The sequence below is a fragment of the Trinickia sp. Z7 genome (genome assembly GCF_056498045.1).
Window position 1 is genome coordinate 115,024 of record NZ_JAUEQW010000013.1, and the last position, 49,636, is coordinate 164,659.

The 49,636-nt window shown below is 63.3% G+C and carries 41 protein-coding genes (1 of these 41 cut by a window edge); 23 read left to right on the forward strand and 18 right to left on the reverse strand.

From position 1 onward, the window contains the following. On the reverse strand, window positions 1-295 hold the 5' portion of the coding sequence (locus QQS38_RS20395) for a PaaI family thioesterase (RefSeq protein ID WP_479647165.1). It extends 176 nt beyond the left edge of the window; only the first 295 of its 471 coding nucleotides appear in the window; the start codon lies at window positions 293-295; its stop codon lies off the left edge, out of view. Window positions 296-538: 243 nt separating this feature from the next. On the opposite strand from QQS38_RS20395, the gene QQS38_RS20400 reads away from it, so the two are divergent. Further along, on the forward strand, window positions 539-2,152 hold the full coding sequence (locus tag QQS38_RS20400) for a methyl-accepting chemotaxis protein (protein ID WP_479647166.1): 1,614 nt from the start codon (window positions 539-541) through the stop codon (window positions 2,150-2,152). A gap of 88 nt (window positions 2,153-2,240) precedes the next feature. Here the strand turns inward: QQS38_RS20400 and QQS38_RS20405 are convergent, their stop codons facing one another. Further along, window positions 2,241-3,344, reverse strand: coding sequence for an AGE family epimerase/isomerase (locus QQS38_RS20405; RefSeq protein ID WP_479647167.1), 1,104 nt, complete (start codon window positions 3,342-3,344; stop codon window positions 2,241-2,243). Between the two features lie 120 nt (window positions 3,345-3,464). Here QQS38_RS20405 and QQS38_RS20410 point away from each other — a divergent pair, with 120 nt between their 5' ends. Together QQS38_RS20410 and QQS38_RS20415 are read left to right on the forward strand one after the other, a co-directional pair. After that, window positions 3,465-4,193 carry an MgtC/SapB family protein gene (locus tag QQS38_RS20410; protein WP_479647168.1) on the forward strand — a complete coding sequence of 243 codons (729 nt, stop codon included), beginning with the start codon at window positions 3,465-3,467 and terminating at the stop codon, window positions 4,191-4,193. A gap of 260 nt (window positions 4,194-4,453) precedes the next feature. Beyond that, the gene (locus QQS38_RS20415) at window positions 4,454-5,626 is read left to right on the forward strand and encodes a hypothetical protein (RefSeq protein WP_479647169.1); all 1,173 of its coding nucleotides are present in this window, start codon (window positions 4,454-4,456) and stop codon (window positions 5,624-5,626) included. Between the two features lie 105 nt (window positions 5,627-5,731). Here QQS38_RS20415 and QQS38_RS20420 read toward each other — a convergent pair whose 3' ends face one another. Then, window positions 5,732-8,116 carry a heavy metal translocating P-type ATPase gene (locus tag QQS38_RS20420; RefSeq protein WP_479647170.1) on the reverse strand — a complete coding sequence of 795 codons (2,385 nt, stop codon included), beginning with the start codon at window positions 8,114-8,116 and terminating at the stop codon, window positions 5,732-5,734. A 282-nt stretch (window positions 8,117-8,398) separates the two neighbouring features. Between QQS38_RS20420 and QQS38_RS20425 the strand changes: the two genes are divergently transcribed. The 5 genes from QQS38_RS20425 to QQS38_RS20445 all read left to right on the forward strand — a co-directional run bounded on the left by QQS38_RS20425 (window position 8,399) and on the right by QQS38_RS20445 (window position 17,224). Continuing rightward, entirely contained in the window at window positions 8,399-9,901 is a 1,503-nt protein-coding gene (locus QQS38_RS20425) for a DUF1254 domain-containing protein (protein WP_479647171.1), read from the forward strand. A 66-nt stretch (window positions 9,902-9,967) separates the two neighbouring features. Beyond that, on the forward strand, window positions 9,968-13,798 hold the full coding sequence (locus QQS38_RS20430; protein ID WP_479647172.1) for a DUF748 domain-containing protein: 3,831 nt from the start codon (window positions 9,968-9,970) through the stop codon (window positions 13,796-13,798). A 404-nt stretch (window positions 13,799-14,202) separates the two neighbouring features. Beyond that, window positions 14,203-14,781, forward strand: coding sequence for a hypothetical protein (locus tag QQS38_RS20435; RefSeq protein WP_479647173.1), 579 nt, complete (start codon window positions 14,203-14,205; stop codon window positions 14,779-14,781). Between the two features lie 286 nt (window positions 14,782-15,067). Beyond that, window positions 15,068-16,174 (forward strand): esterase/lipase family protein, encoded by a 1,107-nt coding sequence (locus QQS38_RS20440; protein ID WP_479647174.1) that lies wholly within the window; start codon window positions 15,068-15,070, stop codon window positions 16,172-16,174. Between the two features lie 3 nt (window positions 16,175-16,177). Beyond that, complete coding sequence (locus QQS38_RS20445; RefSeq protein ID WP_479647175.1) at window positions 16,178-17,224, forward strand: lipase secretion chaperone; 1,047 nt, start codon at window positions 16,178-16,180, stop codon at window positions 17,222-17,224. 36 nt (window positions 17,225-17,260) lie between these two features. On the opposite strand, the gene pdxR is transcribed toward QQS38_RS20445, so the two are convergent. Continuing rightward, window positions 17,261-18,790 (reverse strand): MocR-like pyridoxine biosynthesis transcription factor PdxR, encoded by a 1,530-nt coding sequence (gene pdxR / locus QQS38_RS20450; protein WP_479647176.1) that lies wholly within the window; start codon window positions 18,788-18,790, stop codon window positions 17,261-17,263. A gap of 116 nt (window positions 18,791-18,906) precedes the next feature. On the opposite strand from pdxR, the gene QQS38_RS20455 reads away from it, so the two are divergent. The 4 genes from QQS38_RS20455 to QQS38_RS20470 all read left to right on the forward strand — a co-directional run bounded on the left by QQS38_RS20455 (window position 18,907) and on the right by QQS38_RS20470 (window position 23,556). Then, a complete protein-coding gene (locus QQS38_RS20455) occupies window positions 18,907-20,001 on the forward strand; it encodes an ABC transporter ATP-binding protein (RefSeq protein WP_479647177.1) in 1,095 nt (364 codons plus the stop codon). Between the two features lie 167 nt (window positions 20,002-20,168). After that, window positions 20,169-21,164 carry an ABC transporter substrate-binding protein gene (locus QQS38_RS20460; RefSeq protein WP_479647204.1) on the forward strand — a complete coding sequence of 332 codons (996 nt, stop codon included), beginning with the start codon at window positions 20,169-20,171 and terminating at the stop codon, window positions 21,162-21,164. A gap of 178 nt (window positions 21,165-21,342) precedes the next feature. Then, on the forward strand, window positions 21,343-22,608 hold the full coding sequence (locus QQS38_RS20465; RefSeq protein WP_479647205.1) for an ABC transporter permease: 1,266 nt from the start codon (window positions 21,343-21,345) through the stop codon (window positions 22,606-22,608). A 111-nt stretch (window positions 22,609-22,719) separates the two neighbouring features. After that, entirely contained in the window at window positions 22,720-23,556 is an 837-nt protein-coding gene (locus QQS38_RS20470; RefSeq protein WP_479647178.1) for an ABC transporter permease, read from the forward strand. 104 nt (window positions 23,557-23,660) lie between these two features. On the opposite strand, the gene rhaS is transcribed toward QQS38_RS20470, so the two are convergent. The 5 genes from rhaS to QQS38_RS20495 all read right to left on the reverse strand — a co-directional run bounded on the left by rhaS (window position 23,661) and on the right by QQS38_RS20495 (window position 29,292). After that, window positions 23,661-24,668 (reverse strand): rhamnose ABC transporter substrate-binding protein, encoded by a 1,008-nt coding sequence (gene rhaS / locus QQS38_RS20475; RefSeq protein WP_479647206.1) that lies wholly within the window; start codon window positions 24,666-24,668, stop codon window positions 23,661-23,663. A 91-nt stretch (window positions 24,669-24,759) separates the two neighbouring features. Beyond that, on the reverse strand, window positions 24,760-25,767 hold the full coding sequence (locus QQS38_RS20480; RefSeq protein WP_479647179.1) for an ABC transporter permease: 1,008 nt from the start codon (window positions 25,765-25,767) through the stop codon (window positions 24,760-24,762). Then, the gene (locus tag QQS38_RS20485; RefSeq protein WP_479647180.1) at window positions 25,760-26,803 is read right to left on the reverse strand and encodes an ABC transporter permease; all 1,044 of its coding nucleotides are present in this window, start codon (window positions 26,801-26,803) and stop codon (window positions 25,760-25,762) included. Before QQS38_RS20485 ends, QQS38_RS20480 begins: the two co-directional genes overlap by 8 nt. Next, window positions 26,800-28,359: a sugar ABC transporter ATP-binding protein gene (locus QQS38_RS20490; RefSeq protein ID WP_479647181.1), complete on the reverse strand. Its 1,560-nt coding sequence runs from the start codon at window positions 28,357-28,359 to the stop codon at window positions 26,800-26,802. Before QQS38_RS20490 ends, QQS38_RS20485 begins: the two co-directional genes overlap by 4 nt. Window positions 28,360-28,374: 15 nt before the next feature. Continuing rightward, window positions 28,375-29,292, reverse strand: coding sequence for an amidohydrolase family protein (locus QQS38_RS20495; RefSeq protein WP_479647182.1), 918 nt, complete (start codon window positions 29,290-29,292; stop codon window positions 28,375-28,377). A 127-nt stretch (window positions 29,293-29,419) separates the two neighbouring features. Here QQS38_RS20495 and QQS38_RS20500 point away from each other — a divergent pair, with 127 nt between their 5' ends. Beyond that, window positions 29,420-30,391, forward strand: a complete 972-nt coding sequence (locus QQS38_RS20500; protein ID WP_479647183.1) for a LysR family transcriptional regulator — start codon at window positions 29,420-29,422, stop codon at window positions 30,389-30,391. Here QQS38_RS20500 and QQS38_RS20505 read toward each other — a convergent pair. The 4 genes from QQS38_RS20505 to QQS38_RS20520 are packed head-to-tail and all read right to left on the reverse strand — an operon-like array spanning window position 30,378 to window position 34,011. Beyond that, window positions 30,378-31,160 (reverse strand): SDR family NAD(P)-dependent oxidoreductase, encoded by a 783-nt coding sequence (locus QQS38_RS20505; protein WP_479647184.1) that lies wholly within the window; start codon window positions 31,158-31,160, stop codon window positions 30,378-30,380. The genes QQS38_RS20500 and QQS38_RS20505 overlap by 14 nt on opposite strands. A 44-nt stretch (window positions 31,161-31,204) precedes the next feature. Continuing rightward, the gene (rhmD, locus tag QQS38_RS20510; protein WP_479647185.1) at window positions 31,205-32,383 is read right to left on the reverse strand and encodes an L-rhamnonate dehydratase; all 1,179 of its coding nucleotides are present in this window, start codon (window positions 32,381-32,383) and stop codon (window positions 31,205-31,207) included. A gap of 15 nt (window positions 32,384-32,398) precedes the next feature. Beyond that, the gene (locus QQS38_RS20515; protein WP_479647186.1) at window positions 32,399-33,151 is read right to left on the reverse strand and encodes an SDR family NAD(P)-dependent oxidoreductase; all 753 of its coding nucleotides are present in this window, start codon (window positions 33,149-33,151) and stop codon (window positions 32,399-32,401) included. Further along, on the reverse strand, window positions 33,148-34,011 hold the full coding sequence (locus tag QQS38_RS20520; RefSeq protein WP_479647187.1) for a fumarylacetoacetate hydrolase family protein: 864 nt from the start codon (window positions 34,009-34,011) through the stop codon (window positions 33,148-33,150). The genes QQS38_RS20515 and QQS38_RS20520 overlap by 4 nt, the downstream gene beginning before the upstream one ends. Before the next feature lie 221 nt (window positions 34,012-34,232). On the opposite strand from QQS38_RS20520, the gene QQS38_RS20525 reads away from it, so the two are divergent. After that, complete coding sequence (locus QQS38_RS20525; RefSeq protein WP_479647188.1) at window positions 34,233-34,913, forward strand: YceH family protein; 681 nt, start codon at window positions 34,233-34,235, stop codon at window positions 34,911-34,913. Window positions 34,914-35,104: 191 nt separating this feature from the next. Here QQS38_RS20525 and QQS38_RS20530 read toward each other — a convergent pair whose 3' ends face one another. Next, window positions 35,105-35,815, reverse strand: a complete 711-nt coding sequence (locus tag QQS38_RS20530) for an FkbM family methyltransferase (protein WP_479647189.1) — start codon at window positions 35,813-35,815, stop codon at window positions 35,105-35,107. Window positions 35,816-36,341: 526 nt separating this feature from the next. Between QQS38_RS20530 and QQS38_RS20535 the strand changes: the two genes are divergently transcribed. The 9 genes from QQS38_RS20535 to QQS38_RS20575 all read left to right on the forward strand — a co-directional run bounded on the left by QQS38_RS20535 (window position 36,342) and on the right by QQS38_RS20575 (window position 44,447). Continuing rightward, window positions 36,342-37,085: a class I SAM-dependent methyltransferase gene (locus tag QQS38_RS20535; RefSeq protein ID WP_479647190.1), complete on the forward strand. Its 744-nt coding sequence runs from the start codon at window positions 36,342-36,344 to the stop codon at window positions 37,083-37,085. A 397-nt stretch (window positions 37,086-37,482) separates the two neighbouring features. Beyond that, a complete protein-coding gene (locus QQS38_RS20540; protein WP_479647191.1) occupies window positions 37,483-38,358 on the forward strand; it encodes a lipid A biosynthesis lauroyl acyltransferase in 876 nt (291 codons plus the stop codon). Window positions 38,359-38,876: 518 nt separating this feature from the next. Further along, the gene (locus QQS38_RS20545) at window positions 38,877-39,716 is read left to right on the forward strand and encodes an ABC transporter substrate-binding protein (protein ID WP_479647192.1); all 840 of its coding nucleotides are present in this window, start codon (window positions 38,877-38,879) and stop codon (window positions 39,714-39,716) included. Between the two features lie 50 nt (window positions 39,717-39,766). After that, window positions 39,767-40,483 (forward strand): amino acid ABC transporter permease, encoded by a 717-nt coding sequence (locus QQS38_RS20550; protein ID WP_479647193.1) that lies wholly within the window; start codon window positions 39,767-39,769, stop codon window positions 40,481-40,483. Window positions 40,484-40,504: 21 nt separating this feature from the next. Beyond that, complete coding sequence (locus tag QQS38_RS20555) at window positions 40,505-41,149, forward strand: amino acid ABC transporter permease (RefSeq protein ID WP_479647194.1); 645 nt, start codon at window positions 40,505-40,507, stop codon at window positions 41,147-41,149. Further along, entirely contained in the window at window positions 41,146-41,898 is a 753-nt protein-coding gene (locus QQS38_RS20560) for an amino acid ABC transporter ATP-binding protein (RefSeq protein WP_479647195.1), read from the forward strand. The genes QQS38_RS20555 and QQS38_RS20560 overlap by 4 nt, the downstream gene beginning before the upstream one ends. Before the next feature lie 102 nt (window positions 41,899-42,000). Continuing rightward, window positions 42,001-42,750, forward strand: a complete 750-nt coding sequence (locus QQS38_RS20565; RefSeq protein WP_479647196.1) for an IclR family transcriptional regulator — start codon at window positions 42,001-42,003, stop codon at window positions 42,748-42,750. Between the two features lie 66 nt (window positions 42,751-42,816). After that, a complete protein-coding gene (locus tag QQS38_RS20570) occupies window positions 42,817-43,203 on the forward strand; it encodes a RidA family protein (protein ID WP_479647197.1) in 387 nt (128 codons plus the stop codon). A 512-nt stretch (window positions 43,204-43,715) separates the two neighbouring features. Further along, window positions 43,716-44,447 (forward strand): hypothetical protein, encoded by a 732-nt coding sequence (locus QQS38_RS20575; RefSeq protein WP_479647198.1) that lies wholly within the window; start codon window positions 43,716-43,718, stop codon window positions 44,445-44,447. A 129-nt stretch (window positions 44,448-44,576) separates the two neighbouring features. Here QQS38_RS20575 and acnA read toward each other — a convergent pair whose 3' ends face one another. The 4 genes from acnA to QQS38_RS20595 all read right to left on the reverse strand — a co-directional run. Continuing rightward, window positions 44,577-47,294, reverse strand: coding sequence for an aconitate hydratase AcnA (gene acnA, locus QQS38_RS20580; RefSeq protein WP_479647199.1), 2,718 nt, complete (start codon window positions 47,292-47,294; stop codon window positions 44,577-44,579). Between the two features lie 101 nt (window positions 47,295-47,395). Next, complete coding sequence (locus QQS38_RS20585; protein ID WP_479647200.1) at window positions 47,396-48,847, reverse strand: bifunctional 2-methylcitrate dehydratase/aconitate hydratase; 1,452 nt, start codon at window positions 48,845-48,847, stop codon at window positions 47,396-47,398. Between the two features lie 24 nt (window positions 48,848-48,871). Further along, window positions 48,872-49,378 carry a hypothetical protein gene (locus QQS38_RS20590; protein WP_479647201.1) on the reverse strand — a complete coding sequence of 169 codons (507 nt, stop codon included), beginning with the start codon at window positions 49,376-49,378 and terminating at the stop codon, window positions 48,872-48,874. A 108-nt stretch (window positions 49,379-49,486) separates the two neighbouring features. Then, window positions 49,487-49,636: citrate/2-methylcitrate synthase (locus QQS38_RS20595; protein WP_479647207.1), on the reverse strand; the 150-nt coding region annotated here is incomplete at its 5' end.

The following is a 49,636-nucleotide window of genomic DNA, read 5'->3' on the forward strand; positions in this document are numbered from 1 at the left end:
GCTCGGCGCGCGCGAGCAGGGTGCCGCGCACGGCGGGCCGCAGGTAATTGATCTTGTATTCCCCCGTGACGACGCGTGGCCCCAGGGCGAGCGCGCCTGCAAAGGTCAGCGCGTTGTCGGCGAGGTAGCTCGTGACGCCGCCGTGGACGAACCCGTGCTGCTGACGCAGATCGTCTCGGATCGGCAATTGCAATGTCACCTCGCGCTCGCCGATCTGCACGAGCTCCGTGCCGAGCAGCATGCTGAACGGTTGTGCGTGCAGCGCACCGCGAGCGAGGTCGAAAAGATCGGTCATGCCGGAGCCCCTTCGGGGCAGGGCCCCGTGTCATGTCGCGTTCCACTCTAGGAAGGCCGGGTGCACCGCGTCAAGGTGACGCGAGTCCGCGCTCGCGTCGAAGGCGGCCCGCCGTAGGACGGAGGCGACCGGTGGCAACGGTTGTGCGACCGGGGGAGCGCCCTCAAGCAAATCGCGCGATTGCCGTAAACCCTGAGGAACGCCGCTTCGGCTTTTCTTTCGTTTTCCTTTCGGATATTTCAGATGTTCAGCAAGATCAAGCTCGCTTCCGGCCTGTTGTTCGTCTTGGCCGCGTTTTGCCTGTTGCAGCTCGTCACGGGCGGAATCGGGTTCTGGTTCTTGACCAGCACGCATCGCGACGTGGGCCAACTGGCGAACGTGGCGCTCGTTCAAGTGAATGCCGTCAACGAGACCACGCAACACCTCATGGATGCGCGCATCAACCTGTCGCGCGCAGGGACGCGGATGATCGGCGGCGGCGCCGAGCCCACCGCCATCGTCGAGCATGCCCGCGAGCAATTGGCCCTAGCCGATAAATCGTTCGCGCGCTTTGCCGATGCGCCGAAACCGAGCGACGAAAACCGTGCGCACGCCGCGGCGCTGGCCGAGAAGTATCAAGCGCTGCATACGGCGCTCGGCGAACTCGTGCAGTACCTGGACAGCAACAACGTGAAGGCGTTTCTCGATCAGCCGACCCAATCGTTCCAAGACGCCTTTCTCAACGAACAGCGCGCCTTCACGCAATTCGGCGATGCGCAAAGTAGCGCGTCGCTCGAGTCCATCGATTCGCGCCTGGCCATGTTCCGCGGCGTGAGCCTGGCCATCCTCGCGGCGCTGCTCGGCGGCACCGCGATCGTGTACGCGGCGCTCAAGCGCGGCGTCGTCGCCCCGCTCGAAGAAGCGGGCCGTCATTTCGAGCAGATCGCACGCGGCAAGCTCGTCGAACCGATCGCCACGCGCGGCGCAAACGAGATCGGGCGGCTGTTCGCGGGGCTCGCGCGCATGCAGGCCAGCGTCGCCCAAACGGTGAAGACGGTGCGCGACGCGGCCGATTCGATTCATACGGGCGCCGATGAAATCGCGACGGGCAACGCCGATCTGTCGGCGCGCACCGAAAATCAAGCGGCTTCGCTGGAAGAAACGGCCTCGAGCATGGAAGAGTTGACGGCCACGGTGCGCCAGAACGCCGAGCACGCGCGCGAAGCTCACGCGCTGGCCGATGAGGCGCTGCGCTCGACGTCCGACGGCGCGAGCGTCGTCGATAGCGTCGTCGACAAGATGCGCGGCATCGCGCAAAGCTCGGATCGCATCGCCGAAATCATCAGCGTCATCGACGGCATCGCTTTCCAGACGAACATCCTTGCGCTGAACGCGGCGGTAGAGGCCGCGCGCGCGGGGGAACAGGGGCGCGGTTTCGCGGTGGTGGCCGGCGAAGTGCGCGGCCTCGCGCAACGCAGCGCTCAATCGGCCAAGGAAATCAAGGCGCTCATCAGCGAATCGGTCTCGCAGATCGAAGGCGGCTCGGAACTCGTCGAACGTGCGGGCAACGCGATGCAGAAGGTGTCCACGTCGATCTCGCGCGTGGCGCAGATGATGGCCGAAATCAGTGCATCGTCGCTCGAGCAGAGCACCGGCATCGAACAAGTCAATCAGGCCGTCGTGCAGATGGACCGCATGACGCAACAGAATGCGGCTCTCGTGGAAGAGGCCGCTGCCGCGGCCTCGTCGCTGCACGATCAGACGCGGCAGCTCAAGGAAGCGGTCTCGGTCTTCGAGATCTCACCGGCTGTGCTCGGCGACGCGCGCTTCGCCGCTGCCGCTCACGCGGCGGTCAGCGAGCCGGCGCTGGCTTATTGATGTTTTGAAACCGCGGCGCCGGCCGCTCGGCGCCGCGGTTTGCCCGCGCGCTCGCGCCGACTTTGGTGCCAGCCTACCCAACAACCCCTCAGCCCGGCAACGAGGCGTAGGCCGTGGCAAGGTGATAGGGCGTGGTGGACGGCATATCGGCACGCGCCACCTCGCCTTGCGGTGTGATGCATTCGTGCCAGCCGCGCGGATGGAGGAAGCGCGCTTGAAAGCGCGGAATTTGCAACGCGAGCGTTTCGAGATCTTCTTCGCGGCCGCGCGTGGCGAGCGCGCGCAGGTATTCCGTTTGCGCCCAAATTCGCTGCGTTGCGTCTTTCACCCCGCCGCTCTCGTCGAGCGCGGCGCAGACGCCGCCCGTTGCCCGGTCGACACCGCGGCGCTGCGCGAAATCGAATGCGCGCGCGAGTTCCGCTTCGAGCCCCGACGCGGCAAGCACCGGCCCCGCCCGCTTGACCAGATAGAACCACTCGAATTGATGCCCCGGCTCGAGCCGGTTGTCGGCGCTGCCGATGGGCAGCTCGGCGATCGATCCCGTGGGCGTATGAACGAAGCCGCGCGCCACCGATTCACCCAATCGCGCGAGCGCGGTTTCATAACCCGGTTCGCCCGTCGTCTCGTAGGCGGCCAGGTAGGCTTCGGTCAAATGCATGAGCGGGTTCTGCAGCGCACCCGTACGCACGGCGGAAAAGTCTTGCGTGAGCGCGGCTTGGAGCACGCCGTCCGCCGCGGCGAAGCGCGCTTGGACCAATGAAGCCGTTTCGGCTATCACGCGCAACGCATCCCGATCGCCCGTTGCCGACGCATAGTGCGCGCAGGCGAAGATGACGAACGCGTGAGTGTAAAGATCCTTCGTCGCATCGAGCGGCGCGCCCTCGGGATCGACGCTATAAAACCACCCTCCGTGCTTCTCGTCATGGAAATAACGACACATTGCATGAAAGAGTTGCTCGGCATGCGCGGCTTCCCCCGCCTGGGAAAAGACGAATAACTGCCGGGCGCAGGCCATGGCGCGATAGCGGACGGCGGGCAAGGGCGCGTGATCGGCGGCGGCGACGGCCTCGTACGGTAATTGCAACGCGCTGTTGAAGCCGGGCCCGCGCCAAATGGGCAGGACCGTTTGCGTATAGTGCGTACGGAGGACGGCGGCTTCTGCCGCGATCGAACGATCGATCGAAACGGACATGATGCGAAATGGCTCGGCGACGAGGGGGCGCGTGCTCCGTAAAGCATCGCGCAAAGCGCAAAGCATAATCCAAAGGCGCGGTGCGCGGCAGGCCGGCCTATACGAAAGGAGGGCTGGACCGTGTCGAACAACGTGGAACTCGTTTTGCGGCTGATTCTCGCCGCCATTCTCGGCAGCGTCATCGGGTTCGAGCGCGAGCGGCAATTGTGGGCCGCGGGGTTGCGCACGCATATGCTCGTCTGTGTGGGCGCGGCGCTCGTCATGCTCGTCTCGCAGTACGGCTTCGTCGAGGTGTTGAGCCGTCCCAACGTCGTGCTCGATCCTTCTCGAATGGCCGCGCAAGTCGTCTCCGGCATCGGTTTTCTCGGGGCGGGCGCGATCTTGCTGCGCGGCGAGGTGATTCGCGGGCTCACGACGGCCGCGAGCCTGTGGTCGGTCGCCGCGATCGGGTTGGCCGTCGGCGCTGGAATGAACACGGCCGCGATCGCCGCAACGATCATCATTCTTGCGATCCTCGCCGGTATGAAGCCGATCGAGCGGCGCTATATCGCCGTCCGGCTGCGGCGGCGGCTCTCGTTGCGCGCGGACCGCGGCGCGCTCTCGCTCGACGCGCTGCGCACGATTCTCGGGCCGGCGAGCGAGCGCGTGAAGCAATTCATCGTTCAGCAAAGCGAGGACGCGCCCGATTGCGACGACATCGTCATCGGCTTCGCACGCATGCCGGCGAGCGAGTTCGAAAAGCTTTGCCATTTGCTGCGCAACGCGCCTGGCGTGCGATCGCTGCATGAAGAAGCCGCGAACGGCGAGGACAGCGGCAACGAGCACGCCGACATGCGCGAGGGCCGATGACGGCCCGATCCCCGTGCGCCAGCGGGGACGCAGGCCCGACCGATCGTGAGACAATGCCGCGTTTGCAACACGCTCGATCACCATTCCAATGCGCCGCGCCATGCCGCGGCCGCCACCACACCGCCATGGCAGATTCCGCAGGATCCTTCTCTTCTCGTTCACAAGGCGCTAGACCGGCGAAAGGCCGGGCGCGAGCGGCTTCCACCGGCGATGAGCATAGCTCGGCGCGGGTCGCCGTCGAATCGCAACCGCGGCAGCAGGTGCTGCGCGACGACGCCGGCGAGGCGGGCGAGGCAAGCGAGGATACGCCGTCGCTGCACTTCGATCCGCGCCAAGGGACGCTGCTCGGCTTCGAGTTGCCCGCCGAGGCCTTTGTCTCGATGACGGCGGGTGGGCAGCACGCGGGCGGAGAGCCTGTAGGCGCGACTGAAGGCGCGAGCTTGCCCAGAAGCCGGGCGTCTGCCGAAGAGACGCTGCCTACGGCGCAACTGCCAATCGCGAGTGAGACGCCCGTTACGCGCGATAGGCCGCCCGTTGCGCGCCGGGCTGGCGGCCCGGCTAAATCCGTTGCCGCCCAAAGGAATACATCCGCCGCGCCGCAGGCTGAGAAGGGGGCGGGCGGCGCGCCCGATACCGTCGCCGCTGAAAGCGCGGCGACGCCATCGAAAGCCGCAACGCCGGAGTTGGATCAGCGAGCCGAGGCGAGCGAAGCGAAGCCGGACGTTGGAGCGGGTTCGCCGGACGGCGCTTCGCCCGCTTCCCCCGCTTCGCCACGCGTGCCGCTGCTTTCGCCCGGGGCGGCGCTCGCCAGCGTCCGGCAGCAGAGCACGCGGCGGCCAGCCGACCCGATGCGCGCCGCAGGCAAAGGCGCGGCGGCCCAAGCGGGCCCAACCCCGCCGAGCGCGGGCGACGCGGGCCGTTCTGCGCCAGCCGCGCCGATGCTTCCGCTCTCGCCCGCCGAGCAGCCTGCCGTCGCCGGCAGCGCCGCGGACGAAACGGCGCTGCCGTACGAGAGCCCCGAAGCGAACCCGCTCTCGCAGACCGTTGCATCGCTGCAAGCAGCGCTAGATCAGGCGCAGCACGCGGCACAAGATCGCTGGCGGCGCACGCGGCGCTGGCTCGCGCTCACCGCCGCGGGCCTCGCGCTATTGCTGATCGTGTGTCTGGCGCAGACGGTTGCGTTGATCGGGTTCGTGCATCGCTCGGAGGCTGCGCAGCAGCAGGCCCAATCGGTGCTGAGCCAGCAGCAAGCCGCATTGGCGGGTCTGGCGAGCGCGGTTTCGGCGCTATCGGCAACTGGGCAAGGGGCGCAGCGAGCGGCGTCGCCTGCGGATGGCGCTACTCCGGCGAACACCGCGCAACAGCCGGCCAAACGCGCCGCGGGAGCGCATGCCCGGCGCGCCGCCGATAGGTCCAAGTCCGCCGCGCATTGACCTGCCGTTGGCCGCCCGGTCGCAGCATCGGGCGCAACGCTCGGGGCAGGACGCGGGCAAGCGTCGCAAGCGCTCTAAGCGCTGTGCCCACTGCCCGCGCTGGCCTCAAGCTCGTTCGACGCCCTTCCACCGCTTGAGCAACAGTGCGTTGGTGACGACGCTGACGCTCGAAAACGCCATGGCCGCCCCCGCCAGCATGGGGTTCAGCAGCCCGAGCGCGGCGAGCGGAATGCCGATCAGGTTGTAGACGAACGCCCAAAACAAGTTCTGCTGGATCTTCCGATACGTGCGGCGCGAGATGTCGATCGCATCGGCGACGAGCGCTGGATCGCCGCGCATCAGCGTAATGCCGGCTGCGTGCATGGCCACGTCGGTGCCCGTTGCCATGGCGATGCCGATGTCGGCCGCAGCGAGCGCGGGTGCGTCGTTGATACCGTCGCCGACCATGGCGACGACCTGCCCCGTGCCGGCCTTCAACTGCGCGACGATGTCCGCCTTGTCCTCCGGCAGCACCTGGGCGTAGTACTCGTCGATGCCGAGCTCGGCGGCCACGGTGGCGGCCGCGCCGTGATTGTCGCCCGTGATCAGCACGCTTTTCACGCCGCGCGCGGCCAATTGTTCGACGGCGATGCGAGCGGTCGGCTTTACGCTGTCGCCGAATGCGATCAGTGCGAGTGCTTCGGCAGGCACGCCTTCCGCGCTCCGGCGCATCAGCCACGAGATCGTGTTGCCCGCGGCTTCCAGCTCCGCCGCGCGCTCACGCGCTGCGGCCGGTGCCTCGACGGCCAGTTCGGCAAGCCAGCGTGCGTTGCCGACGCATATCGTGACGCCGTCGATCTGCGCTTGCATGCCGCGGCCGGCGACGGCTTGCGCATGCGCGGCGGCGGGCAGGCGCCCGCGCGCATCGCCGCTTGCGGCGGTCGCGGTCGAAGGCGGCTCGCCCGCGGCGCGCGCTTCGTACTCGGCCAGCAGAGCGCGGGCGAGCGGATGATCGCTGCCGCGCTCGACGGCGGCAGCCAGCGCAAGCGCCTCGTCGTGCGGCATGCCGAGCGGCTCGAACGCGGCGAGTCGGGGCTTGCCGACCGTCAGCGTGCCGGTTTTGTCGAATGCGACGACGGACACCCGCTGCGCGAGTTCGAGCGCTTCGGCGTCCTTGATCAACACGCCGCGCCGGGCGGCGACGCCCGTGCCCGCCATGATCGCGGCCGGCGTCGCGAGTCCGAGCGCGCATGGGCAGGCGATGACGAGCACCGACACCGCATTGAGAATCGCCGTCTCCACCGAAGCGCCGGCCAACAGCCACAACCCCAACGTAGCTGCGGCCAACACGAGAATGGCGGGCACGAACACGGCGCTCACGCGATCGACGAGCCGTTGAATGGGCGCTTTTTCCGCCTGCGCGCTTTCGACGAGCCGGATGATGCGTGCGAGCGTGGTCTCGGCGCCCGTGGCCGTCGTCGTCACCTCCAGCGCGCCTTCGCCGTTGATCGACCCGGCCGTCACATGCTCGCCCGGCCCTTTGGCGACGGGCAGGCTTTCTCCCGTGATCAACGATTCGTCCACGTGGGTGCGGCCTGCCGCGATCGTTCCGTCGACGGGCATGCGTTCGCCGGGCCTGACCACGACCACCGTGCCGACCCGCACTTGCGCAAGCGGCACCTCGCGCTCGTTGCCGAGCGAGTCCTTGATGAGCGCTCGCTCCGGCCTGAGCGCGCTCAACGCGCGAATGGCGTCGGTCGTTTCGCGTTTGGCGCGCGCTTCGAGCCATTTGCCGAGCCGCACGAGCGTGATCACGACGGCGGACGCCTCGAAATACAGATGCATCGTGTCGCCGGGATGCGCGATCATCTGCCACACGCTCAAACCGTAAGCCGCCGACGTGCCGAGCGCCACGAGCAAGTCCATGTTGCCCGCTCGCGCGCGCACGGCCCGGTAAGCGCTGCCGTAGAAGCGCGCGCCGCACCCGAATTGGACGATACTGGCCAGCGCGAGTTGCCACCAGGAGGGCAGGGCGGCCTCGACGCCGAACGGCGCGCTCAGCATGGGCAGCGTGAGCGGCGCACTGAGCAACGCCGACAAGGCAACGGCGGCCAATTCCCGCCGGGCGCGACGTGCTCGGGTTCCCTCGGCCGTCGTCGAAGCGTTTTCGCCGGCGCCGGCTTCTTGCGTTTGCGACAGGACAGGCTGCGCTCCGTACCCGGCGTCGACGACCGCTTTGACGAGCCGGTCGATATCCACGGGTGCGAGCGGCTCCGATGTGCGCACCGAGGCGCGCTCGGTCGCAAGATTGACGGAAGCGGCGGTGACGCCGGGGACGCGCGCCAGGGCTTTTTCGACGCGGGTGGCGCATGATGCGCAGGTCATGCCCTGGATCTCGAGTTCGGCGCTCGGCGCGTCGGCGATATCGGAAGGTGCGAGTTCGGTCATAAAGGCTCTGATGACGGAAACGGCGGGGGCCGCAACAAGATGATTCACTATCGACCTTCCCATGATTGGAAGGTCAAGCGATATCGGCGGCTGTCGGCCGGATGGCTTCTTCGGGCAGATTGTGAGACTTGCCGGACGCGGCTGAACTTTAAAACGGCGGGCGCAAGTGTTGCGGCTTTATCGTCGAGTTTTGGTTGATCCTTGCTTAGCGGCCGAGGATACGATACAACGCTCTCGCGATTCGAATGAGAATCGACGTGGCGCGAGATCCTGGCCGGCTCGAGCGCCGTACAACGGCGAAGGCGGAGTTGCCCGCCCGATGCCCTCGTAAAACAGACCGTACACATGACAACAAAAACTCGAAACCTCAAGCTGCCCGCGGGGGCCTGCTCCTGGCTGGCGTGCGTCGCCGCCGTAGTCTTTGCCGGGTGCGCCGCGCCGGTCAAGGCGCCGCCTCCGCCGCATGCGACGGGCTGGACTCAAGACGAAGTCGTGGATTCCTACGTGTTCGGCTATCCGCTGGTCGTGATGACGACTGCGCGCGCCGCGGCGTTGGCGGGGGCCGGCGCAGGCACGGATGCGGGCGCGGTGCTCAACACGTTGCACCCGGTGCCCGTGACGACGACGGAAGGCGACGGACGGCCGCCGCTGGCGGACGTCGACACGCTATCTGCGAACGCGTGGCTCGATTTGTCGCAGGAACCTGTCCTCGTGTCAGTGCCCGAGACGCATGGGCGCTTCCTCGATGCCCGCGTGCTCGATATGTGGACGAACGTGGTCTGGTCGACGGGGCCGACCGCCAACACCCGGACCGGGGCGCCCAAGCCGCAGACCATCGCGCTCGTGCCGCCGGGCTGGGATGGCCAGTTGCCGTCGGGCGTGGTGCGCGTCGCGGCGCCAGGCAAGAATCTATGGCTTGGCGTGCGCATCGCCGCGCTCGATGCGAGGGCGGTGCAGGGGGCTCGCCGGTTGGAGAACGAGGTGCGCGTCGCGCCCCTGTCGGCGTATCTCGCCCACGAACACGAACGCCATGCCGCGCGCGGCAAGCACGCGCAGCGGGGTCGCCGCGCGGGCCAGGCCGATGCCGCGGATGCGAACGAAAGCGTCGCCGAGGCATTGGCCGGTCTTGCCGCGAACGCTGCGGCCGTCGCTCAACTCGATGCGAACGCTTTCTTCGGCAAATTGGCCGATGCGCTGCGCGACAATCCGCCAGCGTCCGACGATGCCCATGCCGTCAAGGTGCTGGCCGATATCGGGGTGACACCGGGGGAGGCGCCGCATTTTCCCGCCGGCTCGACCGATGCGATCGCAGCGGGCGTTGTGGAGGGTTTCAAGCGGGTGCAGACGCCGCCGGTCAACGCCATTTCGGGCAACGGTTGGAATTGGCTGGGCGAGAGCGTGGGCCATTACGGCGACGACTACGCATTGCGGGCCTACGCAACCTATGCGCATCCCGGTGTCGCGACCAAGCAGGATGAAGCGTTCCCGACCGCCTTGGTTGATGGGGCGGCCAAACCGCTCGACGGCGACCGCACCTACGTGATGCATTTCCCTTCCAAGGCGCTGCCGCCCGTGCGCGCCTATTGGACGATCACGCCTTACACGCCGAACGGCGAATTGGCGTCCGGGCGGCTGCCTCGTTACTCGATCGACTCGCACGATCGTTTGCGTCGCAATCGCGATGGCTCGATCGACGTCTATGTATCGTCGAAGCCACCGGCTCGAGCGCATCAGTCGAATTGGCTGCCCGCGCCGCCAGGGCCGTTCGAACTCGTGATGCGGCTATATGCGCCGCAACCGAGCGCGACCGATGGCAGTTGGCTGCCGCCGAAGGTCGAATCCCGATAAGCGAAACACTGGGCGCGACGCCCATCTCAACGGAGCGGGGCAAGCGAGCGTGAACGGAGCGGTGCGATGACGAACGAACCGAAAGGCGGCGCGCTGGCCCGTTTCGGGGAAACGATGCGATCGCGCGGCGCGCGGCGCACCGCGATCGGCGTGGTGATTGCCATCGCGTTGTATGGATTGCTGGGCTTTTTCGCGGCGCCGCCGCTCATTCGGCACCTCGCCGAACAGCAGCTCACGCAAACGCTCGCGCGGCCTGCATCGATCCGCCGGGTGGCGCTCAATCCGTACACGCTGCGCCTCGAAGTCGATGGCCTGCGCATAGGCGAACGCGGCGGCCCGGGCGAGTTCGCCGCCATGGAGCGTCTGGTCGTGCGAGCATCGTGGATGACGCTGCTGCGCTTTGCGCCGATCGTCACCGAGTTGCGGATCGATTCACCGCGGGTCAACCTCGTGCGCTACGACGCACAGCGTTTCAACTTCAGCGATATCGTCGAGAAGTTTGCGAAACCGTCGAAGCCGCAAGCGGGACCGACCTTGTTCTCGGTCTCGAACATCGCGGTCGAAAACGGCCGCGTCGATTTCGACGATCGCCTGCTCGGCATGCGCCATGTCGTCGAGTCATTCTCCTTAGGCGTGCCGTTCATCGCCACGCTGCCGGCGCAGGCCGACATCTTCGTCGCGCCGCGCTTGTCCGCGCGCGTGGACGGCAGCCAGATCGAAATCCGAGGGAAAACCAAGCCGTTTACGAAGACGCGCGACTCGGACGTGGCCGTCACGTTCGATGGGCTCGATGTGCCGCGCTTGCTGTCTTACGCGCCGGCCAAACTCCCGCTGGAAGTGCAAAGCGGCAAGCTGGCCGGCGATCTGAAGTTGCGCTTCGTGATGTCGGGCGACAAACCGAGCTTGACCGTCTCGGGCACGGCCGATTTGACCGATGCCCGCATCGTCGACTCGGCGCACGCGCCGTTTTTCTCGGCCCATGCGTTGCATGTGGCCGCGGCGGCACTGCAGCCGCTCGCGGGTGTCTATCGCTTCGACGAAATCCGACTCGATCAGCCCGCGCTGCATTTGATGCGCGAGCATTCGGGCGAATTGAGCATTGCGCGCGCGTTTGCTCCGGCGCGCGCGTCTGCGCCCAAGCCGCCCGCAACCGTCGGCGAGCCTGCGACGCGGGCCGCGAGCGCTACCTCGGGTGCCGCCTCGGCGGGGGCGTCCGCGCCCGATGCGGCGTCTACGCCTGGCGAGATCGTCGCCGCCACGCCAGCGCCCCTCGATGTGTCGATCAAGCATTTTGCGTTGAACGACGGCAGCGTCGCGCTAGAGGATCGCAGGCCGGATCGACCCGTCGCGCTCGATTTGACCCACTTGAAAGCGACGCTCGACGATTTCTCGACGCTTGGCGCTGCCAAGGCGCGCTACGTCGTTCAAACGGCGCTCAAGCAAGGCGGCAGTATCGGGGCAACGGGCACGCTGGCATTGGCTGCGAAGCGCGCCGACGCCACCCTGTCGATCGTAGAGTTGGCCTTGCCCATCGCACAGCCCTATTTGGACGGTGTTACGCGTGCGCGCATCGCGGCCGGCCGGCTGGGCGCATCGCTCTCGCTCGACGCCGACTGGTCGCGTCCCGCCGCCGAAGCGCGCGTGGGCGCAGGAGAACTGACGCTGAAAGCGTTGCAGGTGACCGGCCCCGATGCGGCGAAGGGCGCTGCGCCCGACATCGCGCTGGCGAAAGGCCGCGTCTCGCTCAAAGGCATCGATGTGGCGGCCCGCACCGCGGACATCGAGCGTATCGAAGCAACGGGGCTGTCGGTGACGGGCACGCGCGACAAGAACGGCCGCATCAGCTTGACACGGCTGGCCGAGCCGCCGGAATCCACACCGCATCCGAAACGGGCCGAGGCGACCGCCGCCGGCCCGGCGCGGCGCGAGCGCGAGCCCGATCGCGGCAATGCAGCGAAACCGGCGACTGCGGCGCAAGCCGCGCAAGCAGGCTGGCGCTACCGGATCGGCGAACTCGCGGTAAGGGACGCTTCCGCCGATATCACGGACGAAGCCGCGCCGCGCCCTGTGAAACTGCACCTGGCCCCCCTTCAACTCGACGTGCGCAACGTCACCGAAGACCTGCGCAAGCCGCTTGCGGTCAAGCTGGAGGCTTCGCTCAACGGCAAGGGGACGCTTGATCTCGAAGGCGACCTCGTGCCGGTTCCACTCGCCGCCACGCTGACGGTCCAGGCGAATCGGCTCGATCTTTCACCCTTCGAACCGTACTTCGGCAGCCGGCTCAATGCAAAAATCGCGGCCGCTCAGTTGAACGCGCGGGGGCAATTGAAGGCCTCGACGCCCAAGAGCGGCGTCGCATCGTACGCGTACCGCGGTGGTGCGGCGCTGGTCGACGTCCGTTTGCTCGACCGCACCAACGCGGCGCCGCTCGCAGGGTGGGGCACGCTCGGGATCGGCGGCATCAACGCGCGCTACGACGAACACGGCGTCAATCTCGACATCGCCCGCGTGACGTTTGCGCGGTTCTTTGGGCGCGTCTTGCTCGATTCGAACGGCAAGCTGAATCTGAACGACGTGCTTGCCGAGGGACGCGCTGCATCGGAAGCGTCCGCGGAACCCAAGCAAAAGGCATCGACGACGACCGCGCACGTGCAGACCGCCCCGCCCACGGGGCCGGCCTCGACGCCGCTGCACGCCCGCATCGGCCAGGTGGTGTTGCAGCAAGGCCATGTGAACTACACGGACGACTTCGTCAAGCCGAACTACACGGCCAACCTCGTCGACATCACGGGGACGATCGGCACGTTCGGTACCGATATCGCGGTTCCTGCCCCGGTCGACATCAGCGCAAGCTTGGCGGACAACGGTCCGATCGCCATCCGCGGCACGGCCAACCCGCTCGCGCCCAAGCCGACGCTCGATCTGAGCGCCAGCGCGCACGACATCGGCTTGAAGAATCTCACGCCCTATTCGCTCAAGTACGCCGGCTACCCGATTACGCGCGGCAGCCTGAACGTCGATCTTCATTACAAGCTCGAAAACGACCAGTTGACGGCGCAGAACCATCTCTTCATCGACCAGCTGACGTTCGGCGAACATGTGCAGAACGATACCGAAACGCACTTGCCCGTGCGTCTCGCGATCGCGCTCCTGAAAAACTCGCGCGGTCAGATCGACGTCAACATCCCTGTTTCGGGATCGCTGTCGAATCCGCAATTCAGTTTGGGCAGCCTGATTTGGAGCGCGGTGGTGCATCTGATCGAGAAGGCGGTCACCGCGCCGTTCTCGCTGCTTGCGAACGCGTTCGGAGGCGGCACGGGCGGCGAGACGAGCGCCGAACAACTGCAATTCATCGCTTTTGCCCCGGGTTCCGCGGCGTTGACCGATCGGTCGCGCGAGAAACTGGATACGCTTGCCAAGCTGATGAACGACAAGACCGCGGTCAAGCTCGAGCTGAGCGGGCGCGCCGACGCGAATGTCGACATGTCTGGGCTTCGGCTCGCTTATGTCGACGATCTCGTCAAGCAGGAAAAAGCGAAGGCGACGACGAGCGGCGGGCAACAGGTCGATCCGTCCACGGTGACGTTGACCTCCGACGAGTACAGCCGTTATCTGAAGGAGGCGTACAAGAACGCCGATTTCAAGAAGCCACGCAATTTTGTCGGCTTGACCAAGACGCTGCCCGATGAGGATATGAAGCGAGCCCTGGCTTACCACGCACCGGTCGACGATACGAGTTTGCACGCGCTAGCGGAGCAGCGTGCGAAGAACGTGCGGCAGTATTTGATCCAGAAGGTCGACGCCGGCCGCATCACGATCGGGCCGCCCCACTTCGGGACCGAAGGGATGAAGGATAACGGCCCCTCGACGCGTGTGGATTTGACGCCGGTCGGCTGAGCGCGCCGCGACGGTGCCGCGCCGCCGGAGGCGGCGCAATCCCACATCGCTTCCGTTGGCTTGCGCACAAGTATTACGAGACGCTGCTAGACCACAGGTCTAGTTGTCCTTCATTTCACTTCAACCACCTAGGGAGGCGTTCGATGTCCATCACCACGCTTACTGCCGTCCCGAACGTGGCACCTGCTCCTCGGGGCGATATGCGACGCTGACGTCGCTTCTTCTCGCCGTGTTCCGCCGGGGTTTCCCGGCGCGTAAACCGGCTCTCGCATTCTCCTAGTCAATGCGCCGCGATAAGCGGCGCGCCGTTGTCGTCGGCGCTGAGCCTTCCGGGTCGCGCCGCGCAGCGTTTGTTCATTGATTTTTCGCATCCCTGGGCGCGCCGCGCCCAGGGCGGAGCGCCTATGAATCACAAGAAAATCGATCTTGGCGGACGCACGTTCAAAGACGTCTTCGGCTTCGCCTTCACACATTGGAGCCGCCAGCGGCATCGCATCGCTGCGATTATCGTTGTGGCGCTGTCGACCGCGGCGGCCGACATCATGACGCCCTGGTTCGCGCGCCATCTCGTCGATGCACTGGCGCGCGCGGGGCTGGGCAAGGCCCATGCCTTGTATGCGGTGCTCGCGCCGTTCGCGTCGTTGATCGCTCTGGCTTTGGCCGGTGCGCTGCTGCGCTATTTCACCTACTTCAGCATCACCGGTCTCACATTGCGGATGATGAGCGACATTGCGGACGATGCCTTCCACCGCGTGCAGAGACTGTCCCCGGCGCGCGTCGACGCTTGCCGCGGAAGCTTGAATCTCGCGCGCCGGGCGAAGCGGGCGGCCGATGTGAGTCGGCCGTTCGTTTATGCCGATGCAAATGTCGAGGCCGATGCCGATGCGATGCGGTGTGACGAGGGCGGGCCGCTGATTGCGGTCGACGAAGTCGTGCCCCATCGGCATGTGCACGCCCATCGATATGGACGGTCGTCCGCATAAGCGAATTCGTAGTTCGATGTAATGCGAATTTTCGTCGATAGTTCAAATCAGAATTTTTTGTTATTGCTGTTTTGGTAATCAAAACGAAAGAAATCGTACGTTATCCGATAAACAGATTAGTGATACCTGTCTAAATCAAGAGAAATCCTCTTACGCAAAATCCCGTTTGCTGCTTCACTCCAAGGCGCTGAATCCGTGGTGGCCGAGCCTTTCATGGCCGTACTGTTTTAAAACATCGTTTGAATACAACCCGTAATTCGCGCGAATGAAAATTGGAGAAAACGGTATGACTGGGTCGTTAACCAAGAAGATTTTGACCGCATTGGCGGCGTGCACGGTCGGTAGTGCATCGCTCACCGGTTGGATCGTATCGGCCGCATTGATTTCGTCGACGCAACCGGGCCTCGCCTACGCCGACACCGCGCAAGCGGTCGACAACTACGCCTCGACGCGGTATCCCATCGTGCTCGTGCACGGCCTGTCGGGCACGGACCGCTATGCGAACGTGCTCGATTACTGGTACGGCATCGCATCCGATCTCGAGTCGCACGGCGCGAACGTCTATGTCGCGAATCTATCGGGCTTCCAAAGCGATCTAGGGCCGAACGGGCGGGGAGAGCAACTGCTTGCGTACGTCCAACAGGTGCTGGCCGCGACGGGCGCGCCCAAGGTCAATTTGATCGGTCATAGCCAAGGCGGCTTCAGCGTGCGATACGTGGCGGCGGTGGCGCCGGAGCTCGTCGCGTCGGTGACGACCATCGGCACACCGCACCGCGGTTCGGAATTCGCCGATTACGTCGCAGATGTGCTCGCGAAAGACCCCACGGGCTTGGCCGAGCCGCTGATCGGCAAGTTCGCGAACCTGCTCGGCACGCTCTTTAGCAGCAACTTCAATACGAATCAGGATGCGATCGCCGCCTTGACGGCGCTCACCAGCACCGGGGCGGCGCAGTTCAATACCGCCGTGCCGAGCGCGGGCTTGGGCGCGCCCGGTTCGTGCCGAACGGGGGCGCCGACCGAGACTGTCGACGGCCATACGCATTACCTGTATTCATGGGCGGGCAGCGCGATTGCGCCGGCTTGGTCCGCGCTCGGCTTGCGCGGCGCGAGCGATTCGAGCGTATCGGGTCCGCTCGACTGGGCCAACTTCGCAGACCCGTCCACGCTGACGTTGCTAGGCTCGGGCACGGTCATGATCAACCGCAATTCCGGCCCGAACGACGGCCTCGTCTCGGTTTGCAGTGCGCTGTTCGGCCAAGTGCTGAGCACGAGCTATCACTGGAATCACGTGGACGAGATCAACCAAGTGTTGGGCGTGCTCGGGCAAAACGCGGAAGATCCCGTTGCGGTCGTTCGCACCCATGCGAACCGTTTGAAGCTCGAGGGGCTGTAACCGATGAGGCGCCCGGCCGATGCAAGCAAGGCGGTTTATACATGCGTACTGCTAGGTCTCGTCGGCATCGCCGCCGCTGCCGCGATCCGCTATCTCGATGCGCCGGCCCGGGCCTCGCGAGCGAGCGCGCAACGCGCCACGCATGTGCTGGTGCCGCCGCTCGCACGAGCGGCGCTGCCCGCATCGGCTCCCGCTACGCTGCCCGTCTCGCTCGCGGGCTCCACGCCCCCTCGGTTGCCGCTCGATGCGCGGGGCCATCTGCTCAAAGCGCGCGGCGTGCGCGACTTCTTCGACTACTTCTCGACCGCGCAAAACGAGTTGTCGCCCAGCGCGTTGGACGCGCTCGTGCGCGCGCAGATCGCCGCGCAATGGGATGGCACGCCGGCGCAATCGGAAGCGCTCGACCTCTGGCAACGGTATCGATCGTACCGGCAGGCGCTCGTTCGTCTGGGCGCGCTGGCCGCGCCGGTCGGGTCGAACGACGCGGACAGCGCCAGCGGGCCGCAGCTCGATGCAATGCAGTTCGCGCTCGACGAGCGAGCGTCGCTGGCGAGCCGCATGCTAGGCGCGGATTGGAACGAGGCGTTCTTCGGCCCCGATTGGCGACGTGGACGCACGATGATCGAGCGCCTGCGAATTGCGCGCGATCCGACGTTGACGGCCGAGCAAAAGGCCGCTCGCTTGCAGGCGCTCGAAGCGTCGATGCCCGCCCAGGAACGTGGCGCAAACGAGCGGGGGCAGCATGCGCGCGCAACGGTCGATACGATTGCTCGGCTCGAGCGGCAGGGTATGACGGATGACGAGTTGCGAGCGAAGGCCACGCAGGCGCTCGGCGCGCAGGCAGCCGAGCGAGTGGTCCAAATGCGGCGGGACGAGGACGCTTGGCGCGCGCAGTACGCGGACTACGCGGCGCAGCGCGCGGGCATCGATGCGATGGGCCTCGCGCCGGGAGAACGTGAAGCGCAGCTTGCGCGGCTGCGCGAGCGTATGTTCGCGACTTCGGCGCAGCGGCTGCGCGCCGCATCGCTCGATCGCGCGGACGCTCATTGAGCATCGCGTGGTGTGGGGGCGCGGCGCGCCGCATCCTCAAGCGACTTGCTTCGCGCCTGCAGTCATATGCTGTTCGATTACGCGCGCGAGCGTGTCGAACGCCGGCCCGATGCGAGCGTTCGGCACGCAGGCATAACCCAGCAACAGCCCGCGGCGTGCGACGTCTTCGCTGCTGTAGTACGCTGCCAGCGGCCGCACGATCACGCCCGCTTCGAAGGCCGCAGTCGTCACGGCGCGATCGTCCGTCGTGTCGGGCAGCCCGAGCACGAGGTGTAGCCCGGCTTCGTCGCCCATCACGGGCAGCGTGTCGCCAAAGCGCGTGGTGATCGCATCGATCAGCATTTGCCGGCGCTCGCCATACAGCGCGCGCATGCGCCGTACATGAGAGGTGAGATAGCCGCCCAGAATGAATTCGGCCAGCACGGCTTGATGCATCAACTGCCCCTCGCGATACAGCTCCGCCACGCCGGTGCGGAACGTTTCGACCAAATGCTCGGGCGCGACCATGTAGCCGATGCGCAACCCCGGATAGAGAATCTTGCCCAGACTGCCCACGTAGATGACGCGGCCCGCATCGTCCAGCCCTTGCAGCGATGCAATCGGCCGGCTGCCATAGCGAAACTCGCTGTCGTAATCGTCTTCGACGATCCACACCTCGTGCTGGCGCGCATATTCGAGCAAAGTGCGCCGCCGTGCGAGGCTCATCACCATGCCGAGCGGATACTGATGCGAGGGCGTCACGACCGCGAGGCGGGGCGGCGCATGCGGTGCGGCTTGCGCGAGCTCGAGCGGGTTCAAGCCTTCGCCGTCGACGGGAATCGGCGCCAGCTCCAACCCGGCCGATTGCAGCACGCTGCGCGCGCCCCAGTAGCAAGGCTCTTCGACCCACGCGCGATCGCCGACGTCGGTCAAGAGCCGGACGGCGAGGTCCATCGATTGATGTATACCCGTAGTGATGATGATCTGGTCGGGCGAGCATTTGACCGAGCGCGCCACGCGCAGGTAATCGGACAACGCGCGCCGCAACGGGCGGTAGCCGCCGCCGGGCGCATAGGTCAGCAAATCGGGGTTGGCTTCCTTCCATAGGCGGGCCTGCAAGCGGCTCCACGTGCGTGCGGGGAACTCGGTCACGTCGGGCACGCCGGGCATGAAAGCGCCCCATTGCTTGGGCGCCACGCCCGCGCGGCCGATCAGACGCCTGCCGCGGGTGGACAGGCTCGCGTGGGCGCGGTTTTCCCGCGCGGGACCGGGCTCGCTCGCGCGCACGAGCGTGCGCGGCCGCACGGCTGCGGCATCCGGTCGCGTGTCGGCCACATAAGTGCCGCTGCCCGTGGTTGACAGCACATAACCTTCGGCGGTCAATTGGTCATATACGCGCAGGACGGTGTTGCGTGCGATGTCGAGATCTTCCGCCAGCGTTCGGGAGCTGGGCAGCTTCGTGCCGGGCGCGAGTTGCCCGGTCAGAATGGCGTGCTGGACGAGGCGCAGCACCTGGCGGTACATGGGCTCGGGGGCGGTGCGCTCGAGCCGGGCGCCCAGCCAGTCCGACAGAATGATCGTATCCAAAGTGGTTCCCTTCGGAATAATGAAATGGTTCCGTTGCGTGGAACCGTAAACGATTATATTGGATCGCAAATGAAATGCGGTGCTCGCATGTCGATGGAGCCAATCGGAGGTAGACGATGAAATCGGATCAAGTGATCGTGAGTTTTCGCGGCGTGCGCAAGACGTACGACGGCGAAACGCTGGTGGTGAAGTCGCTCGACCTCGACATCTACCAGGGCGAATTCCTGACGCTGCTCGGTCCGTCGGGGTCGGGCAAGACGACTTGTCTGATGATGCTGGCGGGATTCGAATTCCCGACGGGCGGCGAGATCCGGCTCGATGGGCAGTTGCTCAACACCGTGCCGCCGCATAAGCGCAACATCGGCATGGTGTTTCAGAACTACGCGCTGTTTCCGCACATGACCGTGGCGCAGAACGTCGCTTACCCGCTGACGGTGCGTAAGATGGACGCCGCGGAGCGCGCGGACCGCGTGGTCGAAGCGCTGAAGATGGTGCGCATGGAAAGTTTCGCCAAGCGTTATCCGGCGCAACTCTCGGGCGGCCAGCAACAACGGATCGCGCTTGCGCGGGCGCTCGTGTTCGCACCGCGGCTCGTATTGATGGACGAACCGCTGGGGGCGCTCGACAAGCAACTGCGCGAGCATATGCAGTACGAACTCAAAGCGCTGCACGACAAGCTTGGCGTGACGTTCGTCTACGTCACGCACGATCAGGGCGAAGCGTTGACGATGTCCGACCGCGTCGCCGTCTTCGACAAGGGCGTCGTTCAGCAATTGGACACCGTCGACCGGCTTTACGAAACGCCGTGCAATGAATTCGTGGCGAACTTCATCGGCGACAGCAATCGCTTGCAAGGCACGATCTCGGAGATCGACGGCGAGTTTTGCCGTCTGCGGCTGCGCGACGGCACGCACGTCGTCGGCCGCAACGTGGGCAACGCGAGGGCGGGCGAGCAAGCGGTCGGCTGCATTCGCCCCGAGCGCTTGCGTTTGGCCTCGCACCCCGAGGCGCGCCAGGGCGGCAATGCGCTCGCGAGCGAAGTGCGCGGCCTCATCTATTACGGCGATCACGTGCGGATGCGCTGCGCGGTGCCCGAGCAGGACGAATGCTTCGTCAAAGTCCCGTTGGGCACCGAAGCGCTCGGGACGTTCGTGCCCGGCGCGCCCGTGGCGCTCGAGTTCGCCCCCGAGCATTTGCGTATTTTCGCGTGACCGATAGCGCGGGCGGATAGCGCCGCTCGCGAGTAGAAAGCAGCGCCCTGTCCCCGGTTTGGCGGACGCATTGACGAAAGTCCACGTAGAGGAGAACCCAGATGAAGACGAACACAAAACTTGCGCGCCGTACCGCGGTGACGCTGGCCGTCGCTTGTTTGTCGACGATGCTCGGTGCCGCAGGCGCCGGCGCCGCCGAGCTGACGGTCGTGAACTTCGGCGGTGCGAACGCCGACGCGCAGAAGGTGGCCTACTACCAGCCGTTCGAGCAAAAGACCGGCGATAAGGTGACGGCCGTCGAGTACAACGGCGAAACGGCCAAGATCAAGGCGATGGTCGAAGCCAAGCACGTGAACTGGGACGTCGTCGAAGTCGAATCGGGCGACCTGGGCCGCGGTTGCGACGAAGGGCTCTACGAGAAGCTCGACTGGTCCAAGATTGCGAAGAAATCCGAGCTGATTCCCGAATCGCCGAGCACTTGCGGCGTGGGCTTTTTCGTTTGGTCGACGGCCATTGCATACAACGCCGACAAGCTGAAGACGGCGCCGACTGGTTGGGCCGACTTCTGGGACGTGAAGAAATTCCCCGGCAAGCGTGCGTTGCGCAAGGGCGCGCGCGGCAACCTCGAATTCGCCTTGATGGCCGACGGCGTCGCGCCGAAGGACGTCTACAAGGTGCTGGCGACGAAAGCCGGCCAGGACCGCGCGTTCAAGAAGCTGGACCAATTGAAGCCGAACATCCAGTGGTGGGAGGCGGGCGCACAGCCGCCGCAATTCCTGGTCGCGGGCGACGTCGTGATGTCTTCCGCGTTCAACGGCCGCATCGACGCCGCGCAGCGCGAAGGCAAGAACCTGAAGGTGGTCTGGAACGGCAGCATCTACGATCTGGACTACTGGGTCATTCCGAAGGGCTCCCCCAACAAGGCGCTCGCCGAGCAGTTCATCGCCTACTCGATCTCGTCCAAGCCGCAGCAAGCGTATGCGCAGCACATCGCATACGGCCCTGCGAACCGTGACGCGATCAAGTCGCTCGATGCCAAGACCCTGTCCAATTTGCCGAATTCGCCGGCCAACGGCAAGAACGCGGTATTGCAGGACGCCGCCTTCTGGACCGATTACGGCGACGAGCTCGAGCAGCGCTTCGCGTCGTGGGCGTCGAAGTAATGCACGCAGCGACGGCGGCGCCGGCAATGTAGCCGGTTCCGCCGCGCAGTAGGAAGTTGAGCATTTTTGCGCTCGAACGCCGCGCCGCCGGGAAACCACCGCCCCGCTGCGCGGCGCCGGAGCGCAGGAAGCACGAGGCAGGAAGCAAGAGGCAAGGCAGGAGACAAGCGTGCAAACGATGACGATTTCGAGCGAGCCGGGCAGCGCATCGACGGCGACGTTGAAGCGGGAATTGAAGGCGGCGCAGGCGCGCAAGCGAGCGGCGGCGTTGCTCTTGATCGCGCCGCTGGCGATCTTCCTGTTTTTGATTTTCGTCGTACCGATCGCCGCCCTGTTGACGCGCGCGGTGCAAAACCCCGAGGTAGCCGACGCGCTACCCAAAACCGTCGTTCAGCTTCACGCGTGGGATCGCAAAAGCGAACCGCCGGTGGCCGCATATGTAGCGCTTGCGACCGATTTGGCCGCTGCGCAGGACGGCGAAGTCATGGGCGGCTTGGCGCGGCGGCTCAACGTCGAGATCCCGGGCTACCGGTCGCTCGTGGCGAAGACGGCGCGAGCACTGCCTTTCGCCGACGACGCCGGCCATCCGCTCGCGCTCACCCCCGAGCAAATGCGTACGAAGCTGATCGATCTCGATGCGCGCTGGGGTGAAGCGCGTTACTGGCGCGCAATCGCCAAGAACAGTTCGCATTATTCGCCGTTCTATATGCTGGCTGCGCTCGATCATCGGCAAGACGCGTTCGGCCATATCGAGCGCACCGACCCCGATCAACGCATCTATTTGAGCGTGTTCGGCCGCACCTTCGTGATCGGCGCGGTGGTGACGCTGGCGGCATTGTTGCTCGGCTATCCGCTTGCCTATTGGATCTCGACGTTGAGCGAGCGCCGCGCGAACCTGGCGATGATCCTCGTGCTGATTCCGTTCTGGACATCGATTCTCGTGCGCGTGGCGGCATGGATCGTGATCTTGCAGACAGAAGGGCTCGTGAATCACTCGCTACGCGGGCTCGGCTTGATTCACGCACCGTTGGAATTGCTCTTCAATCGCACGGGCGTCTACATTTCGATGACGCACATCCTGCTGCCGTTCATGATCTTGCCGCTCTATAGCGTGATGAAGTCGATTCCGAAGACATATCAACGTGCGGCCGTTTCGCTCGGCAGCCACCCGTTCGCGGCATTCTGGCGTGTCTATGTGCCGCAAACGTATCCCGGCATCGGCGCGGGTGCGTTGCTCGTCTTCATCCTTGCGATCGGCTACTACATCACGCCTGCATTGCTGGGTGGCCCTAATGATCAGATGGTGAGCTACTACGTCGCTTATTTCACGAACGTGACGATCAACTGGGGCATGGCGTGCGCGCTCGGCGGCCTCTTGCTTGCCGCGACCCTTGTTCTTTACGCGGTGTACGGCCGGTTCACGCGTGGGCAACCGAGCCTATGAGTTCACGGTTGCTTGCGATGAGATCGATCATGTCGACCCTTTCGGCGTCCGTGGCGTTCTCGACCGATATACCCCTGATGCACTCGTGAGGCCTTCGAGCCGGAGCCGACGATGAAACTTTCGAAACCTTTGTTCGCCCCGCACACGTCGCTCGTCGAGCGCGGATGGTACTTCCTGCTGCGCGGCTTGGCCGTGCTCACGCTGTTGTACTTGATATTGCCCGTGCTCGCGATCGTGCCGTTGTCGTTTTCGTCCAGCACGTTTCTCGCCTATCCGATCCCGGGCTGGTCGCTGCGCTGGTATCAGAATCTCGTCATGTCCGACGAGTGGCGTCTCGCCGCGAAGAATAGCTTCATCGTGGCGCCGTCGGCCACGGCGCTGGCCACGGTGCTCGGCACGCTGGCCGCACTGGGCCTCGCGAAGGCGAATTTTCGTGGAAAAGCGATCGTCATGGCCGTGTTGATTTCGCCGATGATCGTGCCCGTCATCGTCGTGGGCGTGGGCATGTATCTGTTCTTCGCGCCGCTGGGGCTGGCCAATACGTACATCGGCCTCATCATGGCGCATGCCGCGCTCGGCGTTCCATTCGTCGTGACGACGGTCGGCGCGACGTTGCAGGGCTTCGACGGGAACCTCGTGCGTGCGAGCCTCTCGCTCGGCGCGAATCCGACGCGCACGTTCTTCCGCATCACGTTGCCCGTGATCGCGCCGGGTGTGATTTCGGGGGCTTTGTTCGCGTTTGCGACTTCGTTCGACGAAGTCGTCGTGACGCTATTTCTCGCGGGCGCCAATCAGACGACGCTGCCGCGCCAAATGTTCACCGGCATTCGCGAGAACATCACGCCGACGATCGCGGCGCTCGCGACCATCCTCATCGTCTTTTCGACGGCGCTGCTGCTCGCGCTAGAATGGCTGCGCGGCAAGAACGCGGCGCGCGCGGTGGCCTGAGATACGGTCCCCTGAGGCATTCGACGGCCGTCCCCTTCGCCGCCCGCACCAGACGGCGGCAAAGGTCCCAGCCCGTTGCGGGCCGGACCTTGCACGCTGGCTAATCAGAAGTTGAACTGATCGATATTGCTGGCGTTGAAGGTCTGCGGCGGCCCGAGAATCACCTCGCCGTCTCGACCGATCGTACGTGTGCCGAGCTTGCCTGCCGAGAACGTTTCGCCAGGCTTGCCCGTGATCACGCCCGAGGCGAGGTTGGCTGCGGCATAAGCGGCCAAATAACCGAGCTGGCCCGGGTCCCACAACTGAAATGCCGTGACGGTGCCGTTTTTGACGAACTCGCGCATCTGATTGGGCGTGCCGAGGCCCGTCACGGCCACCTTGCCCTTACTCGGTGACGACGAAATATAACGCGCGGCGGCCGCGATCCCGACCGATGTCGGCGCAATGATCGCCTTCAGATTCGGATAGGCCTGAAGCAATCCCTGCGTTTCAACGAAAGACTGTTGATCGTCGTCGTTGCCGTACGCGATCTTGACGAGCTTCATCTTCGCGTATTGCGGCTTCGTCAATTCCTCCTTCATCCATTTGATCCAAGTGTTCTGGTTGGTCGCATTCGGCGTCGCCGATAGAATCGCAAACTCGCCTTCATTGCCGATCAGACTCGCCGCCAGCTGAATCTGGCCGCGCCCGATCGCTTCCGCGTTCGTTTGATTGACGAAGATCGTGCGGCCCGCCGCAGCCGTATCCGAATCGAACGTCACCACTTTGATGCCGCGGGCCATGGCGCGCTTCAAATAGGGAACGACGGCGTTGGGATCGTTCGCGGCGATCACGATCGCATCGACGTGCTGCGTGGTGAGCGTGTTGATGTATTGAACTTGGGAAGATGCTCCCGCATCCGATGGGCCCACCACTTTGCCTTCGCCTTTGAAATCCTTGATGGCGGCCATGCCGCCATTGTCGGCAGTGACCTCGTAGGGATTGTTGATCTGCTTGGGCACGAACGCGATTTTCAGGCCTTCCTTGATGCTCGCCGCCCCGGCCGTGGCCGCGAGCCCTAGCAGTAAGCCGGCCAAGATCGCCGCGGTCGCGGCGCGCACAGGTTTATGCATCATCTGTCTCCTCGTGAATCGTCTCACATGAACGAGCGGTCGGCCGAAGCTCGCCGCTCAAGGTATCGCTCTTGCCTTGCGCCACATTCCGTCAACGTTTTGCCGCGACGCTCAGCTTATCCTTACGCGCCCGCCAGCCGGCGGCGAGATTCGGGATCAGGACGGACGAAAGCAACAGCAATCCGGTCACGATCGTCAGCGTTTCGCTCGAAACGTCGACGAGCGTCAACGCGTTGCGCAGCACACCGACGATCAACAGCGAGAGCAGCACCCCATAGAGCGAACCGCGTCCGCCGAAGATGCTGACACCGCCGAACAGCACGGCGGCAATGACCGCGAGTTCGAAGCCTTCCCCGTTGTCGCCGCGCGCACTGGTGAAGCGCAACGTGAAGATGATGCCGGCGATGGCGCTGACCGCGCCGGACAGCACGAATAGCCGTAGCTTGATCTTGCGTACATCGATTCCGGAGAAGCGGGCGGCCGAGGCGTTCGCGCCGATGGCGTATAGGCTGCGCCCGAAGGGCGTCGCATGCAGCACGACACCGAACAGCGCCGCGCCCGCAATGACGATGACGAACGGCAGCGGGATCAATGTGGGGCCGAGGGTGTCCATGCCAAACGCCGTATACGAGGCCGGGAAGTCCGCCACGGCTCGGTCGCCGAGTAGGACATAGGCAAGACCGCGAAACAGGGCGAGCGTGCCGATCGTCACTGCCAGCGACGGCAATTCGAGACGCACGACGAGCCACCCGTTCAGCAGGCCGGCCGCCGCGCCGCCGACGATGACGAGCCCCATGACGCCCGCCATCGGCAAACCCGCATGCCAGAGCGCACCCATCAGCGCGCTCGATGCGCCGAGCACCGAGGCCACCGACAAGTCGATCTCGCCCATGACGATGATCAACGTCATGGGCATTGCCATGAGCGAGATCTCGGTGATGTCGAGCAGAATGTTGCCGAGATTGTCGGGATTGACGAACACCGGCGAGAGCAGGCGCCCGAACGCGAGGGAGCCGACCAGAATCACCGTGAGCAGCGCTTCCCACGAGACGGGCACGGAGCGTTTGTGCGCCGTATTGCGCGAGGTGAAGTTAGCCATGGTCGCGTTTCCTCAACATGCGTTTGGCCAGCGAACGGGCAATCAACGTGTCGGTCGCTACCGCGGCGACGATCAGCGCGCCTTGGATCGCTTGTTCCCAAAACGGCGAGATGCGCAGCACGACGAGCGCGATGCCGATCACGCCCAGCACGAGCGAGCCTAGGGTTGCGCCGAGGATCGTGCCGGCGCCGCCCGTGATGGCGACGCTGCCCACCACCGCCGCGGCGACGACCTGCAGTTCGATACCTTTGGCCGTGCTGGCGTCGACGGTGCCGAAGCGCGCGAGCCACAATGCACCCGCGAGCCCGGCAATTGCACCCGAAATCAGAAAGCCGCACATCACGCGGCGCTCGACCTGGATGCCTGCCAAGCGCGCCGCTTCGGGGTTGGAGCCGATCGCGTAATGCTCCCGTCCTGCGCGAAACTGCTTCAGGTAAACTCTCAACCCTGTCAATACGATGGCGGCGATCAGCGCGAGGGTCGGGATGCCCAGCACCGAACCGGTCGCGAGCTTCGAGAACGCGTGGGGCAGGCTGCTCGCATTGATCTGTCCGCCACTGACCCATGCATAGTCGGCCCCGCGGAAGATATACAGCGTCGACAGCGTGGCGACGAGCGACGGCACGCGCCCGATTGCAACGAGCGCGCCATTGATGAAGCCAGCGAGCACCCCGATCGCGACGCCCGCCGCCAGCGCGACGATGACGGGCAGATGCGGGAAGGCGACGAACAACGATCCGACGGCGTAGGCGCTGACGCCGACGACCGAGCCAACGGAAAGATCGATGTGGCGCATCAGCATGACGACGGTCATACCCGCGGTCAGCAGGCCGACGATCGACACATTGAGCAGGACGTCCTTGAGGTTTTGAAGGTTGAGAAACTGCGGACGCGCCGTTGCCGTGCAAACGATCAATGCAACGAGCACCACGAAGAGCGCCGTTTCGCGGCGCTTGGTCAAGGAGGCTAGCCAGCCCGAGGCAGCGGGCGCAGCGGCAGGGGTGTCCCGATGCATCGTATTGACGTGAGGGGTCATGCCGCTCGCCCCAAATGGGCGTCGGCCTGTCCGAGCGCGGCGCTCATGATGCGCTCTTCGCTTGCGTCGGCGTGTGCGATCTCGGCGCTGATGCGCCCTTCGTGCATCACGAGGATGCGGTCGGCCATGCCGATCACTTCGGGCAACTCGCTCGATATCATGAGCACGGCCATGCCGCCGCTGACGAGATCGGACAGTGCGGCATAGACCTCGGCCTTCGCGCCGACGTCGATGCCGCGCGTCGGCTCGTCGACGATCAACACTTGCGGGCCCGTCGCGAGCCATTTGCCGAGAACGACCTTCTGTTGATTGCCGCCCGACAGCGTTGCCACGGGCGCATCGAGGTCGGTCGCTTTGAGCCGAAGACGTGCGCCCCACTCGCGCGCGAGCGATACTTCGCGCTGCCGCGAAATGAGACCGAAGCGCGTGAGGCGGCCAAGCACGGTCATCGACGCATTGCGCGCGATGCTCAGTGCGAGTGCTAGGCCTTGTTCGCGGCGGTCTTCGGGCACCATCGCAAGGCCCGCTGCAACTGCGAGATCCGGCCGGCCGAGCGCGATGCGCCGATTCGCCACGCGAACCTCGCCGTCGTCGAGCGGGTCGATGCCGAAGATGGCGCGCGCGACTTCGCTGCGGCCCGCCCCGACGAGCCCCGCGAGCGCGACGATCTCGCCCGCCCGCACGTCGAACGACACATCCTTGAACACGCCGACGCGTGTGAGTCCCCGCACCGACAGCTTGACCTCGCCGGGTTCGAGCTGCGCCTTTGGGTAGAACGTGTCCAAATCGCGGCCCACCATCTTGGCGACGATCTTCGCGGTCGTCATCTCGGCGGTCGGCGCATCGAACACTTTTGCGCCGTCGCGCATGATCGTCACGTGCTGTGCGAGCACGAAGACCTCTTCGAGCCGGTGGGTTATGAATAGGATCGCCGCGCCGCGATCGCGCAGTGCGCGCACGATGGCGAACAGCCGTTCGACCTCGGGCAGCGAAAGCGCGGCCGTCGGCTCGTCCATGATCAATACGCTTGCGTTCAGCGATAAGGCCTTCGCAATCTCGATCACCTGTTGATCGGCGATCGACAGACCGCGCACCCATTGTTGCGGTTTCAGATCGACGCCGAGCGCGGCAAGCAGGTTCGCGACTTCACGATGCATCGCGTCGTAATCGATACGTCCGAACCGATCCACGGGTTGGCGGCCCATGAAGATGTTCTCTGCGATCGACAGATCGAAGAACAGCGTGGGCTCCTGATAGATGACGGCGATGCCCGCATCGCGCGCATCGGCGGGCGTTGCGAAGCGCCGCGCGACGCCGTCGATCCGCAACTGCCCCGCATCGGGCATGTGCGCGCCGGCGAGGATCTTGACGAGAGTCGACTTGCCCGCGCCGTTTTCGCCGAGTAGTGCGTGGACCTCGCCCGGCATGAGGACGAGATTGCCGTCGACGAGCGCGCGCACGAGTCCGAACGACTTGCTCGCGCCGTGCAAGGCGAGGCGCGGCGCCGGTCGCGATGTGTCGTTTGTGTCCAAAGTCCTCTCCGTCGTGTTTTGCATCGCGTTGCGTCGCGATCAGATCCGATAGATGCGCTCGGCGTTGCCCCGGAACAGCGCGGTGCGTTCGGCCTCGCTCGCGCCCTGGACGATGCGCGCATACGCGTTCCACAATTCCTCATACATGCCGAACAGACGATCGATCGGGAAATTCGAAGCGAACATGGCCCGCTCGGCGCCGAATGCGTCCAGCGCTTCGAGGACATAGGGCCGCAGGCTCTCGACCGTCCATCGGTGGTCGAACATGGCAAGCCCGCTGATCTTGAGCGCGACGTTCGGGCACGCCGACAGCGCCCGCAGTCCATCGCGCCATGCACGGTATCCGTCGACGCTGTTGCGATCGACGAACATGCCCGTATGGTTCAGCACGAACTGCGTATTCGGATGGGCGCGCGCAAGCTGCACCGCATCGTGCATTTGCGACGGGTAGAGTTGCAGATCGAACGAAAGGCCATAGCGGTCCAGCAAACCGAAGTTTTCGCGCCAGACCGGATCGCGCATGAAGTGCCGATCGACGTAGCCGTAAAGGGGATCGGCGTGCACATTGAGAATCTGCCGGATGCCGCGCGTATTGGCGAACGCGGCGTGCCCTGCCAGCGTGGCTTCGACGTTGGGCGCAGATAGGTCCGCCGCGGCCACGATCGCGATCGGCAGCGCAACGGGCGAGCGGCCCGCAGCATCGGTCCCGCCCGCGGCGTCCGACAGCGACTGCAGCCAGCGCGTTTCCTCGACCGGGTCGGCCGGATCGTGATTGGCTTCGACATGAACGACTTTGAGGACCTCGATGGAGCCGGCTTCCCGCACTAAATCGCTCGGCATGTAGTCGTGCCGGAGCCGCTTCGCATCGCCCACGAACGACGTGCCGGGATGCGCAAGCCAAGGGTAGTGGTGCGTACCCAAGTCCCAGAAATGCACGTGCGGATCCACTACTTGCATCGTCTCGTCTCCACTCGTTATGTGTGCTTCTCGATCCGGCATCGGTAGGTTGCAAGGACTATAAATCGCCGTGCGATAACAAACCAATCCGTTATCATCATTGGGCGATCCATAAAGCGAATCACCCATGACACCGTCCACCGCTGCTCTGTCGCTCGTCAATCGGCTCAAGTTCAAGCATTTGGCGCTGCTGGTGGCGCTCGACGATACGCGCAACGTCCACCAAGCCGCCGACCAAGTCAACGTCGCGCAGCCAAGCGCGAGCCGAATGCTCGGCGACGTGGAGGACGCTTTCGGCTTTCGTCTGTTCGAACGCAACGCGCGCGGCATGACGCCTACCGCCTTGGGCGCGGTCGTGCTTGCCTATGCGCGCCGCGCCCTGGCGGAGTTGACGCGCTTTGCCGAGGATCTCGACGTCAAGCGCAAGGGCGGCCACGGGCAGTTGACGGTCGGTGCGATCATGGGCGCCGCGCCCGATGTCCTGGCGTTGGCGGTGGCCGCGTTGAAGACCGAACGGCCGCTGCTCAACGTGCGCATCCTGGGCGAGACGAGCGACCAAATCGTGCAATTGCTCTACCGCCGCGAGATCGACCTCGCACTCGCGCGTCTTACCACTTCGCTGCAGCACAACGACTTTGACTTCGAACTGCTGGCTCGCGAAACGCTGGTTCTCGTCGTGCGCACGCGTCATCCGTTGGCGGGCCGAACCGAGGTGTCGCTTGCGGAACTCGTTCAATGGCCGTGGGTGGCGCAACCCGTGACGAGCCCCGCCCGCGTGCTCTTCGAAGAAGAACTGGCGCAGGCAGGCTTGAACACGCCGGCGAACTTGACCGAATGCGGCTCGGTCTTCGCCACCTTGCAATTGATCGAAACGTATGACGCGGTGGCGATGTTGCCCGAATCGGTCGTGCGCGACCACGTGCGCGGCAAGCTGCTCGTCGCGCTGCCGCTCGAAATCGGTAAAAGCCTGCCGGGCTACGGCATCCTCTTGCGCAAGGAGGAAGCGCTGCCCGAGGCGGCGCACCATTTCGTCAACCTACTGCGGCGTTTTTCACAGCCGATGGCAGACGCGCCCGCCCGCAAAATCATTGAAGGTTGACGAACATGCCGCCGTCGACGAGCAATGCCGCACCGGTTACATAACGAGCCAGATCCGACGCTAGGAAGACGACACAATCGGCAACTTCATCGGGCGCCCCTAGCCGGCCGAGCGGAATGCGCCGCTCGAAGTAGGCGCGTTTCGCGCTGTCTTCCAAGTCCTCGGCGTTCAGGTCGGTCGCGATCGTGCCCGGCATCACCGAATTGCACCGGATGCCGTAGGGGCCGAGCGCTATCGCGCACGATTGCATCAACGAGTGGACGCCGGCCTTGGTCGGCGTGTAGTGGGTTTGCATGGCGCCGCCGACGAGCGCGCTGATCGAGCTCGTCGCGACGATCGCGCCGCCAGTGCCTTGTTCCTTCATTTGCCGCGCCACGGCTTGCGTGACGTAAAACGCGCCGTTCAGGTTCACGCCGATGGTGCGTTCGAGTACGGAGGGCGGCATATCGAGGAAGGCGTGAAACGGGCAGATGCCGGCATTGCTGGCGAGCACGTCGACTTTCCCGAAGGCCTCGACCGCATGCCTGACTAAATCGATACCCGTTTGCGGGAGCGCGACATTGCCCTCGAGCGCAACGGCGCGCCGGCCGCTTGCTTCGATGTCGCGGATCACTTCGTCGATCGCCGAGCGCCTACCGTACGACGCATCGTTCTCGCTCCAATAGTTGATGACGACATTTGCGCCTTCGCGCGCGCAGGCGAGGGCGATCGCGCGGCCGATTCCGCGCGAGCCGCCGGTGACGATCGCAACTTTGTTTTCGAGCAGCACGTCATGCCTCCTTGCGTGGTGTCGCCGACGACTCGATTCGATGTTCAATGCGTGTGCGGGCGCATGAGCGCGCACTCGGGGTTCAGCCGCACGCCGAACCCCGGCGTTTCCGGCACCTTCATGCGCCCATTGAGGGGCACGGGTTCGTCGAGCAGCAACGGCGTAAACATCGGAACGACGCGATCGGCCTGCGGGGCCATCATCAGAAATTCCGCGAACGGCGAATTATGGCGCGTCACGACGAAATGGTAGCTGTACACCGATGAGCCGTGCGGCACGACCATCACGTTGTGCGCATCGGCGAGCGCCGAGATCTTCAACAATTCGGTCAAGCCCCCGCACCAGCCGACATCGGGTTGAATGAGGTCGCAGCAACCCATCTCCAGCAACATGCGAAAGCCCCAGCGCGTCGCTTCGTGTTCGCCCGTCGACACCATCATGCCGCGCGGGACGCTGCGGCGTAGCTCGGCGTAGCCCCAATAGTCGTCGGGCGGCAGGCATTCCTCGATCCATTTCAGGCCATGCTCGTGCGCCGCTTGCGCGAGCCGCGTCGCGTAGCGCACGTCCAGGCTCATCCAGCAGTCGTACATCAACCAAAAGTCGTCGCCGACGCGGTTGCGCATGTCCGCGAGCTTCTCGATGTTGCGGCGCAGGCCTTCTTCGCCTTCGGCGGGCGCATGCTGCAGCGGCAACTTGCCGCCGATAAAGCCCATTTGCTGCGCGAGATCGGGGCGTGCGCCGGTTGCATAAAAGACGAGTTCGTCGCGCACGGGGCCGCCGATCAACTGATACACCGGTTCCTTGCGAATCTTGCCGAGCAAATCCCAAAGCGCGAGATCGACGCCGGAAATGGTATTGAGCACGATGCCCTTGCGCCCGTAGTACAGCGTCGCGTAGTACATCTGATCCCACATCGTTTCGATGTCGGTCACGCAGCGGCCCTCGAGAAAGCGAGCGAGATGCTTCTCGACGATGAAAGCGCCGATCTCGCCGCCGGTGGTCACGGCGAAGCCGACATTGCCGTCGCTGGCCTCGATTTCGACGACGAGCGAGCCGAGCACATTGATGCCGAACGATTGGCGGCTTCGCCGATACTCAGGGTAGCGGGACATCGGTGTCGCAATGTGATCGTCGATCCAATGTCCGCCCGACTGATCGTGATAGTCGGCGCCGCCGCCGCGGACCGTGAAGGCGCGCACGTGTTTGATGGTTGGCATGGCCATGAGAGGACGCTCCGCTCAGTAAGTTGCGCGACCGCCGGAGAGATCGAACACGGAGCCTGTGCTGAACGCGCAATCCTCGGAGGCGAGCCAAAGGATCATCGATGCCGCTTCGTCCGGCATCAGAAAGCGGTTCATCGGAATCTTCGACAGCATGTAGTCGATATGCTGTTGCGACATCGAATCGAAGATTTCGGTCTTGCACGCGGCTGGCGTAACTGCGTTGACGAGGATGTTCCGCGTGGCCAACTCTTTGCCGAGCGACTTCGTGAGCCCGATGAGCCCGGCCTTCGATGCACTGTAGTGCGACGCGTTCGGATTGCCTTCCTTGCCGGCCACGGAGGCGATATTGACGATGCGCCCGTAGCCGCGTTCCAGCATGCGAGGCACGACCGCGCGGCAGGTCAAATACGGGGCGATGAGGTTCACTTCGACGACGCGACGCCACACGGCCGGGTCCAGCTCCCATGTCGTGCCGTTGCCGCCGGTGATGCCCGCGCTATTGACCAGGATGTCGATCGAGCCGTGCTGCGCGAACGTCGACGCCGCCGCTGCTTCGACCGCGGCGGCGTCGGTCAGATCGACGGTGACGGCGGACACCTGGCCCCATTCCGATAGTTCGCCGCGGCTTCGCGAGAGGCGGTCCGCATCGACATCCCACAGCGCGACGGCCGCGCCCGAACGCAGCGCACGCTGCGCGACCGCATAGCCGATGCCGCGGGCTCCGCCCGTGACGACGGCGGTGCGGCCATTCAAATCGATTGCGTTCACAGTGACTCCTCGAGGCGTGCTTGGACGGTGCGCTGATACTGTTCGCCGAGGCCGGCGATGCCCAGGCGCATCGTCTGGCCCGGACGCAGGTAGACCGGCTCGGGCTTTTGCCCCATGCCGACGCCCGGCGGCGTGCCGGTGGAGATGACGTCGCCCGGTTGCAGGCTCATGAAATGGCTGATGTACGAGACGAGCGTCGCGACATCGAAGATCATCGTTTTCGTGTTGCCGTTTTGATAGCGCTTGTCGTCGACCTCGAGCCACATATCGAGTGCTTGCGGATCGGGGATTTCGTCGCGCGTGACGAGCCAAGGGCCGAGCGGGCCGAACGTATCGCAGCCCTTGCCTTTGTCCCACTGACCGCCGCGTTCGAGCTGGTAGGTGCGCTCCGAGACATCGTTGACCACGCAGTATCCGGCCACATGATCGAGTGCGCGCTCACGCGACACATAGCGCGCTTCGCGGCCGATGACGACGCCGAGTTCGACTTCCCAATCGACTTTCTGGGCGCCGGGCGGGATTTGCACTGCGTCGTTGGGTCCAACGATCGCGCTGGTCGCTTTCATGAATAGCACCGGCTCGCTCGGCACGGGCATGTTCGACTCGGCCGCATGATCGGAATAATTGAGGCCGACGCAAATCATCTTGCCGACGCGGCCGACGCAGGGGCCTAGCCGTACTTCGGCCGGAACGAGGGGGAGGGCTGCGATGTCGAGCGCGGCAATGTCGTCCAAGACGGCTTGCGACAACGTATCGAGCGCAATGTCGGATACGTGGGCGGATAAGTCGCGAATGCGGCCCTGTCGATCGACAATGCCCGGGTGCTCTTTGCCCCGTTCACCAAAACGCACGAGTTTCACGGCGACTCTCCTCGTCCAGATCGTGTGCTGATGACGGGAGACTATAGAGGCGCTTCGATAGCGGAACAATTCGAAAGACGGATTCGCCGATAACAAAAGCGAATTGGGTGCGCGCTGGCCCTCAGTGGCACGAGGCCGAGTAGTTGCGGCGCGCGACGGGTTCGCGCGGCGACGCGATGGTCGCTATCATATCCCCCCACCATCACTGCTTTTGCTGCGACATGACCCAATCCCTTCGCGATCTCACCCCGATCGAAGCGCGCGTCCTTGGCGTGCTGGTCGAAAAGCAGCATACGGTTCCGGATACGTACCCGTTGTCGTTGAACGCGACCACGGCTGGCTGCAATCAGAAGACCGCCCGCTCTCCCGTCATGAGCGTCACCGAGGCGGAAGTGCAGAACGCCATCGATGGCTTGAAGCGGCTGAGTCTCGTGATGGACGCAAGCAGTAGCCGCGTCACCCGCTACGAGCACAACATGAATCGCGTGTTGGGCGTACCGAGCCAAGCCGTGGCGCTACTGACGGTGCTGCTGCTCAGAGGCCCGCAAACCGTTGCCGAATTGCGCCTGAATGCCACACGCTTGCATGGTTTCGCCGACAACTCGTCGGTCGAGGCCTTTCTCGACGAGTTGGCCGCCCGTACGCCCGCGCTCGTGGTGAAGCTGCCGTGCGCGCCCGGCGAGCGGGAGAATCGCTGGATGCACCTGATGTGCGGTGAAGTGAACGTGGAGCAACTGGCCGCCACTTTCGCGCGTGCGCAAAGTGCGGCGCCGGCGGGCGAACTGGAGGCTTTAAGGGCGGAACAACAGCGCTTGGCTGATGAAGTGACGCAACTGCGAACGCTCGTCGAACGTATGGCGGCGGACCTGGGTGTCTCGATCGACCGTCCTTCGCAGAACTGACGCAACGATTTCGAACGCGATGATTCGCGAGTCGGCGAGGGGGCGGCGCCATTTCGCACATCGTGCCGATGATTTCGCACCTACGAGGCATCTCCGGGTCCGGGTCGCGTTCTCGCGCGGAAACTGCGACATGTAGCTCCTCTACCGCCGCGGGTATTCCCGCGCGGCGGGTGCGGCAGAAGGTGCGGCCGCTACAGCTGGAATCGAAATATTGCCGACCGGTCGACCCTGAAAATCAGTGAAATGTGCGTCCAACTGATGAGACGATAGCCGTGTGCGACGAGGTATTTGTATATTTCCGAGTCGATTACGTCTTTTATCGAAAACGACACGCTTTCGACGATGATAATTTTCGGTTTGTATCGTTCAAGGTTGATCGAGCGCAGTACGTGGAAATCATGCCCCTCCGCGTCGATCGAAAGCAGATCGATTTCCTGGTTCGAGTAGCGGCTGTGTTCCAACACATCGTCGAGCGTGGTCGTCTCGACGTCGCGGACCGAGACTGGGGCCTGGCCTTCCGCGGCGGCCGTTTCGGGATCCAAGGTCGAGGTGAGCCCGTATTTGGAGAAATTGTAGGCCTGCTTGACCGATTTTTCGCTTGAAATTGCCGCGCAAATATTGACATCCGAAGCTCTGGCGAGTTTGAATGCCTCTATTTTTATTGGATCCATGTCGATGTTGATGCCGCTCCATCCGCGTTTGTGTAAGGCGTAGGTATTCGAGAATTTTATTGGATGGTAGGCGCCCACGTCTACGTAGATTCCGTTATTGCAGGTCGGGCTGATTATCTCGCGTAGCACGGCGTCCTCGCCGAATTGCGAATAGTACAGGCGCGCAACGCGCGTGATCCATGTTTTTCGTACCAGCCAAAGGAAATGTCCGGCGCTTTTCAATGTGTTCATAACAATGCGCACCATCGGAGCCGAGCGATGGCGATAGGTTAGCTTATTCCATTCTATTTGCAAGAATATCTTCTAAACGATAATCGTCTGATCATCACAGGAAAAGGGGCTGCGATTAAGAAAATCGATTCCCGCTATTTGAGTTGAATGTGCGTGGGTTCGCCCGCGCGCATGCTTATTCGGCAGCGACGGGGCCGCGAGGGATGCGAAGGATTTACCGCTCATTCCTCGAATCATTCTGCGGCTTTGGATAATCGATTTTTTATTTGTCTAGATGCGTCTCGATTTTTAATTGGCGGAAAAATCCTAGGTCGATATGCTGGAGTGGCATCGCTTGTAATCGTTCTGATCGACGACATCGATCGATCCGGCAGCATTTTCGTCGATTGACGTCCTCAAAAAACTCGTGGGCGGGCGCAGGAAAACGAGTTCGTCGCTGACATTCCGAAAGCTGAGTCGCTTTTAGGCGGGGGACACACGAACTGTATATTTGACCGATGGGGCGGAGCATCCTACGATGTCCGCCATGAATCCCGATCACTTCAGCGCCGTCGCCAAGCAGTACGTTGCGTCTCGGCCCACCTATCCGCCGGCGCTTTTCGCGTGGCTCGCCACACTATGTCCGGTCCGGGAACTCGTGTGGGACGTGGGGGCAGGCAATGGCCAGGCGTCGATCGCATTGGCCGCCCATTTCGCCAAAGTGTGGGCCACGGACCTGAGCGAGGCTCAGATCGCGCAGGCTCCGGCGCACGAGCGCATCGAGTACCGCGTGGCGCCGGCAGACCGTAGCGGCCTGGCCGACGCGAGCGCTGACGCCGTCACCGTCGCGCAGGCGCTGCACTGGTTCGACCTCGATGGCTTTTATGCCGAGGTGAGGCGCGTACTGAAGCCCGGCGGTTTGATCGCCGCTTGGACCTACGGCGTGCTGCATGTCGAAGGCGCCGCCGTCGAAGAGCGAGTAAGCCACTTTTATCACCAGGTAGTCGGCCCATATTGGCCTGCCGAGCGGCGCCATGTCGAAACGGCGTATGCGGATCTTCCGTTTCCCTTCGAACCCGTTGCAAGTCCCGCGTTTGCCATCCGACTCGCTTGGACGCTCGACGAATTGCTGGGTTACTGCCGCAGTTGGTCGGCCACCGCGCGATATCACAGCGCAACGGGCCGGGATCCGGTCGCCGCGCTCGAGACCGAACTCGCTCCGAATTGGGGTGAACGGGATCGACGCCGCGAAATTACATGGCCGATCGCGATGAGGGCCGGCTTTCGCTGAAGCCGGCGCATGGGGCGCAATGGCGCGGCGAGCCACGGGCCACCCGCGACCATCGACGCATCTCGATATTGATCCGCGCGGCGCGCGCCGTGAGGCTTAGCGTAGCGCGAGGCGCCGCGGCCCAGCGCAATCGCATGCGATAATGCGCCCGCGCGCGACTGATTCGTCAGCGCCACTCTTCGGGTGCGCATCTTCGTTCCACGGGCCATTGCGCCATCCCGCCATTTAAACGGGGCGGCTCGGTCCGGAATTAGATTTTTCTCCCCCGCCAAGCGCCGTTTCGCTCGAGCGCGTCGACACGACCGTGCTCGCCAGACTTACCTCAACGGACGTTCGCTGCCGGCGAACCACCCTTTTCCAAGATGGCGAGGTCTGCCATTGCACGCAGGAACAGCTAGTGAAACAACTCGGTCATGCCTTTCTCGTCACGCTGCTGCGCGCGTTGTCGGTGCTTCCTTACCCGCTGGTCGCGAGGCTGGGCAGCGCTATCGGCGCGGGTTTGTACGCGCTGCCGAGTCGGCGCAAGCACGTCGTCCTGGTGAACTTGCGCCTTTGCTTTCCCGAGAAGACCGAACTCGAGCGCCAAGCGCTCGCGAAGGCGCATTTTCGGCACGTCGTTCGCAGCTATCTCGAGCGCGGGATTCAGTGGTTCGGCAGCGCGCGGGCGATCGAGAATATCGTCCAAATCGAAAGCAAGATCGATCTCGAGGACAAGAACGCTCCGCCCACCATCTTCATGGGATTTCACTTCGTGGGCATCGAGGTGGGATGCATGCGCTACTCGATCCAGTTGCCTGTTGCGTCGTTGTTCACGCGGATGTCGAACCGGCGCATGTGCGATCTCGCAAGGCGGCAACGCGGCAGGTTCGGCGCCGAGATGATCGAGAGGGCGACGAGCGCCAGAAAAGTCATTGGCATCCTTCGCTCAGGCAAACCTGTCATGCTTGCGGCGGACATGGATCACGGTATCGAGAACTCCGTCTTCGTTCCGTTTTTCGGCGTTCCCACTTGCACACTGACATCCATCTCGCGCCTTGCGAAATTAGGCCGCGCGCGGGTGGTGCCGTTCGTGACGGAAGTGCTGCCGGATTTCAAGGGGTACAAGTTGACGATCTTCGAGCCGCTCGAAGGTTTCCCCTCCGAAAGCGACACGAACGATGCCGCGAGAATGAATGCGTTTCTCGAGGCTCAGATCATGCGCTTTCCCGATCAGTATTACTGGGTGCATCGACGCTTCAAAAATCGGCCGGCAGGTGTGCCGGGAGTTTATTGACGGGACGCTAGCGGCTAGGACGCCTCGACGAAAATTTCCACGCCGCCAGGCTCGAGCTGGAGTTCGCCCCCGGAAAAGCGCTGGTTCGAGAGCGCGTGAGTAGTCGCTCACAGGATCGATTCAGTGCCTGCCGGCCCGTGTCGCCGCGTGTGACTTCTCGCGCATTCAACTGCGCCGATTGCAGCCTTAGGCCCTCCATGCAACATCACCACTTGGAGAAGCCATGAATCCGATTATCGATATTTCCCGCGGCGCCAGAGCGGCAGCGCGACGTTCCGGTCGCTGTCGCCCTCTCCACGTCCGGTGCTTGCCTCGCCAAAATCACCATCGCAATAGGGATTAAATCGGGCTTGCTTCCTCGTTATTAGCGTCAAAAACTGGGCATAAATCCGATTCGCCAGATAGCTGTCCGATATACCGGATGCAACTGGAGTCTGAATCGCGCATTCACTAACGGGCCGATGGTACTCATGCCGATTCGTTCGGCCCGGAACGCTCTCTCCGACAAGGACCCAGCCATGAAACTTGCGAAACGAGGCGCCCACGTCGCGCTACTGCTCTCAGTTGCCGGATTGCTTGCGATGACGGCCTGCACGAAGGTTTCCACGCCCGCCTCGCCGCAAGCGGCTGCTGCCCCGTCCACGCTGCAGGCCGTGTTGCAAAGAGGCACGCTGCGCGTCGGCGATTGTCTGACATTTGCTCCCTTCGGGTTCTACGACAAGAACGGTCAACCCGACGGTTATGACGTCGACTTGGCAAAAGAGCTCGCCAAGGAGATGGGCGTGAAGTTGGAAGTGGTGAACACCACCAGCGCGAACCGGATTCCCAATCTTCAGACGAGCAAGGTCGATGTCGTGTTCTGTAACTTCACGCGCAACTTGGAGCGCGCGAAGGTCATCGAATTCACGACCCCCTATGTCGTTGCGAGCGAGGCACTCCTGGTCAAGAAAAGCAGCGGGATCAAGTCCGTCAAGGACATGAGCAACCGCACGATCGCCACGGTCAAAGGCTCGACCAACGGCGACGAAGTTCGAGCGCTGAACATGGCCGTCAAAATCCAGGAGTACGACAGTTCGCAGGCCGCGATTTTGGCCGTCAAGCAAGGCCAGGCCGATGCCATGATCGAAGACAACAACTTCCTCGCCTATCAAGCGAAGCTCGATCCCGATCTGACGGTTACCGACGAAGCGTTGGTGCCGCTCGAATACAACGCGTTCGGCGTCAAATCGGGAGATCAAGCCTGGCTCAATTACTTGAACTTGTTCCTCTTCAACATCAATGCGTCCAAGCTGAACGCGCAGCTTTACAAGAAGTGGTTCGGCGTCGATCCGCACTACCCGCTGAGCCCGCAGTTTTGACGAGTGCGGCATGCCGCTAGCGGGTGCAATCGAAAAATGCGGAGGGTGACATGGGTTACGAGTGGCTGACGCTCTGGGGCTATGTGCCGGAATTCATCAAAGCAAGTTGGCTGACGCTGCAGGTGACCGTGCTCGCGTTCGTGTTGGCGGTGGCGTTGGGATTATTGACGGCGCTCGCCAGCGTCTCCGTGCTCGGCATCTTGCGAATCGTCGCGCGTGCCTACGTGGAAATCATCCGCAATACGCCTGTTCTGTTGCAGATTTTCATCGTCTTTTTCGGTTTGCCGTCCGCCGGACTTTCTTTGGACGCGTACTGGGCCGGTGTGATAGCGCTAGGTCTGAACGTCGGCGCCTACTTATCGGAAGTGTTTCGCGCCGGCATTCAATCCGTGCCGCGGGGGCAGTTGGAGGCCGCCGCGATCCTCGGGCTCGAGCGTGCGCAAATCTTCACGGAGATCGTGCTGCCGCAAGCGGCGCGCGCAGTGTATCCGGCCATCGTCAATTATCTGATTCAGTTGTTGCTGGGCACGTCGCTGCTATCGGCCATCGCGCTGCCAGAACTGACGGGAACGGCAACGGTGATCAATTCGCGAACCCTGCTTTATGTGCAGACGTTCGCCGTGACACTGGCCGCGTACCTCGTGCTCAGCAACGCGCTTTCGTGGCTTGCCGGGCAGCTTGGTGCACGCGTTTTCCATCCCCCGTTGCTCATTCGAGCGCGCACGCGTTTGGGCGGTTGGCCGCTGCGCCGCCCAAACCGAGCTTGACCTACGCATTGGAGCGGGATCATGTCAGTCGACTTGTTGCAAACCAGTCTTGCGATCCTTCTACAAGGCCTCGAGACGACGCTGCTCCTTTCCGTCGCGGCGATCGTAGGCGGCACCTTGATGGGGCTCATCGCTGCCGTGCTGCGCTCGTTCGGGCCATGGGGCACGCCCGGCATCGCCAAACTCTACACGGAACTCTTTCGCGGTACGCCGGTGCTCATCACGTTGATGTTCATCTACTTCGGCGTCTCTTACTTCGGCTATGCGATCGATGTCTTTGCCGCGGGCGCGATCGGTCTCAGCGTTTATCAAGGCGCGTATATCGCAGAAGTGTTCAGGTCGGGCATCGAGTCCGTGCCGAAGGGGCAGTGGGAGGTGTCGCAAATTCTCGGCTTGAGCAAGATTCAAGCGTTCTTTTTCGTGGTGCTGCCTCAAACGGGGAGGATCGTGTTGCCTCCGCTCGTCGGTCAGTATCTATCGCTCATCAAGGACACGTCGATCGTCAGCATGATCGGCATGTCGGAGTTGATGCATGGCGGCCAAGCCATCGTCGATCGAATCGGCAAGCCCGTGCAAATCTACGGACTCGTCGCGCTCATTTACTTTGTCGTGTGCTTTCCGCTCTCTCAATGGGTGCGCCATCATGACCGGAGGAGATTGTCGTGAGCACTGAAACCCTACTCAAGCCCGCCATTTCGCTTACGGGCGTCAGCAAGTCGTTCGGTTCGACGCGGGTGTTGAAAGAGATCAATCTCGAAGTCCGAACGGGCGAAGTGCTGGTGCTGATCGGCGCTTCGGGGTCCGGCAAAAGCACCGTGCTGCGCATCATGGCTGGGCTCGAAACGTCGGATTCCGGCGAGGTGTGGGTCAACGCGGTGCCGTTGCACGACCCGCGCCGGGCGCGCGAAATTCGCGGCCACGTGGGCATGGTTTTTCAGCAATTCAATTTGTTTCCCCACAAGACGGCGCTCGGAAACGTCATGCTCGCTTTGGTCAAAGCACGCAAGATGAGTCCTACCGATGCGCGCAAACGCGCGATGGAAGCGCTGGACCGAGTGGGCCTCGCAGACCGGGCCGAACACTACCCGAGCCAGTTGTCGGGCGGGCAGCAGCAGCGCGTCGCGATTGCACGGGCGCTCGCCGTGGAGCCGGGCATCATGTTTTTCGACGAAGCCACATCGGCGCTGGACCCCGAGTTGGTGGGGGAAGTCACCGAAGTCATGCGCGGCTTGGCGCGGGACGGGATGACGATGGTCGTTGTCACGCATGAAATGGGCTTTGCGCGCAAGACTGCCGATCGCGTCGTTTTCATGGACAAGGGTGTAATTGCCGAGCAAGGCGAACCGGAACAGATTTTCGTCAACCCGGCTAACGAGCGTACGCGGCAGTTCTTGCACAGAGTGCTCGATCATTGATGCATGGGGCTGCGCTGCCGCGCTTGCGAGTGCGTGCCCGCGGTAGACTCGCTCTCTTGGCATGTCGCATGCGTTGCATGAACGATCGGATGGAGTGAATGGATGACTGGTACGGAATCGTCGCGGGCAAGGGGTGTGGATCGCGTCATCGACATCTTTCGGCAATTGCATCTCGCTCAGCGCCCCATGACGATGCGAGAGTTGATCGAGGCAACGGGGGCGCCCCGTTCGAGCATCTATGAGTTGGTCGCCATTCTCAGCGAGGCCGGCTGCCTCGAGACGTCTGCCGACGGCAGCGTGTTCTTCGGACGCGAGATGCATTACTACGGCTCCGACTACGCGACGCACAACGACTTGATCAGCCGCTCGCATCAGGCGCTGTTGGCGTTGGTGAGGAAGTACGAAGAGACGGCGCAGCTGTGCATGCTCGAGGGCAATAAGTACACCGTGGTGCTGTCGGAGAGCAGCACGCGGCCGTTCAATATCAGTTCGGACATCGGCGTTAGAGTGCCGATTCCTTGGACGGCGACAGGCCGTTTGTTGCTTGGGCATTTGAATGCCGAGGAAATTCGCGCCTTGGTTCCGAGCGAGGATTTCGTTCTCGATAACGGCGTTCGAATCGAATTCGACGAGTTCTTTCGAGACGTGCAGCGCGCGAAGGACCAAGGATACTGCTGCACGGAAGGGCTGTCCCACGCATTTCGATTGTGCATGGCGGCTCCGATACGCGACCGCACGGGCCAGCCTATCGCGGCGCTGTGTTTCATGACGGGACGAGATACGAGCCCCGAGCGGCGAGAGGCAATGCTCGACGATCTCCTGCAGTCTGCGAAAGCGCTATCGCCTAGATAAGGTTCTCGTGATTGCTCGCTTGTCCGAGAGGGTTGCGGATTCAACGAATTTGAAAGGAGAGAAAGAATGAAGCGTTATGGCGTAGAAGGGGGCAAAGGCACCGGCGGTCAACATATGCCGTTTGCACGCGCGGTCGAGGCGGACGGGTGGCTGTTCGTTTCCGGTCAGACGCCGATGGTGGACGGCGAAGTTATCAACGGCGGCATTATCGAGCAGTCGCATCAGGCGATCAAGAACGTATTCTCGATTTTGGAGGAAGCCGGTTATGGTGCGGAACATGTCGTGCGCTGCGGTGTATGGCTCGATGACCCGCGCGATTTTGCGTCGTTCAACAAGGTGTTCCGGCAATATTTCGGCGAGCATCCGCCTGCGCGCGCGGCGGTCGTGTCGAGCATGGTGATCGATTGCAAGGTCGAGGTTGACTGCGTCGCGTATAAGGCGCCGCGCAAGTAGGGCGGTCTCGATCGAACAGCGCCTGCCTATGGCGTAGTGCAGCGAATCCGGGCATTTGGGGGCGAAGCCCCGGGGCCGAGCCCGCCCTCGCCCCCTGGGTGGGGGAAGCCCGTTCGTTGCTACCAGAGATACATGAATGGCCGAATACCGACACTGGGGTGGAGACATGCGGCTGTGTACGGCTCTGCCCGGGTGAAAGCCCCTGCGTGGATACGATGGACTGTCCACGCTCTGCATCGCAATATATTGGTTTGCGTTCCCCACGCCGCCAGCATCCGCACAAAGTATTTCAAAACTGAAAGGTGATTCGGATTCGCCGCGCTCGCAAGAAGAGAGCGTATGGCCCCGGTGACCGCATCCAATTCAGAGCGGGAACAGTCCTCCTAAAGTTCTTACGCGCCGTGGCCGTTATCTCGATTGCCGACGGCGTGGTTGAGGGCTGCCTCGCTGCCATGGCGGACGCTGGCGACAAAGCTTGAAGCTTGCTACTTATTAACAACATAAACGATTCAATGAAGACCAATTATTCTAGAGCGGCGGTGGTTACTTGCTGTGCTGGCATGATGCTGTTAACGGGATGTGCATCCTTGCCGAAAACAGATCTGGATGCCAAGAATCGGGAGAAGGTGCATTCAATAGGCGTCCTTCGAATGAACGAGCCCGCCGGTGAAAGCGTTGTGAATTTGGGTGGAGCGGCTGGTGGTTTTGGTCTTGTCGGCGCTCTGGTCCAAGCCGGGGTGAACGCGAGCCATACGAAAACGTACACGCAGCGAGTCGCGAGTGAAAAAATCCAGTTCGCGTCGCTCATGAACGACGGAATCACGTCGCGTTTGGCCACCGATGGCTATCAGGTAGTTGACCTGCACGATCAAAAGGTCAAGCTTTCGACGGACGGTAAATCGGATGATTATTCTGCGATTCAGACCGATGCCGACGCTATTCTGAACGTATGGTTCAGCTCGTTTGGCTACATGTCCCCGCCGGAGTCGCCCGATTTTGTTCCGTGGGTCGTCATTCGAGCCCGCCTCTTGGACGCGAAGACAAAACAAGATCTGTATTTCAAGACATTTGCTTGTGGCTACGATATCAAGGCAAACAGTGTCCACATCGACAGCGATTCCACGTATCGGTATGGTACGTTCGGCAAGCTGGAGGATCAGTTCGATCAGTCGGTCGCGGGCCTGAAGGCATGTGAGCAAGCCGTCGTTGCAATGATCGGACAGGATTTTTCCAAGTCACCCTAACGGCCCGATTCGAAGGCGAAGCCTAACGCCCGATAAAAAAGCCCGGCTGATGCCGGGCTTAGAATCACCGCGCTTCGAAATGACGAAGCGCGGCGCCTTGCGAATCAGCAGCTCGCTGACGGCAAGGCTTTACGCCGCGAGAAGCGAGCGCAACACGAACGGCAAAATCCCGCCGTGCTTGTAGTAGTCGACTTCGATCGGCGTATCGATACGAAGCAGCACGGGCACGCGTTGCGTCGTGCCGTCCTTGCGATGGATCACGAGCGTGACTTCTTGCTGCGGCTTGAAGTCGTCGCCCAGGCCTTCGACATCGTACGTTTCCTCGCCCGTGATGCCGAGCGATTGCACGCTGTCCATCCCGATGAACTGAAGCGGCAGCACGCCCATGCCCACGAGGTTCGAACGATGGATCCGCTCGAAGCTGCGCGCCACGACCGCCTTCACCCCCAGCAGTTGCGTACCCTTGGCCGCCCAGTCGCGCGATGAGCCCGTGCCGTACTCTTCGCCCGCGAAAATCATCGTCGGCGCACCCGCGTCGATGTACTTCATCGCCGCGTCGTAGATCGGCAACTGTTCGCCGCTCGGTTGATGGACCGTCAAGCCGCCTTCCACGCGCGTACCGTCGGCCTTCGGCGGAATCATGAGGTTCTTGATCCGAACGTTCGCAAACGTGCCGCGCATCATCACGTCATGATTGCCGCGGCGCGAGCCGTAACTGTTGAAGTCGGCCTTTTGCACGCCGTTCTCCTTGAGCCACTTGCCGGCCGGCGAATCCTCCTTGATCGACCCGGCGGGGCTGATGTGATCGGTGGTGACCGAATCGCCGAAGATACCGAGCGCGCGCGCACCTTGGATCGCCGGGATCGAGTCGGACGGCGTCATCGAGAAGTCGGCGCCGAAGAACGGCGGCTCCGCGATGTACGTCGACTTCGGCCAGTCATAGACCTGACCTTCCTCACCCTCGATCTTGCTCCACAGGTCGCCCTGCTTGGTGAGCTGCGAGTAGTTCGTGCGGAACGCTTGGGCATCGAGCGCGTACTTGAGCAGCGCGTTGATTTCCTCGCTCGTCGGCCAAATGTCGCCGAGATAGATATCCTTGCCGCCGTTGCCCTTGCCGACCGGTTCGGTCATCAAGTCGCGTGTGACGGTGCCCGCAATCGCGTATGCCACGACGAGCGGCGGCGAGGCGAGGAAGTTCGCGCGAATGTTCGGGTGGATGCGCGCTTCGAAGTTGCGATTGCCCGACAACACGGCTGCTGCGACGACATCGTTCTTCGTGATCGCTTCGTTCAACTCGGGCGTGAGATCGCCGGCGTTTCCGATACAGGTCGTGCAGCCGTAAGCCGCCAGTTCGAAGCCGAGCTTCGACAGATACGGCATGAGGCCCGTCTTCGTCAGGTACTCGGTGACGATGCGCGATCCCGGCGCCAAAGACGTTTTGATGTGCGGCGCTACCGTCAGCCCGGCTTCGACTGCCTTCTTCGCGAGCAAGCCCGCAGCCAGCAGCACGCTCGGGTTCGACGTATTCGTGCATGACGTGATTGCCGCGATCAGCACATCGCCGTTCTTCAGCTTCACGCCATTGGACGTTTGGTACTCGGCGCCCAGCTCCGCCGGCTTCTTGGCGAAGCCGTTCTCGCCGACGGGCTTGACGAACAGATCGGCGAACGTCGATTTGACATTGCCGATTTCGATGCGGTCTTGCGGGCGCTTCGGACCGGCCAGCGACGGCGCCACGGTAGCGAGATCGAGCGTGACGACCTTCGTGTAGTCGATCTGGCCTGCCTTCGGAATGCCGAACAGCCCTTGCGCCTTGAAGTAGTTTTCGAAGGCGGCGATTTCCGCGTCGGTGCGCCCCGTGCCCTTGAAGTAATCGATCGTCCTTTCGTCGACCGGGAAAAAGCCCATCGTCGCGCCGTACTCGGGCGCCATATTGCCGATGGTCGCGCGGTCCGGCAGCGTCAGCGACGCCGTGCCGTCGCCGAAGAATTCGACGAACTTGCCGACCACCTTCTCCTTGCGCAGCATCTCGGTGATCGTCAACACGAGATCGGTTGCCGTCACGCCTTCGCGCAGCTTGCCCTTGAGCTCGACGCCGACGACATCGGGCGTCAAGAAATACACCGGCTGCCCGAGCATGCCCGCTTCCGCTTCGATGCCGCCTACGCCCCAGCCCACCACACCGATGCCGTTGATCATCGTCGTGTGGCTGTCCGTGCCGACGAGCGTATCGGGGTAGTACACCGTATCGGCGCCTTCGGTCTTTTTATGCACGCCGCGCGCGAGGTATTCGAGGTTCACCTGGTGAACGATGCCGACCCCAGGCGGCACGACCTTGAACGTGTCGAACGCCTGCATGCCCCACTTCATGAACTGATAACGCTCGTTGTTGCGCTGAAACTCGAGCTTCATGTTCAGATCGAGTGCGTCCTTCTGACGGAAGTAGTCGATCTGCACCGAGTGGTCGACCACGAGATCGACCGGCACGAGCGGCTCGATCGTCTTCGGATTCTTACCTGCGCGCTTGGCGACGCCGCGCATGGCAGCGATGTCGGCCAAGAGCGGCACCCCCGTGAAATCCTGCAGCACGACCCGCGCGACCACGAACGGAATCTCATCCACGCGAGCGGCATTCGGTTTCCAGTTGGCGAGTTGCTCGATGTGCTCTTCCGAGACCTTCTTCCCGTCGTAGTTGCGCAGCACCGATTCCAGAACGATACGGATCGACAGGGGCAGCCGGTCGATCTTGACGTTCAACGCCTTGCCGAGTTGGGGCAGCGAGTAGAACTTGCCCTTGCCGGTGCCGCTGTCGAATTCCTTGAGCGTGTTGTGCAGATTGTGGGTCATGGTTTTTCCTAGGTTAGAGCGAGGAAATGACGGTGCTACTTTTTTCTTGAACCTTGAACCAGCGTTCGGAGTTGCCTAGATCTTGCCTAATTCGGGACTGTCTAAATGACGAACATATCGACGTACTCGTGCACAGGCATCGTCTCGAGTCTCGCTTGGTCGAGCGAGACATCCAGAATTGCCTGGCGCTGTTTCTCGGGGAAGCGGCGGGCGAGGTTCGTCTTGAACTTTTCCACGAGCAGCGGAAGGCCTTCGGCGCGGCGCCGCTTGTGGCCGATCGGATATTCGATGACGACTTCATCGAGCTTCGTGCCGTCGGTGAACTCGACCGTCAACGCATTCGCGATCGAGCGTTTGTTGGGGTCGTGATAGTCAGCCGTGAAGGCGGGGTCTTCGACGCACACGATCTTCGCGCGCAGGGCGTCGATGCGTGGATCGGCGGCAATGTCGTCTTCATAGTCGGCCGCCGTCAAGCGCCCGAAAATCATCGGCACGGCCACCATGTATTGGATGCAATGGTCGCGATCGGCCGGATTGGCGAGCGGGCCTGTCTTGTCGATGATCCGTATCGCTGCTTCGTGCGTGCGAATCGTGATCTTCGCGACGTCTTCCACGCGCCTGCCCGCCGCCCGCAACCGGCCGTGCAGCGCCATGGCGGCTTCCGCCGCCGTTTGCGCGTGAAACTCGGCCGGAAACGAAATCTTGAAGAGCACGTTTTCCATCACGTACGAGCCGTAGGGCCGCTGCATCTTGAACGGTTGGCCCTTGAACAGCACGTCGTAAAAGCCCCATGTCTTTGCTGTCAGCACCGAGGGGTAGCCCATCTCGCCCGTCTTGGCGATCAAGGCGAGCCGCACGGCGCGCGCGGTGGCGTCGCCCGCTGCCCATGATTTGCGCGAACCGGTATTGGGGGCGTGGCGGTAAGTGCGCAGCGAATGCCCGTCCACGAACGCGAGCGAGACCGCGTTGACGAGCTCGTCGCGCGAAAGGCCGAGCAACTGTCCGGCCACGGCCGTCGAGGCCAGTTTGACGAGCAGGACGTGATCGAGCCCGACCTTGTTGAACGAATTCTCGAGTGCGATCACGCCTTGGATTTCATGCGCCTTGACCATCGCCGCCAGAACGTCCTTCATGACGAATGACGGTTTGCCGGCGGCCACCGCGGTGCGCGAGAGCCAATCGGCCGTCGCTAGGATGGCGCCCAGGTTGTCCGACGGATGTCCCCACTCGGCGGCGAGCCACGTGTCGTTGAAATCGAGCCAACGGATCATCGCGCCGATGTTGAAGGCGGCTTGGACGGGGTCGAGCTGAAATTGCGTGCCGGGCACCTTGGCCCCGTTCGGCACGATGGTGCCGGGCACGATCGGCCCCATCAGCTTCGTGCACGCCGGATAGGAAAGGGCCTCGAGCCCGCAGCCCAGCGTATCGATCAAGCAATGCCGGGCCGTATCGAGCGCTAGCGCGCTATCGATGCGGTAGCCCAGGACGTAGTCGACGATATCGACCAGAACCTGATCCGGCGCAGGCCGGACATTGAGGATCGGGGCGGACATGGGTCGAGGCTCCCGGGCCGGTGCTTAGCTACCCGACTTTTGCAGTGCGTTCGACTGCGTCGGGGCCGGAGCGCCTTGCACCATTTCGGCCGTCTTGCATTCGTCTGCGAGGCGCGCGCCGTCGTGATCCGAGAACAGCATCGCTTTGGTCGGGATCACGACGAGGTCGAGCCCCGTAGCGGCGTCGTGGAAGCGATCCGCGCCCGTGGTCGTGGCTTCGCGCGGCAGGTTGTAGTTCTTGTTGGCCCAGTGAACCGTGACGATCTGGTCACGCTTCATGTCGCCCTTCAAATCGAACGCGAGCCCTTCGTTGCAGGACCAGAGCACCGAGCCTTCCGGCACCGGATCGGTTTTCGCGGCCGACTTCGTCGATTTGCGCTTGATGAGGCGGTGCTTCGGCGCGGGTGCCTTCGCTTTGGTGGCCGCCTTCTTGGTGGCCGTGGCGCCGTTTTGCGCGAATGCGTTGTTCGCGGCGACGAGCGACGTGGCGGAGAGCGAGGCGACCACGGCGGCGATCAGCAGTTTCTTCATGGAATCAAGACCTTGTGAATGACGATGAGACAAATAGAACACGAACTGCGCGGCGGGCGGCATTGCCTGCGCCGGCTACTCGCGCGATTTTGTTTCGCGCGGCGGTCGCTATTTTCTCCTATTTAGCCGGACAAACTTCAGATTTTCGGGTCCCGTGTAGTTCGCGCTCGGCCGGATGATCTTGTTGTCGACGCGCTGCTCGATGATGTGCGCGCTCCAGCCCGAGGTGCGCGAGATGACGAACAGCGGCGTGAACAT

Coding starts and splice junctions, on each gene's coding strand:
- QQS38_RS20400 (WP_479647166.1), top strand. CDS start 539: ATGTTCAGCAAGATCAAGCTCGCTTCCGGCCTGTTGTTCGTCTTGGCC.
- QQS38_RS20405 (WP_479647167.1), bottom strand. CDS start 3,344: ATGTCCGTTTCGATCGATCGTTCGATCGCGGCAGAAGCCGCCGTCCTC.
- QQS38_RS20420 (WP_479647170.1), bottom strand. CDS start 8,116: ATGGGAAGGTCGATAGTGAATCATCTTGTTGCGGCCCCCGCCGTTTCC.
- QQS38_RS20425 (WP_479647171.1), top strand. CDS start 8,399: ATGACAACAAAAACTCGAAACCTCAAGCTGCCCGCGGGGGCCTGCTCC.
- QQS38_RS20430 (WP_479647172.1), top strand. CDS start 9,968: ATGACGAACGAACCGAAAGGCGGCGCGCTGGCCCGTTTCGGGGAAACG.
- QQS38_RS20435 (WP_479647173.1), top strand. CDS start 14,203: ATGAATCACAAGAAAATCGATCTTGGCGGACGCACGTTCAAAGACGTC.
- QQS38_RS20440 (WP_479647174.1), top strand. CDS start 15,068: ATGACTGGGTCGTTAACCAAGAAGATTTTGACCGCATTGGCGGCGTGC.
- QQS38_RS20445 (WP_479647175.1), top strand. CDS start 16,178: ATGAGGCGCCCGGCCGATGCAAGCAAGGCGGTTTATACATGCGTACTG.
- QQS38_RS20455 (WP_479647177.1), top strand. CDS start 18,907: ATGAAATCGGATCAAGTGATCGTGAGTTTTCGCGGCGTGCGCAAGACG.
- QQS38_RS20460 (WP_479647204.1), top strand. CDS start 20,169: ATGCTCGGTGCCGCAGGCGCCGGCGCCGCCGAGCTGACGGTCGTGAAC.
- QQS38_RS20465 (WP_479647205.1), top strand. CDS start 21,343: ATGACGATTTCGAGCGAGCCGGGCAGCGCATCGACGGCGACGTTGAAG.
- QQS38_RS20470 (WP_479647178.1), top strand. CDS start 22,720: ATGAAACTTTCGAAACCTTTGTTCGCCCCGCACACGTCGCTCGTCGAG.
- rhaS (WP_479647206.1), bottom strand. CDS start 24,668: ATGCATAAACCTGTGCGCGCCGCGACCGCGGCGATCTTGGCCGGCTTA.
- QQS38_RS20480 (WP_479647179.1), bottom strand. CDS start 25,767: ATGGCTAACTTCACCTCGCGCAATACGGCGCACAAACGCTCCGTGCCC.
- QQS38_RS20485 (WP_479647180.1), bottom strand. CDS start 26,803: ATGACCCCTCACGTCAATACGATGCATCGGGACACCCCTGCCGCTGCG.
- QQS38_RS20490 (WP_479647181.1), bottom strand. CDS start 28,359: ATGCAAAACACGACGGAGAGGACTTTGGACACAAACGACACATCGCGA.
- QQS38_RS20495 (WP_479647182.1), bottom strand. CDS start 29,292: ATGCAAGTAGTGGATCCGCACGTGCATTTCTGGGACTTGGGTACGCAC.
- QQS38_RS20500 (WP_479647183.1), top strand. CDS start 29,420: ATGACACCGTCCACCGCTGCTCTGTCGCTCGTCAATCGGCTCAAGTTC.
- rhmD (WP_479647185.1), bottom strand. CDS start 32,383: ATGGCCATGCCAACCATCAAACACGTGCGCGCCTTCACGGTCCGCGGC.
- QQS38_RS20525 (WP_479647188.1), top strand. CDS start 34,233: ATGACCCAATCCCTTCGCGATCTCACCCCGATCGAAGCGCGCGTCCTT.
- QQS38_RS20530 (WP_479647189.1), bottom strand. CDS start 35,815: ATGAACACATTGAAAAGCGCCGGACATTTCCTTTGGCTGGTACGAAAA.
- QQS38_RS20535 (WP_479647190.1), top strand. CDS start 36,342: ATGAATCCCGATCACTTCAGCGCCGTCGCCAAGCAGTACGTTGCGTCT.
- QQS38_RS20545 (WP_479647192.1), top strand. CDS start 38,877: ATGAAACTTGCGAAACGAGGCGCCCACGTCGCGCTACTGCTCTCAGTT.
- QQS38_RS20550 (WP_479647193.1), top strand. CDS start 39,767: ATGGGTTACGAGTGGCTGACGCTCTGGGGCTATGTGCCGGAATTCATC.
- QQS38_RS20555 (WP_479647194.1), top strand. CDS start 40,505: ATGTCAGTCGACTTGTTGCAAACCAGTCTTGCGATCCTTCTACAAGGC.
- QQS38_RS20565 (WP_479647196.1), top strand. CDS start 42,001: ATGACTGGTACGGAATCGTCGCGGGCAAGGGGTGTGGATCGCGTCATC.
- QQS38_RS20570 (WP_479647197.1), top strand. CDS start 42,817: ATGAAGCGTTATGGCGTAGAAGGGGGCAAAGGCACCGGCGGTCAACAT.
- QQS38_RS20575 (WP_479647198.1), top strand. CDS start 43,716: ATGAAGACCAATTATTCTAGAGCGGCGGTGGTTACTTGCTGTGCTGGC.
- acnA (WP_479647199.1), bottom strand. CDS start 47,294: ATGACCCACAATCTGCACAACACGCTCAAGGAATTCGACAGCGGCACC.
- QQS38_RS20585 (WP_479647200.1), bottom strand. CDS start 48,847: ATGTCCGCCCCGATCCTCAATGTCCGGCCTGCGCCGGATCAGGTTCTG.
- QQS38_RS20590 (WP_479647201.1), bottom strand. CDS start 49,378: ATGAAGAAACTGCTGATCGCCGCCGTGGTCGCCTCGCTCTCCGCCACG.